At 71.4% G+C, this 57,440-nt stretch carries 48 protein-coding genes and 1 riboswitch (2 of these 49 only partly in view); of the genes, 26 read left to right on the top strand and 22 right to left on the bottom strand.

Features of this window, described 5'->3' with window-relative positions; translation table 11 throughout:
- From ACIPWY_RS06750 to ACIPWY_RS06760, 3 genes are all read right to left on the bottom strand, one after another.
- Nucleotides 1-346, bottom strand: partial view of a cupin domain-containing protein gene (locus tag ACIPWY_RS06750; protein WP_362900221.1) — the 5' portion only. 188 nt of this gene lie to the left of the window's left edge; the window shows 346 of its 534 coding nt (coding positions 1-346); the start codon lies at nt 344-346; its stop codon lies off the left edge, out of view.
- 319 nt (nt 347-665) lie between these two features.
- On the bottom strand, nt 666-1,013 hold the full coding sequence (locus tag ACIPWY_RS06755; RefSeq protein ID WP_393698871.1) for a GNAT family N-acetyltransferase: 348 nt from the start codon (nt 1,011-1,013) through the stop codon (nt 666-668).
- A gap of 247 nt (nt 1,014-1,260) precedes the next feature.
- Nucleotides 1,261-1,890, bottom strand: a complete 630-nt coding sequence (locus ACIPWY_RS06760; RefSeq protein WP_393698873.1) for an alpha-ketoglutarate-dependent dioxygenase AlkB — start codon at nt 1,888-1,890, stop codon at nt 1,261-1,263.
- Nucleotides 1,891-1,970: 80 nt separating this feature from the next.
- Between ACIPWY_RS06760 and ACIPWY_RS06765 the strand changes: the two genes are divergently transcribed.
- The gene (locus ACIPWY_RS06765) at nt 1,971-2,630 is read left to right on the top strand and encodes an ATP-dependent endonuclease (RefSeq protein WP_362900215.1); all 660 of its coding nucleotides are present in this window, start codon (nt 1,971-1,973) and stop codon (nt 2,628-2,630) included.
- 121 nt (nt 2,631-2,751) lie between these two features.
- On the opposite strand, the gene ACIPWY_RS06770 is transcribed toward ACIPWY_RS06765, so the two are convergent.
- Nucleotides 2,752-4,206, bottom strand: coding sequence for a VWA domain-containing protein (locus ACIPWY_RS06770; protein ID WP_393698875.1), 1,455 nt, complete (start codon nt 4,204-4,206; stop codon nt 2,752-2,754).
- Nucleotides 4,203-5,072: a MoxR family ATPase gene (locus ACIPWY_RS06775; RefSeq protein ID WP_362900211.1), complete on the bottom strand. Its 870-nt coding sequence runs from the start codon at nt 5,070-5,072 to the stop codon at nt 4,203-4,205. The genes ACIPWY_RS06770 and ACIPWY_RS06775 overlap by 4 nt, the downstream gene beginning before the upstream one ends.
- 208 nt (nt 5,073-5,280) lie before the next feature.
- Between ACIPWY_RS06775 and ACIPWY_RS06780 the strand changes: the two genes are divergently transcribed.
- The 3 genes from ACIPWY_RS06780 (at nt 5,281) to ACIPWY_RS06790 (ending at nt 7,513) form a co-directional block, all read left to right on the top strand.
- Nucleotides 5,281-5,778, top strand: coding sequence for a helix-turn-helix domain-containing protein (locus ACIPWY_RS06780; RefSeq protein WP_362900209.1), 498 nt, complete (start codon nt 5,281-5,283; stop codon nt 5,776-5,778).
- 140 nt (nt 5,779-5,918) lie between these two features.
- A complete protein-coding gene (locus ACIPWY_RS06785) occupies nt 5,919-6,455 on the top strand; it encodes an SRPBCC family protein (protein ID WP_393698879.1) in 537 nt (178 codons plus the stop codon).
- Nucleotides 6,455-7,513, top strand: a complete 1,059-nt coding sequence (locus tag ACIPWY_RS06790; RefSeq protein ID WP_393698881.1) for an LLM class flavin-dependent oxidoreductase — start codon at nt 6,455-6,457, stop codon at nt 7,511-7,513. Before ACIPWY_RS06785 ends, ACIPWY_RS06790 begins: the two co-directional genes overlap by 1 nt.
- Nucleotides 7,514-7,886: 373 nt before the next feature.
- Here ACIPWY_RS06790 and rocD read toward each other — a convergent pair whose 3' ends face one another.
- From rocD to ACIPWY_RS06810, 4 genes are all read right to left on the bottom strand, one after another.
- Nucleotides 7,887-9,110 (bottom strand): ornithine--oxo-acid transaminase, encoded by a 1,224-nt coding sequence (rocD, locus tag ACIPWY_RS06795; protein ID WP_393698883.1) that lies wholly within the window; start codon nt 9,108-9,110, stop codon nt 7,887-7,889.
- The gene (ddaH, locus tag ACIPWY_RS06800) at nt 9,107-9,934 is read right to left on the bottom strand and encodes a dimethylargininase (protein WP_362900202.1); all 828 of its coding nucleotides are present in this window, start codon (nt 9,932-9,934) and stop codon (nt 9,107-9,109) included. Before ddaH ends, rocD begins: the two co-directional genes overlap by 4 nt.
- Before the next feature lie 126 nt (nt 9,935-10,060).
- Nucleotides 10,061-10,564: an Lrp/AsnC family transcriptional regulator gene (locus ACIPWY_RS06805; RefSeq protein WP_362900200.1), complete on the bottom strand. Its 504-nt coding sequence runs from the start codon at nt 10,562-10,564 to the stop codon at nt 10,061-10,063.
- Nucleotides 10,561-11,760, bottom strand: a complete 1,200-nt coding sequence (locus ACIPWY_RS06810) for a helix-turn-helix domain-containing protein (protein WP_401532389.1) — start codon at nt 11,758-11,760, stop codon at nt 10,561-10,563. Before ACIPWY_RS06810 ends, ACIPWY_RS06805 begins: the two co-directional genes overlap by 4 nt.
- Nucleotides 11,761-11,883: 123 nt before the next feature.
- Here ACIPWY_RS06810 and ACIPWY_RS06815 point away from each other — a divergent pair, with 123 nt between their 5' ends.
- From ACIPWY_RS06815 to ACIPWY_RS06840, 6 genes are all read left to right on the top strand, one after another.
- The gene (locus tag ACIPWY_RS06815; protein ID WP_362900196.1) at nt 11,884-12,477 is read left to right on the top strand and encodes an urease subunit gamma; all 594 of its coding nucleotides are present in this window, start codon (nt 11,884-11,886) and stop codon (nt 12,475-12,477) included.
- The gene (locus tag ACIPWY_RS06820; RefSeq protein ID WP_401532390.1) at nt 12,474-14,159 is read left to right on the top strand and encodes an urease subunit alpha; all 1,686 of its coding nucleotides are present in this window, start codon (nt 12,474-12,476) and stop codon (nt 14,157-14,159) included. Before ACIPWY_RS06815 ends, ACIPWY_RS06820 begins: the two co-directional genes overlap by 4 nt.
- Nucleotides 14,160-14,175: 16 nt before the next feature.
- Nucleotides 14,176-15,831 carry an amidohydrolase gene (locus ACIPWY_RS06825; protein ID WP_401532391.1) on the top strand — a complete coding sequence of 552 codons (1,656 nt, stop codon included), beginning with the start codon at nt 14,176-14,178 and terminating at the stop codon, nt 15,829-15,831.
- A 63-nt stretch (nt 15,832-15,894) separates the two neighbouring features.
- Nucleotides 15,895-17,256: an MFS transporter gene (locus ACIPWY_RS06830; RefSeq protein WP_401532392.1), complete on the top strand. Its 1,362-nt coding sequence runs from the start codon at nt 15,895-15,897 to the stop codon at nt 17,254-17,256.
- Nucleotides 17,253-18,926 carry a thiamine pyrophosphate-dependent enzyme gene (locus ACIPWY_RS06835; protein WP_401532393.1) on the top strand — a complete coding sequence of 558 codons (1,674 nt, stop codon included), beginning with the start codon at nt 17,253-17,255 and terminating at the stop codon, nt 18,924-18,926. Before ACIPWY_RS06830 ends, ACIPWY_RS06835 begins: the two co-directional genes overlap by 4 nt.
- Complete coding sequence (locus ACIPWY_RS06840; RefSeq protein ID WP_401532394.1) at nt 18,919-20,346, top strand: aminobutyraldehyde dehydrogenase; 1,428 nt, start codon at nt 18,919-18,921, stop codon at nt 20,344-20,346. Before ACIPWY_RS06835 ends, ACIPWY_RS06840 begins: the two co-directional genes overlap by 8 nt.
- A 30-nt stretch (nt 20,347-20,376) precedes the next feature.
- On the opposite strand, the gene ACIPWY_RS06845 is transcribed toward ACIPWY_RS06840, so the two are convergent.
- Nucleotides 20,377-20,907, bottom strand: coding sequence for a hypothetical protein (locus tag ACIPWY_RS06845; RefSeq protein WP_362900184.1), 531 nt, complete (start codon nt 20,905-20,907; stop codon nt 20,377-20,379).
- Nucleotides 20,908-21,168: 261 nt separating this feature from the next.
- Between ACIPWY_RS06845 and ACIPWY_RS06850 the strand changes: the two genes are divergently transcribed.
- From ACIPWY_RS06850 to nhaA, 5 genes are all read left to right on the top strand, one after another.
- Nucleotides 21,169-21,852, top strand: a complete 684-nt coding sequence (locus ACIPWY_RS06850) for an HAD family hydrolase (protein WP_401532395.1) — start codon at nt 21,169-21,171, stop codon at nt 21,850-21,852.
- Nucleotides 21,853-21,905: 53 nt separating this feature from the next.
- Nucleotides 21,906-23,129, top strand: a complete 1,224-nt coding sequence (locus ACIPWY_RS06855) for an acyl-CoA dehydrogenase family protein (RefSeq protein WP_362900181.1) — start codon at nt 21,906-21,908, stop codon at nt 23,127-23,129.
- Between the two features lie 210 nt (nt 23,130-23,339).
- On the top strand, nt 23,340-24,017 hold the full coding sequence (locus ACIPWY_RS06860; RefSeq protein ID WP_362900179.1) for a TetR/AcrR family transcriptional regulator: 678 nt from the start codon (nt 23,340-23,342) through the stop codon (nt 24,015-24,017).
- Between the two features lie 234 nt (nt 24,018-24,251).
- Nucleotides 24,252-27,401, top strand: coding sequence for a GH92 family glycosyl hydrolase (locus ACIPWY_RS06865; protein ID WP_401532396.1), 3,150 nt, complete (start codon nt 24,252-24,254; stop codon nt 27,399-27,401).
- Nucleotides 27,402-27,566: 165 nt separating this feature from the next.
- Nucleotides 27,567-29,468 carry a Na+/H+ antiporter NhaA gene (gene nhaA, locus ACIPWY_RS06870; RefSeq protein WP_401532424.1) on the top strand — a complete coding sequence of 634 codons (1,902 nt, stop codon included), beginning with the start codon at nt 27,567-27,569 and terminating at the stop codon, nt 29,466-29,468.
- On the opposite strand, the gene ACIPWY_RS06875 is transcribed toward nhaA, so the two are convergent.
- The 7 genes from ACIPWY_RS06875 to ACIPWY_RS06905 form a co-directional block, all read right to left on the bottom strand.
- Complete coding sequence (locus tag ACIPWY_RS06875) at nt 29,462-30,625, bottom strand: ADP-ribosylglycohydrolase family protein (protein ID WP_401532397.1); 1,164 nt, start codon at nt 30,623-30,625, stop codon at nt 29,462-29,464. The two genes, nhaA and ACIPWY_RS06875, sit on opposite strands and share 7 nt — an antisense overlap.
- Nucleotides 30,626-30,704: 79 nt before the next feature.
- Nucleotides 30,705-31,808, bottom strand: coding sequence for a serine/threonine-protein kinase (locus tag ACIPWY_RS06880; protein ID WP_401532398.1), 1,104 nt, complete (start codon nt 31,806-31,808; stop codon nt 30,705-30,707).
- A 220-nt stretch (nt 31,809-32,028) separates the two neighbouring features.
- Complete coding sequence (locus tag ACIPWY_RS06885) at nt 32,029-33,987, bottom strand: NAD-binding protein (RefSeq protein ID WP_362900171.1); 1,959 nt, start codon at nt 33,985-33,987, stop codon at nt 32,029-32,031.
- An 87-nt stretch (nt 33,988-34,074) separates the two neighbouring features.
- A complete protein-coding gene (gene thiD / locus ACIPWY_RS06890; protein ID WP_401532399.1) occupies nt 34,075-34,917 on the bottom strand; it encodes a bifunctional hydroxymethylpyrimidine kinase/phosphomethylpyrimidine kinase in 843 nt (280 codons plus the stop codon).
- On the bottom strand, nt 34,914-36,353 hold the full coding sequence (locus ACIPWY_RS06895) for a purine-cytosine permease family protein (protein ID WP_401532400.1): 1,440 nt from the start codon (nt 36,351-36,353) through the stop codon (nt 34,914-34,916). Before ACIPWY_RS06895 ends, thiD begins: the two co-directional genes overlap by 4 nt.
- Nucleotides 36,346-36,440, bottom strand: a riboswitch (TPP riboswitch). Its footprint overlaps the gene before it by 8 nt.
- A 49-nt stretch (nt 36,441-36,489) precedes the next feature.
- A complete protein-coding gene (locus tag ACIPWY_RS06900; RefSeq protein WP_401532401.1) occupies nt 36,490-36,981 on the bottom strand; it encodes a nucleotidyltransferase domain-containing protein in 492 nt (163 codons plus the stop codon).
- 64 nt (nt 36,982-37,045) lie between these two features.
- Nucleotides 37,046-38,263 (bottom strand): TetR/AcrR family transcriptional regulator, encoded by a 1,218-nt coding sequence (locus ACIPWY_RS06905; protein WP_362900163.1) that lies wholly within the window; start codon nt 38,261-38,263, stop codon nt 37,046-37,048.
- Between the two features lie 192 nt (nt 38,264-38,455).
- On the opposite strand from ACIPWY_RS06905, the gene ACIPWY_RS06910 reads away from it, so the two are divergent.
- The 3 genes from ACIPWY_RS06910 (at nt 38,456) to ACIPWY_RS06920 (ending at nt 42,411) form a co-directional block, all read left to right on the top strand.
- Nucleotides 38,456-39,781, top strand: a complete 1,326-nt coding sequence (locus ACIPWY_RS06910) for an MFS transporter (protein WP_362900161.1) — start codon at nt 38,456-38,458, stop codon at nt 39,779-39,781.
- Nucleotides 39,782-39,919: 138 nt separating this feature from the next.
- The gene (locus tag ACIPWY_RS06915) at nt 39,920-41,077 is read left to right on the top strand and encodes an acyl-CoA dehydrogenase family protein (RefSeq protein ID WP_393698915.1); all 1,158 of its coding nucleotides are present in this window, start codon (nt 39,920-39,922) and stop codon (nt 41,075-41,077) included.
- A gap of 167 nt (nt 41,078-41,244) precedes the next feature.
- On the top strand, nt 41,245-42,411 hold the full coding sequence (locus ACIPWY_RS06920; RefSeq protein WP_401532402.1) for a CaiB/BaiF CoA transferase family protein: 1,167 nt from the start codon (nt 41,245-41,247) through the stop codon (nt 42,409-42,411).
- A gap of 78 nt (nt 42,412-42,489) precedes the next feature.
- On the opposite strand, the gene ACIPWY_RS06925 is transcribed toward ACIPWY_RS06920, so the two are convergent.
- Nucleotides 42,490-43,665: a thiolase family protein gene (locus tag ACIPWY_RS06925; RefSeq protein WP_401532403.1), complete on the bottom strand. Its 1,176-nt coding sequence runs from the start codon at nt 43,663-43,665 to the stop codon at nt 42,490-42,492.
- Nucleotides 43,666-43,866: 201 nt separating this feature from the next.
- Here ACIPWY_RS06925 and ACIPWY_RS06930 point away from each other — a divergent pair, with 201 nt between their 5' ends.
- From ACIPWY_RS06930 to ACIPWY_RS06965, 8 genes are read left to right on the top strand one after another with little or no spacing between them, the layout of a single operon-like run.
- Complete coding sequence (locus ACIPWY_RS06930; protein WP_401532404.1) at nt 43,867-45,024, top strand: acyl-CoA dehydrogenase family protein; 1,158 nt, start codon at nt 43,867-43,869, stop codon at nt 45,022-45,024.
- A gap of 57 nt (nt 45,025-45,081) precedes the next feature.
- Entirely contained in the window at nt 45,082-45,864 is a 783-nt protein-coding gene (locus ACIPWY_RS06935; protein ID WP_401532405.1) for an SDR family NAD(P)-dependent oxidoreductase, read from the top strand.
- A 35-nt stretch (nt 45,865-45,899) separates the two neighbouring features.
- Nucleotides 45,900-46,667: a 3-oxoacyl-ACP reductase FabG gene (gene fabG, locus ACIPWY_RS06940; protein ID WP_362900150.1), complete on the top strand. Its 768-nt coding sequence runs from the start codon at nt 45,900-45,902 to the stop codon at nt 46,665-46,667.
- A 34-nt stretch (nt 46,668-46,701) separates the two neighbouring features.
- A complete protein-coding gene (locus ACIPWY_RS06945) occupies nt 46,702-48,243 on the top strand; it encodes a long-chain-fatty-acid--CoA ligase (RefSeq protein WP_401532406.1) in 1,542 nt (513 codons plus the stop codon).
- Nucleotides 48,244-48,271: 28 nt separating this feature from the next.
- Nucleotides 48,272-49,054, top strand: a complete 783-nt coding sequence (locus ACIPWY_RS06950; protein ID WP_362900146.1) for an enoyl-CoA hydratase-related protein — start codon at nt 48,272-48,274, stop codon at nt 49,052-49,054.
- A gap of 30 nt (nt 49,055-49,084) precedes the next feature.
- Entirely contained in the window at nt 49,085-50,206 is a 1,122-nt protein-coding gene (locus ACIPWY_RS06955) for an acyl-CoA dehydrogenase family protein (RefSeq protein ID WP_362900144.1), read from the top strand.
- A complete protein-coding gene (locus ACIPWY_RS06960) occupies nt 50,203-51,183 on the top strand; it encodes an acyl-CoA dehydrogenase family protein (protein ID WP_362900142.1) in 981 nt (326 codons plus the stop codon). The genes ACIPWY_RS06955 and ACIPWY_RS06960 overlap by 4 nt, the downstream gene beginning before the upstream one ends.
- A 38-nt stretch (nt 51,184-51,221) precedes the next feature.
- On the top strand, nt 51,222-53,090 hold the full coding sequence (locus ACIPWY_RS06965; RefSeq protein ID WP_362900140.1) for an alkyl sulfatase dimerization domain-containing protein: 1,869 nt from the start codon (nt 51,222-51,224) through the stop codon (nt 53,088-53,090).
- 134 nt (nt 53,091-53,224) lie between these two features.
- Here the strand turns inward: ACIPWY_RS06965 and ACIPWY_RS06970 are convergent, their stop codons facing one another.
- From ACIPWY_RS06970 to ACIPWY_RS06985, 4 genes are all read right to left on the bottom strand, one after another.
- The gene (locus tag ACIPWY_RS06970; protein ID WP_362900138.1) at nt 53,225-54,931 is read right to left on the bottom strand and encodes a class I adenylate-forming enzyme family protein; all 1,707 of its coding nucleotides are present in this window, start codon (nt 54,929-54,931) and stop codon (nt 53,225-53,227) included.
- A gap of 121 nt (nt 54,932-55,052) precedes the next feature.
- Nucleotides 55,053-55,817, bottom strand: coding sequence for a crotonase/enoyl-CoA hydratase family protein (locus tag ACIPWY_RS06975; protein ID WP_401532407.1), 765 nt, complete (start codon nt 55,815-55,817; stop codon nt 55,053-55,055).
- A gap of 41 nt (nt 55,818-55,858) precedes the next feature.
- A complete protein-coding gene (locus ACIPWY_RS06980) occupies nt 55,859-56,749 on the bottom strand; it encodes an acyl-CoA thioesterase (protein ID WP_401532408.1) in 891 nt (296 codons plus the stop codon).
- 12 nt (nt 56,750-56,761) lie between these two features.
- Nucleotides 56,762-57,440, bottom strand: the 3' portion of a protein-coding gene (locus ACIPWY_RS06985; protein WP_362900133.1) for a thiolase family protein. The gene runs 488 nt beyond the window's last position; only the last 679 of its 1,167 coding nucleotides appear in the window; the start codon falls outside the window, past its right edge; it ends in the stop codon at nt 56,762-56,764.

The raw sequence follows: 57,440 nt of genomic DNA on the forward strand, positions 1-57,440 counted from the left end.
GCCTGACTTCCTCCGGGGTGCCGGTGGAGTCGTCCAGGAACACGAACTCCGGGTGGCCCTTCACCACGTGGATCGCCGTCTCCGAAGCCCCGTGGTGGTGGTTGGAGGAGGCGGTGGCGGGGGCCACGTGCGTCTGGCCCATCCAGATGCGCTCGGAGCCGACCGTGCTCCCGCTGATCGCCGCGAAGCGCCTCATTCCGCCCGTCTGCGCGGTGTCGCCGTCGAGTTCGCCCGCGCGGATGTGGTGCAGCCGGGCGCGCAACGGAAGCGGCGCGTCATGGTCCGGCAGGTCGGGGTGGAAAGCGTCGCGCTCGGGGGAGTCGCCGGCGTGTGAAGGTGCGGCCATGGCAGTCCTGCTCGTCGTGGGCGGGCCGTCGCCGGTGGTCCGGCGCGGAGCGCGGCGGGCGCGCGCCGGTGTGGGTGCTGATGGCGACGGGGACCAGGGTGTTCCCGGCCCGGTCGGTGCCGTGCCTGAACCCTCAAGATCCACGGCCGACCGTAGAGAGCCGGTCGAAGGGATGTCAAGGTTTGTCCGGTGACGCCGGTTCGGGACCCGTTCGGGACCTGTTCGGGATCTGATCGCCGTTGGGGCCGCGTCCGGCGGGGGTCCGGCCGGGGCGGCTGATGGGCCGACCTTCACTCTCCCGACGTGGACTGATGCAACATCAGAAATGCGCTGGGCGCGACGAGTTCACGGATGTCGGGGGTGCGACGTACGTGCGCATGCGGGCGAGCCGGCCGTCAGCGGTCGTCCAGTCGGCGGTGGACGTGCCGGCATGCCGCCGGCCCAAGCGCTCGTAGAGGCCGATGGCGGCGCTCGCGGCCGTCTCGACCTCCAGGACCGCCGTCCGCTCGCGTGCCGCGCCGGTCTCGATCGCCCGGTCGAGCAGGAGGGTGGCCACTCCGCGCCGGCGGGCGCGGGTGCTGACGAAGAGGCGCGCCACGGCCACCAGGTGTGCCTCGGGCAGTCCGGCGGCCGATGCCAGGGCAGGTCCTGGCGGGGTGAGCGCCATGTGTCCGACGACGTCGGAGCCCGCCAGGACGACCGAGCCTCGGTCATGCCGAGGGGAGTCAGCCGGCTCTCGGGATCGGCGGGCCGGTCCACCGGACGGCAGCCGGCCGCCTGGACCCCGGCGAGCACCTCGACGCAGCAGGGCAGGTCGGCGTCGGTGCGGGGGCGCACCGTGAGTTCCTTCGTGTCCGTCATGCCGGGGATCCTGCATCCGGGCGATCTCGCGCAGCACGCGCGATCACGCGGGATCACTGCACCCCGTGCGGCCGGAACTGGACGCTGATCCGTCCGCCCGCGGCCCGTGTCGTCTTCGGGATGGCGTGTTCCCACGTCCGCTGGCAGGAACCGCCCATCACGATCAGGTCGCCGTGGCCGAGCGGCCGACGCACCACGTCGCCGCCGCGGCGAGGGCGCAGCAGCAGGTCGCGCGGCGCGCCCACGGACAGGATGGCGACCATCGTGTCCTCGCGGGCGCCGCGCCCGATACGGTCACCGTGCCATGCGACGCTGTCGCGCCCGTCGCGGTAGTGGCACAGCCCGGCCGTCGTGAAGGGTTCGCCGAGTTCGGCCGCGTAGTGATCCGACAGCGTCTGCCGCGCCTCGTCGAGGACGGGGTGCGCGAGCGGTTCGCCCGCGCCGTAGAAGGCGAGCAGGCGCGGCACGTCGACGACCCGCTCGTACATCTGCCGGCGCTCGGCCTTCCATGGCACGTCGGTGGCCAGCGCCTCGAACAGGGCGTCGGCGCCGCTCAGCCAGCCGGGCAGGAGGTCGATCCAGGCCCCCTCGCCGAGCACGGTCCTGCGGACCCCGTCCAGTGGGCGCAGTCGCACGTCGTCGCCCTGGTCGAACAGGGACCCCTGGAGTTGGTGCGTTGCCATGAGGGCAGCGTACTCCTAAATTCGAACGGGTGAGCTAATTGGCTGGACGTGCGCACCCCGTTCCCTGCGAAACTGGGCTTGTGGACGAGATGAGGCGGTTCCGTCGGGCGGCCGGAGCGTGGGCGGCGCGCGGAGGTGACGACGGGCCCGCCGCCGACACGGCCCGCGAGCTGGCCGTCGCCGCCGGCGTGCGCAAGGTCGTCCTGGTCGAGGGGGAGAGCGACCTGGTCGCCGTCGAGGCGCTCGCCCGGCGCCGCGGACGCAGGCTCGACGAGGAAGGCGTCGCGGTGCTGCCGCTCGGGGGCGCGATGAGCATCGGGAGATTCCTCGCCGTGTGCGGCCCGGACGGGCTCGACGTCACCGTCGCCGGGCTGTGCGACGCGGGGGAGGAGCATTACTTCCGGAGTGTTCTGGAGCGGACCGGGCCACGTCCGCACCTCACCCACGCCGACATGGAGGAGCTCGGCTTCTACGTGTGTGTCGCGGACCTGGAGGACGAGCTGATCCGCGGCCTCGGCGTGGACATCGTGCAGGAAGTCCTGGACCTGGAGGGCGACTTGAGGTCCTTCCGCACCTTCCAGAAGCAGCCGGCGCAACGGGAGCGGGGCGTGGAACGGCAGTTGCGCCGCTTCATGGGGACGCACAGCGGCCGCAAGGCGCAGTACGCCCGCTCACTCGTGGAACGGCTCGACCCCGACCGGGTGCCGCGCCCGCTGGACCGACTGCTCGCCCACCTGTGATTCCGGCCCGTCCGTCCGGCATCGGTACGCGTCTCTGACCCCGCCGCTCTCCGACCCGCCGCAGACGTCCGACCCGCCGCAGACGTCCGCCCCGAGCGCCCGAGCGCCGCGAACGACTCGATCAGACAGGCAGCAGTCGCGCGATCAGCGCGCTCAGCTGCTGGGCGTTGCGGCACTCGTGCATCTCGACGATCTCCGCGTACGTGTCGGCCGCCGAGTCGCCGGTGTCCCACAGCGTGCGCCGCTCGGGGTTGAGCCAGTACACCTTGCGGGCGCGCGCGGCGACGTCCCGCAGTGCCCCCGTGTTCGGGTCGCTCATGTTGGTGCGGGCGTCGCCCAGGACGAAGACGGTGCTGCGCGGGCCGACCGCGTCCGCGTACCGCTCGGCGAACTCGCCCAGCGACGTGCCGTAGTCGCTGCTTCCGTGCCAGCCCGTCACGGCCGCCGCCGAGAGGATGCGCGCGCTGAGCCCCTCGGGCCCGGCCGCGTCGCGGCCGATGAGGTCGGTCACCTCGTCGACGCGGTTGACGAAGGCGAACACCCGCACCTTGCTGAACTGGTCGTGCAGCGCCTGCACCAGCAGCATGGTGAAGTTGGCGAACCCCGCGACCGAGCCGGACACGTCGCACAGGAGGACGAGCTCGGGACGGGCGGGGCGGCGGCGACGCAGCACGGGACGCATCGGGACGCCGCCCGTCGACAGGGAGCCGCGGAGCGTGCGGCGCAGATCGATCTTTCCGCGCGCGGCCCGGCGTCTGCGGGCGGCGAGGCGGGTGGCCAGCTTGCGGGCCAGCGGCTGAACCGCCCTGCGGAGCTCGTCGAGCTGGGCGCGGCCCGCGATGAGGAAGTCGACACGGTCGGCGGTCGGTGCGATGGCGCGGCGGGCGATCTCGTCGGTGCCGCGACGCTCGGCGACCCGGCGCCGCGCCTCGGTGCCCACGCGCCCGCGGAACGCCTGGATGCGGCGGCGGATCTCGTCCGCCTGGAGCCGGTCGGTGAACTCGTCGTCACCCGTGGCCCCGGCCCGGATCCCGGCGAGGATCCTGGCGAGCAGGGTCTCCGGGCGCAGCCGGGCGAGCGTCTGGTGCGAGGACCAGCCGTCCGAGCGGCCCGAAGGGCCCGATCCTCCGGACCCGCCCGATCCGCCCGCCCCGTTCGCTCCTGGCGCGAGGCCGTAGCCGCCGAGGCCGTCCACCGCCTCCGCCGCCAACTGATCCAGCATTTCCTGGTCGTTGGCGGCGAGCGCGGCGGCGAGCCGCTCGCGCAGGTCAGCCGTGTCGGACTCCTGCCACGCACGCCCGGCGCCCGCTTCGTGCCGTGTGTCCTGCGGGGCGCCGACACTCCGGGGAAAGTACAGATCGAAGACGGGGTCGAAGACGGCCCGCTGGCCCTCGCTGTGCAGCAGCGCCGCTGCCAGACCCTCCCTCAGGTGCGCGCGGTCGGTGAGTCCGAGTGCTTCGACGGCGAGCCCGGCGTCCACCGTCTCGCCGGTACCGATGCGCACGCCGTGCGAGCGCAGCGCCTGCACGAGCGCGGTGAGGCGCTCCGGGACTCCGGCCGCCGTCGCCCCGGTCACACGGCGTCCAGATCCAGCTTGGCCGCCGCCTTCAGCACGTCCTCCTGGTGCTTGAGGACGACGCCCAGCGTGTCGCGTACGACGTCCTCGTCGAGAGTTCCGGCGCCGAGGGCCAGGAGCGTGCGGGCCCAGTCGATGGTCTCCGCGACCGACGGCACCTTCCGCAGGTCCATCGCGCGGAGCGCGCCGACCACCCGCACCACGGCCTGCGCCAGCGCCTCGTCGAGCCCCGGCACCTTCAGCCGTACGATCCGGCGCTCCAGCTCCTCCTCCGGGAAGCCGATATGGAGGAACAGGCAGCGGCGGCGCAGCGCCTCGGACAGCTCGCGGCTCGCGTTGGACGTGAGGACGGTGAACGGGCGGCGCGTCGCGCTGATCGTGCCGAGCTCGGGCACCGTGACCTGGAAGTCGCTGAGCACCTCCAGGAGCAGGCCCTCCACCTCGACGTCGGCCTTGTCGGTCTCGTCGATGAGCAGCACCTTCGGGTCGCTTCCGCGGATCGCCGTCAACAGCGGGCGCGGGAGCAGGAACTCCTCACTGAAGATGTCGGTGCGCGTCTCGTCCCACGACTCGTCGCGGCCCGCCGTGATGCGCAGGAGCTGCTTGGCGTGGTTCCACTCGTACAGGGCGCGCGACTCGTCCACGCCCTCGTAGCACTGGAGCCGTACGAGGGTGGCGCCGGCGACCTCGGCGACCGCCTTGGCCAGCTCGGTCTTGCCGACGCCCGCGGGGCCCTCGACGAGGAGCGGCTTGCCGAGGCGGTCGGCGAGGAAGACCGTGGTGGCCACCGCGGGGGACGCCAGGTAGCCCGTCGCGGCGAGCCGCGCGGACACATCGTCGACGGACGTGAAGTACCCGGTCGTCATGGGTGAGCCCCTCCTCGTGCGGCGCCGCGCGCCGGCTGGTCTGCGGCCACTCGATCAGTTCCGCGACGGGCTCCACAACAGGGACGCGGACTTTGCGTCGTACGTCACGTGCCACAGTCGTACGGAACGCCCGAACCGGCCGGCTACTGGCGTGCCCTGGCGGCCCGAACTGCTGGGTCTCAATCCGAGACCCTCGTATGCTGACGGCATGAGGCGGACCTCCTTTGCCAACTGGCCCTGCTCCATCGCCCGCACCATGGACCTGCTCGGCGACTGGTGGACGCCGCTCGTCCTGCGTGAGGCGTTCTACGGGATCAAGCGGTTCGACGTGTTCCAGGAGGAGCTCGGCATCGCGCGCAACACCCTGGCCGACCGCCTCCGGCGCCTGGTGGACGAGGGGCTCATGGAGAAACGGGCCTATCAGCACGAGCCCGTCCGCTACGACTACGTCCTCACGGACATGGGACGCGACTTCTTCGGCGTGCTCGCGGCCATGAACCGCTGGGGCGACCGCTGGCTGGCGGAGGAGGTCGGACCGCCCGTCGTGTTCCACCACGACCGGTGCGGCCACGAGAGCCATGCCGAGGTCGTGTGCAGCGAGTGCAAGGAGCCGATGACGGCCGAGAACACGCGGCCCCGCCTCGGCCCGGGTTACCCGCCGCGCCTCGCCGAACGCCCAGACATCAAGGCCCGTTTCGCGGACTGATCCGACTCCTCCCGCCCTTCGGGGTTGCCTCTTGACGAGTGAGTCTATCTACGCAACTCTCATGCTCAGGGTCGCTTTTCACGGAGCCGCCCAGTGAAATTCCCGCGGTGGGATTCCCGCAGACGGAGAGGCAACCGGCAATGGAGTGGACGGGCGCGCGTTACGCCGACAAACCGACGGTCGAGGTCCGCAGAAGGGTCCTGGCGTCGCCGGAGCGGGTGTGGGAGTTCGTCTCCGACATCGACCTGATGCCCACGCTCAGCGCCGAACTCCAGTCGGTCGCCTGGCTGGACGGGGCGGCGGGCCCCACGCTCGGCGGGCGGTTCCTCGGACGCAGCAAGCACGAGTCGCTGGGTGAGTGGCAGACCACCTCGTACGTCGTCCGGTGTGAGCCGCCGCGCGTGTTCGCCTGGGCGGTGGAGGATCCCGAACAGCCCAGCGCCCTCTGGAAGTTCACCCTGACCCCCCTCGACGACGGCGGCACCGAGCTCGCCCAGTGGATGCAGCTCGGCCCCGGCCGCTCCGGGCTCTCGTACGCCATCGACGCGATGCCGGAGAAGGAGCAGAAGATCGTGTTCGTGCGGCTGCGGGAGTTCGAACGGAGCATCACCGCCACGCTCGACGCGATCAAGGACCTGGCCGAGGGCGGCCCGGCTCCGGAAGGGCGGGGCGTGTGATGCGTACGTCTACGACGATCGAGGCCTCGGGCGGCAACTGGCGCGAGACGGTCGACTTCGTGACCGAGGCCGAGCGGCTCGGGATGGACATCTGCTGGGTGGCCGAGGCGTGGGGCTCGGAGGCTCCCTCGCCGCTGGGGTATCTGGCGGCGCGCACGGAGAGGATGCTGCTCGGCTCCGGGATCATCCAGCTGGCCACCCGAACCCCGGCCGCGATCGCCCGAGCCGCGATCACCCTGTCCAACATCTCCGAAGGCCGCTTCCTGCTCGGACTCGGCCCGTCGGGACCGCAGGTCATCGAGGGCCTGCACGGCGTCTCCTTCGCTCGGCCACTGTCCCGTATGCGCGAGACCGTCGGCATCGTCCGACAGGCCGCGGCAGGCGAGAAACTCAGCTACGAGGGACGGGAGTTCACCCTCCCGCTGCCGGGCGGCGACGCGAAGCCGATGCGCCTGTCCATGCGCGCCGAGCACGACCTGCCCGTCTACCTGGCCACGCTCTCGCCCAAGATGCTGCGGCTGACCGGCGAGATCGCGGACGGCTGGCTCGGCACGAGCTTCGTGCCGGAAGGCGCTCAGGGGGCCTACTTCGACCATCTGGACGCCGGACTCGCGGCAGCCGGGCGCAAGCGGTCCGACCTCGACATCTGCCAGGGCGCCGAGGTGGCGTTCACCGACGACGAGGACGCGCTGCGCGCGATGGTCGCGGGCCGCAAGAAGGAACTGGCCTTCAGCCTGGGCGGCATGGGCTCCGCGACCACCAACTACTACAACAACGCCTACAGCAGGCAGGGTTGGGCCGACACGGCGGCCGAGGTCCGTGCGCGCTGGCAGGCGGGCGACCGGGACGGCGCCGCGGACCTGGTCACCGACGACATGGTCCTGGCCACCACCCTCATCGGCACCGAGCCCATGGTCCGCGAACGCCTGCGGGTCTGGAGCGCCGCGGGTGTCGACACGGTCCGCCTCTACCCGGCAGGCGACACCCTGGAGGCCCGCCTGACCACCCTGGGCAGGGCGCTGGATCTCGTACGGGACGTGGGGCGCGAGGAGCGCTAGTCAGGGCGTTGTGCGGTGCCGCCGGCGGGAGAGTTCGTTCGCCGCCTTTTCGATCAGGTCGGCGGCCGGCCCGGCCGCGAGGTCAACGAAGTGTGGCCTGCGGCGAGTTCGATGACGGCGTGTGGGTTCACGCGCTCGGCCATGTGGCGTTCGTCGGCCGGATTGATCGTGCGGTGGTCGGTCCACCTGGTACCACGTCGGTTCGACCCGCCAGGCGGGGGCGGTCACGTTCTTCCCTCGGGCGCGCGAATGCGGCGACGTGGAGGAGGCCTCCCCGATTTCGGCCGGGGAGGGCGGTCCTTCCCACGCCGAGCCCGAGGTCGTGGGCCCGCCCCCGCGGACGGCGGCCGGGCCACGACCCGGCGTTCCGGGACTAGCCCAGCACCCTGCTCAGTGCGGCGAGCGCCGACTCCAGCTCTTCGCGGGTGATGGTCAGGGGCGGGGCCAGCCGGATCGTCGAGCCATGGGTGTCCTTGACCAACACACCCTCGTCCAGGAGGAGTTCACTGATCCGGCGACCCGTGCCGATGGCCGGGTCGACGTCGACGCCGGCCCACAGCCCCCGGGCCCGGAAGCCGGTGACGCCCTTACCGGTGAGGGCTTCGAGTCCGGCGCGCAGCACCTCGCCCAGATCCGCCGCCCGGCGCTGGAATTCACCGGTGGCGAGCAGGTCGACGACGGCGGAGCCGACCGCCGCGGACAGCGGGTTCCCGCCGAACGTGGAACCGTGCTCGCCCGGCCGCAGCACCCCCAGCACGTCCCGCCCCGCGACGACCGCCGACACCGGCACGATGCCGCCGCCGAGCGCCTTGCCCAGAAGCAGCATGTCGGGGCGTACGGCCTCGTGGTCGACGGCGAGGGTGCGGCCCGTGCGGCCGAGGCCCGACTGGATCTCGTCGGCGATGAACAGGCAGCCGGCCCGCCGCGTCAGATCGCGCACCCCGGTGAGATAGCCGTCGTCCGGGATGACCACCCCGGCCTCGCCCTGGATGGGTTCGAGCAGGACGGCCGCCGTCGTCTCGTCGATCGCCGCCTCCAGCGCGGCCAGGTCGTTGTAGGGGACCACGCGGAAGCCCGGCGTGAACGGCCCGAACCCGGCACGGGCCGACTCGTCGGTGGAGAAGCTGACGATCGTGGTCGTGCGGCCGTGGAAGTTGCCGTCGGCCACCACGATCGTCGCCCGGTCCGCGGGGACGCCCTTGACCTCGTACGCCCACTTGCGGGCGACCTTCACGGCGCTCTCCACGGCCTCGGCGCCGGTGTTCATCGGCAGGACCATGTCGAGGCCGGTCAGTTCCGCGAGGCCCTCGGCGAAGCCGGCGAGACGGTCGTTGTGGAAGGCGCGTGACGTCAGGGTGAGCTGGTCGAGCTGACGGTGGGCTGCCTCGATCAGCGCGGGGTGGCGGTGGCCGAAGTTGAGGGCCGAGTAACCGGCGAGGAGGTCGAGGTAGCGGCGGCCCTCGACGTCCTCGACCCAGGTGCCCTCGGCGCGGGCGACGACCACGGGCAGCGGGTGGTAGTTGTGCGCGAGGACCGGCGTCTCGGCGCTGATCAGCTCGGCCGACGAACGCGAGGCCTGGACGGGGGCGACAGTCATGAACGGATCTCCTGGGTGCAGCACTTGATGCCTCCGCCGGCCTTGTGGAACTCGGAGAGGTCGACGGGGACGGGGACGTATCCGCGGTGGGCGAGCTGTTCGATGAGCCCGGTGGCCTGCGGGGCGACGAAGACATGACGGCCGTCGGAGACGGAGTTGAGGCCGAAGGCCATCGCGTCGTCGCGGGTGGCGAGCACGGCGCTCGGGAAGAGCCGCGCGAGCACCTCGCGGCTCCCGGCCGAGAAGGCCTCCGGGTAGTACGCGATGGTGCCGCCGTCCGAATCATCTGGATCATCTGGATCACCGGGGTGATCGAGGGCGAACAGCGCGGTGTCCAGGTGGTAAAAGTACGGGTCGACCAGGCGGAGCCCGATGACCGGTACGCCGAAGAACTCCTGCGCCTCGTCGTGCGCGGCCCGCGTCGTACGGAATCCGCTGCCCGCCAGTACGTAGCGGCCCGCCGGTACGAGGTCGCCCTCGCCCTCGCAGACCGACTCCGGGCGGTGGACGTCGTAGCCCGCGGCCTTGAACCACGTCTCGTACTCCGCGGACTCGGGGCGGCGTTGCTCCGCATGGAAGTGGGAGCCGAGGACGCGGCCGGCCACGACGAGCGCCGAGTTCGCGGCGAACACCATGTCGGGCAGGCCCGGTACGGGTGGCACGGTTTCCACCGTGTGCCCGTGCGAGCGGTAGGTCTCGATGAGGTTCTGCCACTGCGCGAGAGCGAGCGCGGTGTCGACCCGCACGTCGTCACGCATCCACGGATTGATGGCGTACTGAACGTCGAAGTATCTGGGCTCGCACACCAGATAGCGCCTGGTCACAGACGGGTACCTCCGCTTCCTGCGGGACGGCCATCAGAGGGTGTCTCCACGGTAGGAAGCGGCGGTCGCGCTCGACAAGGTCCGTTGAATGCGCGTGACCGCAGTAATGCTGCGTAGAAGGGGAGGTCAGCGCAGGTTCGCTGCGTCGTCGGGGGCGGGTTCGCGGGCTCCGGCCTCCGCGCTGTCCGGCAGCAGATGGGAAAGCACCATGTAGCTGATGGTCTTGCGGACGAACGGCTCGGCCCTGATGCGTTCGAGTACCTCCTCGAAGTGGCCGACGTCCGTGGCCCTGACGTGCAGCAACGCGTCGGCGCCGCCCGTCACGGTCATCGCGGAGGTGATCTCCGGGTGGTTGCGCACGACTTCGGCGAGCCGACGGGGCGGCGCCGCCCCGTCGCAGTACACCTCGACGAACGCCTCGGTGCTCCAGCCGAGCGCGGCCGGCCGGACCGTGGCGGTGTACCCGGTGATGACGTCGTTCTCGCGCAGCCGGTCGGCGCGCCGCTTGACCGCCGTGGCGGACAGGCCGATGGCCGCGCCGATCTCCGCGAAGCTCGTCCTGGCGTTGGCGATCAGGGCGGCGACGATCTTGCGGTCGAGATCGTCGAACGCGACGTGCTTGCTGTTCATGGCCGGTGGTCCTTCTCGTGCTGGTCACGGGCGCGCAGGGCGAGGGCCACCAGGGCGGCGTCCTCGGGGCGCCGCACATCGCGGCCGGTCAGCTCGGCGAACCGGGTGATCCGCTGCTGGATCGTGTTGCGATGGCAGTACAGGGCGGCCGCCGTTTCCGCGACGGACCCGGTCCCGGCCAGGTGTGACCGTACGGTATCGAGGAGGCGCTTCGTCTCGGTGACGGGCACCGCTTCCGCGTCGAGCCCACAGAGGACGTCGTCGGCGAGATCCCGCCCGAAGCCTTCCGCGCGCTGCACCAGGACATCGAGCCAGCTGTCCTCGAGCCGCCGTGGACCCGCGGCGTCCAGCGGCAGCACGCGCGCCGTGGCCGTTGCGAGCACCACCGCACGCGGCACCGCGGCGAGGCCCGCCGGGGCGGCGGCGACCCCGCACGGCGTCTCCTGAAGCAGCGCGAGCACGGTCTCCGCCGTGGTGCGCCGTCCCAGCTGCACGGTGAGGACCAGATCCGACGCCACCTCCTGCAACTGGACGGGTGTCTCCGCGGTGCGCAGCGCCGTCGCGGTCCTGCGCAGCCCCGCCCCGTGCTGCGGCGGCGCCACCGCGCACAGGAAGCGGTCGTCGGGCTGGAAGCCGAGAGCGAGCGCCGCGTCCCGTACCACCGTCGGATTGCGGCCCTCGCTGTCCAGGAGCCGGGCGAACCACATGCGCCGCTCGTCCGCCGCGCGGCGCCCCATGTCCAGGATGGTGCGCTGATACGCGGTCATGATCCCGGTGACATGTTTCTCCACGGCCTCCCACACGTGGTACGCGGACGTCACCAGCTCGGCCTTGTCCTTCTCTCCCGCCTTGTCGACCAGAGCCGCCCAGACCACACGGAAGTCGAGGCGGGCCGCCGCAAGCAGGGAGTCCAGGGGGACACCCTGCCGGGCGCGCCTCTCCCCGATCTCTTCGGAGACTGTGGCGATGCGCTCGGGCAGGGGCAGACAGGCGACCTTGCGCAGCAGGTACTCGAACGCCTGCCAGGCCGTGGCGCGGAAGTCCTCCTCCGAGACACGGTCCGCGTAGGAGGCGCGGACCGGGCGTACACACTCCACCCAGAGGCCGACGAGGCTGTCGATGTCCTCGAGGCAGCCGCGGGCCAGCTCGGTGACCCGGGGATCCGGGGGCGGGAAGAGGATGGGCTCACTGTTCATGTGCACAATCCTGGCCGCCCCATCGGCGCCATATCAACGTTGGCTTCGCGCAGGACCCCGTGAATTCTTGGAGTGTCCGGCAGGCAGTGGCCGGAATTCCACTGAATGGAGGGCCGGGTAGCTGTGCATTTGACCCCTCGCGAGCTGGAGCGGATCCAGCTGTTCACCGTCGCGGAACTGGCGCGTCGCCGCAGGGCGCGCGGGCGCCGGCTGAACGCGCCGGAGGCGATCGCCCTGATCTGCGACGAGGTTCTCGAAGCCGCCTGGGACGGCCTGAGCCTCGACGAAGTGATCGCGGCGGGCCGCAAGGTCCTCACCGAGGACGACGTCATGGAGGGGGTGCCGCAGATGGTCACCACCATCCAGGTCGAGGCCCTGTTCCCGAGCGGTACGTCCTTGGTGGCGATCGACCACCCGATCCCCACCACGGGCGGGAGGGGCGAACCCGGGCCGGGAGCTGTCCGTACCGCACCCGACCCGGTCCTGATCAACACCGGCAGGCTCCGCTCGCGGCTGACCATCCGAAACAACGGCGACCGCACCGTCTACCTGTCCTCGCACTACCCGCTCGCCGAAGCGAACGCGGCCCTGGAGCTCGACCGCGAGGCCGCCGCGGGCACGCGGCTCGACATCCCGGCGGGCACCGCCCTGTCCTTCGAACCCGGCGCCGTACGCGAAGTCGACGTGGTGACGGCACGCCATGAGGAGGCGTCATGACACAGGTCGACCGCCGCACGTACAACGCTCTCTACGGGCCCACGACCGGCGACCGGATCCGGCTCGGCGACACGTGCTTGTGGGTCGAGGTGGAACAGGACGATGGCACACCGGGCGACGAACTGCTCGGCGGCTGCGGCAAGACGGTGCGGGACGGACTCCTGGCCTCGCCGCGCTCCGAGCGGGACTCCGCGCTCGACATGGTGGTCGCGGGGGTGGTCCTGATGGACCCGGTGCTGGGCGTCCGCAAGACCGACATCGGCATCAAGGACGGCCGGATCGTCGCCGTCGGCGGCGTCGGCAACCCGGATGTCATGGACGTCGACTTCGCCATCGACTCCCACACCTCGGTCATCCCCGGCGAGGGCCTGATCGCCACCCCGGGCATCGTGGACAGCCACGTCCACCTCTCCTCGCCCGAGGTGGCACCCGCCGCGCTGTCCGCCGGAGTCACCACGCTCGTCGGCATGGGCCTCGGCGGAGTCTGGGAGATCGGCTGCAACCCGGCGCACAACCTTCACACCCTGATGGCGTCCTGGCGCGGCACCCCGCTCAACATCGCCTTCCTCGCCCGCGGTTCCTCCACCTCGCGCGCCCTGCTCGACGAGTCCGTGCTCGCGGGCGCCGGCGGCTTCAAGATCCATGAGGACTTCGGGGCCACTCCGCGCATCATCGAGACGTGCCTGGGCACCGCGGAACAGGCGGACCTGCCCGTCGCCATGCACACCGACTCCATGAACGAGTCCGGCTATCTGCGCGACACCATCGGCGCCACCCGTGGCCGCACCGTGCACGCCTACCACGTCGAGGGCGGCGGCGGTCACCCCGACCTTCTGGAGATTCTCTCCGAGCCCAACGTGCTTCCCTCGTCGACCACCCCGACGGTTCCGTACACCGCCAACACCGTCGGCGAGCTGTTCCCGATGACGATGACGGTCCACCGGCAGAACCACCACTCGCCCAGCGACGTCGAGATCTCCAAGGGCCGCATCCGAGGCCACGCCATCGCCGCCGAGAACGCCCTGCACGACCTGGGCGCGATCAGCATCGTCAACTCCGACTCCATGGGCATGGGCCGGATGGCCGAGACGGTGCGCAGGACCTGGCAGCTCGCCCATGTGCAGGCCCTCGCGAACGGCGCCGGGGGAGTGGAACACGCCGCCAACGCACGGGCGTTGCGGTATCTGGCGAAGATCACCCTGAACCCGGCGATCGCGCACGGCCTGGCCCACGAGGTCGGCTCTCTCCAGCCGGGCCGCATGGCCGACCTCGTCCTGTGGCACCCCGCCTGGTTCGGCACCAAGCCCGAACTCGTCGTCAAGGGCGGCTTCGTGGCCTGGGGCAACACGGGATCGGGCTCCGGCTCCACTCGCCTGACCCAGCCCCGCACCTACCGCCCCTACTTCGGGGCACTCGGCGACGCCCCCGCACGCCTGTCCCGGATCTTCGTCGCGCAGGCCGCCCTGGAGGACCGGGCCGCCCGCGCCGCGCTCCCGCAGGGTCTGCAGTACGCGCCGATCGTCGGCGCACGTGGCCTGACCCGGGCCGACATGCTGCACAACACCGCCACGCCACGCGTCCACGTGCCGCGCGAGCCCGCCCCCGTCCTGGTCGACGACGTCCCCACCGGAACCGACGCCGTCACCGAACTGCCCCTCGCCCAACTGCACCACTTCGCCTGAGGGACGGACCCACCCCATGCTTCTCGATCTGCTGGTGCGCAACGCGCGCATCCTCACCCTCGACGACGACCGGCCCTCCGCCCGCACTCTGGGCGTCCTGCACGGCAGGATCGCGGGACTCGACGAGGACGTCGAAGCCCTGCCCGCGCGGCGCGTCCTCGACGCGGGCGGCGCCACCCTCGTTCCCGGCTTCAACGACGCCCACTGCCACACCGCGTGGTTCGGCCTCACCCTCGCCCAGCTCGACCTGTCCAAGGCCCGGTCGGTGGACGAGGTGTACGCCGCCGTCGCCGACCACGCGAAAGGTCGGCCGCAGGACGCGTGGGTGATCGGTGCCGGGCTCGACCACCACAAGCTCGGCGGCGTCCAGCCGCACCGTGACGCACTCGACCGCGCCGCGGGCGGCCGCCCGGTGTGGCTCAAGCACACCTCCGGACACGCCTGCATCGTCAACTCGCCTGTCCTGGAGAAGGCCGGAGCGCTCGCCGACGGGTTCGCCGACCCCACCGGCGGCGTCGTCGCCCGTAATGCGGACGGGCGGCCCAACGGACTTCTCGAAGAGACCGCGCAGCAGCTCGTGCAGCGCCAGGTGCTGCCGTACCCCGTGGCCACCCTCGCCGACGCCATAGGCGCCGCCACCCGGCACTACCTCGCCGAGGGCATCACCAGCTTCACCGAAGCGGGCATCGGCGGTGGCTGGATCGGGCACAGCCCGGTGGAGCTCGCCGCCTATCAACTCAGCCGTGACAGCGCCCAGTTGCACACCCGGGCCCAGGTGATGGCCGCCTCCGACGTGCTGCACCCGCTCACCGCTCACGCCGACGACGCCATCACCCTCGGCCTCGACCTCGGCATGCGCACGGGCTTCGGCGACGACCGGCTCTCACTGGGACCCGTAAAGATCTTCCTCGACGGCTCGCTGCTCGGCCGCACCGCCGCCGTCACCGAACCGTTCTGCGGCTGCCCCCACGACACGTCCGCCACCGGATACTTCCAGGGCGACCCCGAGGCGATGGCCGACACCGTGGTGGCCGCGCACCGGGCCGGCTGGACCGTCGCTGCCCACGCCATCGGCGACCGGGCCGTCGACCTCGCACTCGACACCTTCGCCCGCGCCCAACGGGCCCACCCACGCCCCGAGGTGCGCCACCGGATCGAGCACGCCGGAGTCGTACGCCCCGACCAGCTCGCCCGCTTCGCCGAGCTGCGCGCCGTGCCCGTGCCGCAGCACAACTTCCTGTACGCCTTCGGAGATGCCATGGCGGCAGCGCTCGGGCCGCAGCGCACCCCGTGGTCGTACCGGCTGCGTTCCCTGCTCGACCTGGGCATTGTCGTGCCCGGCAGCTCGGACCGGCCGGTCGCTCCCGGCGCCCCGCTGCCCGCGATGCAGTCCATGGTGGAGCGCCTCACCGAGACCGGTGCGCCCTATGGCGCGGACGAGAGCGTGACGGCACTCGCCGCGCTGCGTGCCTGGACCGTCGGCTCCGCCCACGCCACGGGCTACGGCGACCGCAAGGGCGTCCTGCGCCCCGGTCACCTGGCCGACTTCACCGTCCTGGAAGCCGACCCCACCCGCATCTCACCGGACCGCATCGGCGCGATCCGGATCCTGGCCACCTCCGTCGGCGGCACCGTCGCCCACGACCCGCTCGGCATGACTGCCTCCGTCTGAGGCACGCTCCCCGCTCCACCGTCCCCCGACCGCCCAGGCGGTCACCGTCCCCCGGGAGATTCCGTGAGCTCCAACAGTACGACGCCGCCAACAGGCCGCACCGTCGCCGGCACCGCCGACATCAAGCGCCTCCTGTCCGCCGCGTTCATCGGCACCGCCCTCGAGTGGTACGACTACTTCCTCTACGGCACCGCGGCCGCGCTCGTCTTCAACAAGCTGTTCTTCCCCTCGCTCGACGCCACGACGGCGACCATCGCCTCCTTCGTGACCTTCGCCGTCGGCTTCGCGGCCAGGCCCATCGGCGCCGCGGTCTTCGGCCACATCGGTGACCGCTACGGACGCAAGGCCGCGCTGATCATCACGGTCGTCATGATGGGTGTCGCCACCGGCTGCATCGGCCTCCTCCCGTCGTACGACACCATCGGCATCTGGGCCCCCGTGCTGCTCGCCGTACTCCGCTTCGTGCAGGGCATCTCGGTCGGCGGGGAGTGGAGCGGCGCGATGCTCCTGACCCTGGAACACACGCCGAAGGAGAAGCACGGCAGCTACTCGGCGGTTCCCCAACTCGGCTCACCGGTCGGCACGTTGCTCTCCAGTGGCGCCTTCGCCCTGGTCGGCCTGCTGCCCGACGACGCCTTTTACGCGTGGGGCTGGCGCATCCCGTTCCTCGCCGCCTTCGGCCTGCTCGTCTTCGCGCTCTACCTGCGCCTGCGCATCGAGGAGTCCCCGGTCTTCCGCGCCATGATCGAGGACGCCGAGAGGAACGGCCCCGCGCCCGCCCCCCTCGTCGAAGCCTTCCGCAGGACCTGGGGCCGCATGATCATCAGCGTCCTCGCGGCCTTCCTCGGCATCGGCGGCTTCTTCCTGCTGACCACCTTCATGATCTCGTACGGCACCGAACAGCTCGGCATCGCGAAGTCCGTGATGCTGAATGCCACGCTCCTTGCCGCCGTGGCAGAGATGGTCGTGATCTACATCGGCGGCCGGATCGCGGACCGCGTCGGCCCGTGGAAGGTATGCGCCGTCGGCGGCATGCTGTCCGTCCTGGTCGCCTTCCCGGTCTTCTGGCTCGTCGACACCGGACAGACCGCCCTCGTCATCCTCGGTGTGACGCTCGGCGTCGCCGTCATCTCCATCCCTTACGCCACCATCGGCGCCGTCGTCACGGGCCTGTTCCCGGAGACCTTCCGCTACAGCGCCGTTGCCATGTCGTACAACCTCTCGGGTGTCCTCGGCGGCTTCGTCCCGCTCGTCGCCGCCTGGCTGACCGGCGTCACCGACGGCGCGTCCTGGGGCGTCGCCCTCCTCCTCGTCCTCATCGCCGCCTGCACCGCGGCCGGCTCCTTCCTGGCAGGCCCGCTGCTCGGCAGCCGGTCCGCCACCACGCCCGAGAACACCTCCGCATCTCAGAAGGCCACCGCATGACCCAGCACCACACCGCCCGTCCCGGCGGCCAGGTCCTCATCGACCAGCTGTCCGCACACGGCGTCGCGACCGTCTACGGCGTGCCCGGCGAGAGCTACCTCGCCGCGCTCGACGCCCTGCACGACGCCCCTGTCCACATGGTCGTCTGCCGCCACGAAGGCGGCGCCGCCTACATGGCCGAGGCCCACGGCAAGCTCACCGGGCGCCCCGGAGTCTGCTTCACGACCCGTGGCCCCGGGGCCACCAACGCGCTGGTCGCCCTGCACACCGCGTATCAGGACGCTACGCCGATGGTCCTGTTCATCGGCCTGGTACCGCGCGGGCACACCGACCGCGCCTCCTTCCAGGAACTCGACCTGCGCGGCACGTTCGGCGCGAGCGCCAAGCTCGTCGAGACCATCGACGACGCCGCGCGCATCCCCGAGTACGTCGCCCGCGCGTTCGCCGTCGCGAGCAGCGGCCGGCCCGGACCCGTGGTCCTGGGGCTGCCGGAGGACATGCTCACGGACGTCGTACGGGTCGCCGACGCAACCCCGCTGCCCATCCCTGGCGGCGGCGTGACCCCGGCCGAACTCACCTCCCTGGAACGTCTGTTGACGTCCGCCGAACGACCCCTCCTTTTCCTCGGCGGCGGCCGCTGGACCTCGCACGCCCGCGCCGCCGTACGGGACTGGGCCGAGGCGTGGTCCCTGCCCGTGACGGTGGACTTCCGCTGCCAGGACCTCATCGACAACGAGTCCGAGGTGTACGTCGGCCCGCTCGGCTACGGACGCGACGACGCGCTCGCGCAGCGGGTGCGCGAGGCCGACCTGCTACTGGCACTCGGAACCGCACCGGGTGACGTCGCGACCGACGGGTTCACGCTGCTTCCCACCGACGGAACCGGACCCCGGCTCGTCCAGGTACTGCCCGAACCGCAACCGCCGGGCGCCCTGTACCCCGCCGAACTCACCCTGCTCGCCGCCCCCGAGGCATTCGCGGACGCGGTACGCACCCTGCGCCCCGGCTGCCCCCTGCCGTGGGCCGTGCGGACCAAGCAGGACAGGGCCGCCCATCTGGCGTTCCGCACCCCGGTCCCCGAGGAGGACCCGCTCGACCTCGCCACCGTCTTCGCCACCCTCGACGACCGGCTGCCCGAGGACGCCGTCATCACCTTCGGCGCCGGCAACCACGCCATCTGGGCGCAGCGCTTCCTCACGTACCACGACGGCACACGCCAACTCGCCCCCCGTAACGGGTCCATGGGATACGGCATACCCGCCGCCGTGGCCGCCGCGATCCACGATCCGGAGCGCCGGGTCGTCTCCGTCGCGGGCGACGGCTGCTTCCTGATGAACGGTCAGGAACTGGCCACCGCTGTGGCCGAGGGCGCCAAGCCGCTGATCATCGTGCTGAACAACGCCAAGTACGGCACCATTCGCCAGCACCAGGAGCAGGCCTACCCAGGGCGGGTCAGCGGCACAGGGCTCGGCAACCCCGACTTCGCCGCGTACGCCCGCGCCTTCGGCGCCCACGGCGAAACCGTCACTGTCACAGCCGAGTTCGGTCCCGCGCTCCAGCGGTCCCTCGACAGCGGCAAGGCCGCCCTCATCGAGCTGAAGGTGACCGGCGGGCGCCTGGCCCCCGGCGTCACTGTCGCCTCCCTGCGCAAGGAGACCTGCAATGTCTGATCTGACCCTGCACAACATCGTCGACGGCCGCAGTGCCGAGGTCGCGGACCGCATGGAGCTGACCGACCCCGCAACGGGTGAGGTCTACGGCACCGCGCCCCGCTCGTCCGCCGCGCACGTGCACGCGGCCGTGGCCGCCGCGCGCCGGGCCCTGCCCGTCTGGCGCCGCAGCACCCCGGCCCAGCGGCAGGAGGCACTCCTGCGCCTCGCCGACCTCGTGACCGCCCACGAGGACGAGCTGGTCGATGCGGAAGTGCGCAGCACCGGCAAGCCTCGCGAGACGACCCGCACCCTCGAAGTCGGCCGCGGCGCCGACCAGTTGCGCTTCTTCGCGGGCGCCGCCCGTGTCCTGGAGGGCGTCGCCGCGGGCGAGTATGCGCAGGGCCACACCTCGTACGTCCGCCGCGAGGCCGTGGGTGTCGTCGCCCAGGTCACGCCCTGGAACTATCCGCTGATGATGGCCGTATGGAAGCTCGGCCCCGCGCTCGCCGCGGGCAACACGGTGGTCCTCAAGCCGTCCGACACCACGCCCTGGTCGACCGTCCTGCTCGGCGAACTCGCCGCGCGCGTCTTCCCGCCGGGCGTCGTCAATGTCGTGTGCGGTGACCGGGACACCGGACGCGCGCTCGTCGCCCATCCGGACGTGGACATGGTGGCCATCACCGGCAGCACCCGGGCCGGCTCCGAGGTCATGGCCGAGGCCTCCCGCGAGGTCAAGAACGTCCACCTGGAGCTGGGCGGCAAGGCACCGGCAGTCGTCTTCGCCGACGTCGACCCTGTCCGCACGGCTCGCGCCCTCGCCGACGCCGCCTTCTTCAACGGCGGCCAGGACTGCACTGCCGTGACCCGGATCCTGGTCCAACGCCCGCTCTACAAAACCCTGTTGACGGCCCTCGTCGATGCCGCCCGCGACACCCGGACAGGCTCACCGGACGAGGACGCCTTCTACGGTCCTCTCAACAGCGCCGCCCACGCCGCCCGCGTCGAGTCCGTCATCGCGACGCTCCCGGAGCACGCCCACGTAGAGACTGGGGGCCGGCGCGTCGACCGCCCCGGCCACTTCTTCCCGCCCACCGTCATCTCCGGTGTCCGCCAGGACGACGACGTGGTGCAGGGCGAGATCTTCGGCCCCGTCGTCACCGTCCAGCCCTTCGACACCGAGGAGGAGGCCGTCGCCCTGGCCAACGGCGTCGACTTCGGCCTGGCGTCCAGCGTATGGACCGCCGATCTGGGGCGCGCCATGCGGCTGAGCGCCGAACTCGACTTCGGCTGCGTCTGGCTCAACTGCCACCAGGTGGTTCTCGCCGAGATGCCCCACGGCGGATACAAGCAGTCGGGCATCGGCAGCGACCTGAGCCGCTACGGCTTCGACGACTACACGCGGATCAAGCACGTCATGGCTGCGCACGTCACGCCCTGACACTCCGCGAATGACGTGCGCTCGGCCCGGCTATTTGATCAGTGCGTTGGCCACGACGACGATCAGGCCGAGCAGTGCGTCGCCCACGCCGAGGTACAGCGACCGGGCCCACGACCGGCCGCTGACGCGGGCCGCCGTCAGGCCCCAGGCGAAGAGCAGGGCAACATTGAAGCCGAGGGCGACGTACTCGATGCCCGAGTAGTTCCACCAGCCGAGGCCCGCGCCGAAGAGCATCACGAGCGTCGGCAGGGTGGCGAGGAGCAGCGGCCACTCCTCGGCGAGCGCCCGCACCGCCGTGAACGCCCCGTGGTGGGTCTCGTCCGCGCGCCGGGCGATGAGGTGCGCGTATCCGTGGGCGAGGGCCGAGGCGACCGCGGTGATCAGGAGCCACTTGGCGTCGTACAGGCGGTCCGCACGTGACGAGCGCCCGTACTGGGCGAGCGCGGCGACCATGGAACTGGCGAGTACGGCTCCGTAGACGCCGCCGAACAGCACGTTGGGCCGGGCGGCGCCACGGCTGAGGGTGCGGCCGCTGCGGCGCAGGGTCTGGCGGGTGTTCATGACGGGATCCTCGGGTGGCGTCCGGGGGCGCTGTGGGCGGGTGACGGGGTCGGTGGGAGGGAGCTGCCGGCCAGGGGGGAGTGGTCGGCTGTCCGGCCACTCTCGCCCGCGGCCGGGCAGTGAGCCGTGGCCGACACGCGTGGGTTTTCCGGTTTCGCCTGTGCTTCGAAGCCGCTGAACGGAGACGCGCGTCATTGAAGTTGAGTCCGGGTTCAGGTACGTTGCGCATGCTTCCCGAACCTGCGACCAGGAGGCTGTCTCTTGAGCACCCCAATCAGCGCCGTCCTCTTCGACTTCGGGGGAGTGCTGACCACCAGCGTGTACGAGGCGTTCGAGGCCCTCGGCCGGGCACTCGGCGTCGATCCACGGCTTCCGCTCCGCCTGCTCGCGAAGGACGAACGCGTCGGCGCCCTTCTCGTCGACCACGAAGAAGGCCGGATCGGCCAGCGTGAGTTCGAGGACGGCTTCGCCGAGCGGCTGCGCGCACACGGAGCCGACGCCCAGGGGCCCGGACTCCTGTCCCTGATGCAGACCGAACTGCGCCCCGACCGGGCGATGCTCGACCTGGTCACCGAAGTGCGGAACGCGGGACACCGCGTGGGCCTTCTCTCGAACTCTCTGGGCGACGACTGCTACGCGGGCTTCGACCTGGAGTCCATGTTCGACGCCGTGGTGATCTCCGGCGAGATCGGCGTACGCAAGCCGTCCCGGCGCGCGTACGCCATCGCGTGCGAGCGTCTTGGCACCGAGCCTGCCGAGACCGTCATGGTCGACGACCTCGAACACAACATCGTCGCGGCACGACGCGCCGGCCTCGCCGGCATCGTCCACCGCGAAGCGACCGCGACCGCCCAGGAGCTGAGGTCGCTGCTGCGCCTCGGCGCGGCGGCGGAAGCGACACAGGCAATACGGTCGGACGCGCAGTCCGACGCCGGGTCCCGCTAGGCCTTGTCGCGCCGGTACCCCGAAATCCATCCTCCCCCCGTAAGGAGCACCACGTGTTCGAGCTGACCGACAGGGCCAAGGAGTACCAGGAGAAGCTGCTCGCCTTCATGGACGAGCGGATCTACCCGGCGGAGCCGGTCTACGAGGCGCAGATGGCGGAGTCGGGCGATCCGCACTTCCACCCGCCGATCCTCGAAGACCTCAAGGCGGACGCCAAGGAGCGCGGCCTGTGGAACCTCTTCCACCCGCACCCCGAGTGGGGCCCCGGCCTCACCAACCTCGAGTACGCCCCGCTCGCCGAAATCATGGGCCGCAGCGCGCACTTGGCCCCCGAGGCCACCAACTGCAACGCGCCGGACACCGGCAACATGGAGGTGCTCACCCTCTTCGGCACCGACGAGCACAAGGAGAAGTGGCTCAAGCCGCTCCTCGACGGCGAGATAGCCTCCGCCTTCGCGATGACCGAGCCCGCCGTGGCGAGCTCCGACGCCACCAACATCCAGCTCCGGATGGAACGTGACGGCGACGACTACGTCCTCAACGGACGCAAGTGGTGGACCTCCAACGCCCTGCACAAGAACTGCAAGGTGCTCATCGTGATGGGCAAGACGGAGCCGGAGGCCGCGACGCACCGTCAGCAGAGCATGATGGTCGTGCCGATCGACACCCCCGGCGTCACGGTCCTGCGCAACCTCCCGGTCTTCGGATACAAGGACCGCGAAGGGCACGCCGAGGTCGTCTTCGAGAACGTCCGGGTGCCGGTGACCGCGCTGCTCGCCGGGGAGGGCGACGGCTTCATGATCAGCCAGGCGCGGCTCGGCCCCGGCCGCATCCACCACTGCATGCGCGCGGTCGGCATGGCCGAGCGTGCCCTCGACCTGATGATCGACCGGGCCCAGGCGCGCACGACCTTCGGTGAGCCCGTCGCGAACCGCGCCAACGTCCAGGACTGGATCGCCGAGTCCCGTATCGAGATCGACATGGTCCGGCTGCTCACCCTCAAGGCCGCCCACCTCATGGACACCGTGGGCAACCGGCACGCGCGCACCGAGATCGCCGCGATCAAGGTGGCCGCACCCGAGGTCGCCCTGAAGGTCGTCGACCGGGCCATCCAGGTGCACGGCGGGGGCGGCGTCTCCGACGACTTCCCGCTCGCCAGCATGTACGCGCACCTGCGCACCCTGCGCCTCGCCGACGGCCCCGACGAGGTCCACAAGCGCACCATCGCGATGCGGGAACTGCGCCGCCGGGAACCGCAGTGGGGCCGCACCCGCTGATCGCGCGGCACGGTGCGGGGCCCTGCCGGGCCGAAGGAGGACGGAGGCGATCTGCGCACGCGGGTGTGCGAAGATCGCCTCGCTCCCGTACCGGCGGGCACCACGGGTGGGCACGCGGGTGTGCGCGGCCGGGCGAGCCCAGCCAGGTGTGCGGCGCCGGCGAGCACTCCCGTGAGCAGCACGAGCCAGCACACAGGAAGGCCCCACGACATGACCACTCGTGGCCACGCGCCCGACGGGGAGGACATCCCCTCGCTCGCGGACACCTCGGCCCTGCGTGAACCCCCTACCACCGCGCGCGGCGCCCGCACCCGCGCCGCGCTCGTGGCCGCGGCCCGCGTCGTGTTCGAGCGGGACGGCTATCTGGACTCGCGTCTCACCGACATCACCGCCGAGGCCGCCTGCTCGACCGGCACCTTCTACACCTACTTCGCCGGCAAGGAGGAGATCTTCCAGGCGGTGCTCGAAGTCGCCCAGGACGACATGCTGCACCCGGGGATGCCTCGCCTCGACCCCGAGGACAGCTCGCCCGTCGGCGTGATCGAGGCCAGCAACCGGGCCTACTTCGAGGCGTACAAGCGCAACGCGAAGCTCATGCTGATCCTCGATCAGGTCGCGGCCGGCGACCCCGGGTTCCGGGAGGTGCGCCGGCGCCGGAACCGCGCGTTCGCCGACCGCAACGCGCGCGCCATCAAGGACCTCCAGGACCGCGGGCTCGCGGACCGTGACCTCGACCCCCTCATGGCGGCGCGGGCGCTCTCGGGCATGGTGAGCCGCATGGCCTACTACGCGTACGGGCTCGGTGAGGACGACACGCTCGACGAGCTGGTCGAGACGTCCACCACGCTCTGGGCCAACGCCCTCAAGCTCGACAGGAACGCCAGGTAGGAGGAGTTCCGGCGGCTCAAGAGGTAATCGCCGCACGCCCCTTGACCGAACGGCACCCGCTCCCGGAGTGTGTGGTGGCTGAGCCGCCCTTACTCCACGGAGGCATGTGTGACACGTCCGAGAAGTCGTAGAGCCCGTAGCGCGGTGGCCGCCGCGCTGGCGGCCGGGTTGTTGATGGGGGCGTCGGCGGTGGCCTCAGCCGCTCCGACAACGTTGTCAGCAGTCAGGACAACGTTGTCCACGTCAGCCAACTCCCTTGCCGCCGCCGCGAAGCCGTCCTTGGTGGACGATCCCGCCGCCTACGTGGACCCGCTCATCGGCACGGGCCGCGGCGGCGAGAGCGTCGGTGAGATCAACAACTTCCCCGGCCCCTCCGCCCCGTTCGGCATGATGCAGTTCTCGCCGGACACGGCAGGCTCGTACGCCGGTTACCAGTACCACAGCGACAAGATCCGCGGCTTCAGCCTCGATCACGCCTCGGTCGGCTGCACCGCCTTCGGCGACGTGCCGATCCTGCCCGTGACCGGAGACGTCGGATCGGCTCCGTGGGACCGGACCGAGTCCTTCTCGCACGACGACGAGAAGGCCGAACCCGGCTACTACGCGGTCACGTTGTCGGACTCGAAGGTGCGGGCCGAACTGGCCGCCACCACACGTACGGGACTGGCGCAGTTCACGTTCCCCGAAGGGGCGGACGCGGCCCAGGTGCTGGTCAAGGGCGGCGCCAGCCTCTCCGGCAACAAGCGCGCCGACCTGCGCGTCGTCGGCGACCGGCAGGTCACCGGGTCCGCGACGACCGGCAACTTCTGCGGCAAGGGCAACGAGTACACGGTCCACTACGCGATCACCTTCGACCGTCCCTTCACCGCCCACGGCACCTGGGACGGCAAGACCGTCTCCAAGGACACCGACTCGGTCGACGCCCCCAAGGCGGGCGCCTACCTCACCTTCGGGACGGCCGACTCGCGCACGGTGCGGGCCAAGGTCTCCATGTCGTACGTGTCCGTGGACGGCGCCGAGGCCAACATGGCGGCCGAGGTGCCCGGCTGGAGCCTGGACGCCCTGCACCAGCAGACCCGCGACCAGTGGGCCGACACCCTCGGCAAGATCCGCGTCGCCGGGCGCGACACCGGTGAACTGAAGACGTTCTACACCGCGCTGTACCACTCGCTGATGCACCCGAACACCTTCAACGACACCGACGGACGCTACATCGGCTTCGACGACAAGGTGCGCACGCTGCCCGCGGGGCACAACCAGTACGCCAACTTCTCCGACTGGGACACCTACCGCTCGCTGGCACCCCTCCAGGCGATGCTGTGGCCGAAGCAGGCCAGTGACATGGCGCAGTCGCTCGTCAACGACGCCGAACAGGGTGGCTGGTGGCCGCGCTGGCCCCTGGCCAACGACTACACCGGCCAGATGACGGGCGACAACTCCGTCCCCCTCATCGCCAACCTGTACGCCTTCGGTGCCCGCGACTTCGACCTCAAGAAGGCGCTGAAGTACCTGGTCAAGGGCGCCACTTCGGTGGACGACACCCCGGGTGCGTACAAGGAGCGGCCCGGGATCGGCGAGTACGTCGAGCGCGGCTACATGCCCAACAACGACGCCTCGCGCGGCGACCACCAGCGCGTGGGCGGCTCGGTCACCCTGGAGTGGGCGATCGACGACTTCGCCATCGCGCAGCTCGCGAAGGCCGCGGGCGACAAGGACACCGCCGCCACCTTCACCCGCAGGGGCCAGAACTGGCAGAACATCCTCAACCCCGCCACCGGCTACCTCCAGCCGCGCGGCGAGGACGGCCGCTTCCCGGACGGCCCGGCCTACCAGCCGCCGCCCCCGGGCAAGTTCGGCCAGGACGGCTTCGACGAGGGCAACGCGGCACAGTACAACTGGCTCGTCCCGCAGAACACCGAGGGTCTGATCGCGGCCATGGGCGGGCGCGACGCCGCCGCCGACCGCCTGGACACCTTCTTCACCAAGCTGAACGCGGGTCCGAACGAGCCGTACATGTGGGCCGGCAACGAGGTCGACTTCGGTGTGCCGTGGGTGTACAACCACCTGGGCATGCCGTGGAAGACGCAGAAGGCCGTGCGGGACGTCGCCACCACCTTGTTCAGCCCGACTCCCGACGGCGAGCCCGGCAACGACGACCTCGGAGCCCAGTCCTCCTGGTACGTGTGGGCCGCGCTCGGCCTGTATCCGTCGACACCCGGCACCCCGGATCTCGCCGTGCACAGCCCGCTCTTCGAGCGCGCCGTCCTCGATCTTCCCGGCAAGGGACGGGATCTCGACATCCACGCTCCGCAGGCGTCCGCCGACACGCCGTACGTGCACGGGCTCGCGCTCGACGGCCGCACCTGGGAGCGCACCTATCTCCCGCAGGCCGCGGTGAAGGACGGGGCGCGCCTCGACTTCACGCTGTCGAACACCCCGGACAAGACCTGGGCGACGTCCGCCAAGGCCGCGCCGCCCTCCTACCGTTCGGGCGAGCGTTCCTTCCTCGCGAGCGCGACACCCAACGCGGCGTCGGCCGTCCCCGGCGGCGACGCCGCGAAGGTCGCCGTCCACGGTCAGCGTCTGGCCGGGCACGACAAGGCGCTGACCGTCACCGCGAAGGCCCCCGAAGGGCTGACCGTCTCGCCCGAGGGCGGGCGGCTCGGCCTCGACGCGAAGACCGGCGCGGGCGAGCTCGCCCTGTCCGTGAAGGCCGCCGCCGGCACGGCCGAGGGCTACTACGAGATCCCCCTGACGGTCCGCGGGCAGGCGGCCGGGGACAAGCCCGTCCAGCTCTCCGTGTTCGTGCTCGTCGCCCCCGAGGGCGGCCTCGCCGCCGGGTACGACAACACCGGTTCCTCCGACGACGCCGACCGAGGTCAGGGCGACTACGACGGCGACGGCAACACCTACTCCCGTCAGGGCCTTGCGGCCGCCGGTCTCAAGGGCGGCACGCGCGTCGAGGTGGCGGGCACGTCCTTCGTGTGGCCTGCCGCGCCCCAAGGGCGCCCCGACAACGTCGTCGCCGCGGGTCAGCGCATCGACCTGGCGGACCGGGCCGAGGACGCAGGGAAACTGCTGTTCGTGGGCTCGGCGACGCACAGCGATCAGCGGGGCAGCGCCACCGTGACCTTCACCGACGGGTCGACCGCCACCGCGGATCTGTCCTTCGGTGACTGGACCCTGCCGGGCGGCGGGACGGAACCCGTCTTCGGCAACACGACCGTGGCCCGCACCGAGCACCGCAACCAGTCAGGAGGCACCGGGCCCGCAGCGTACGTCTTCGCCACCAAGCCCTTCGACGTACCGGAGGGGAAGCACATCAAGAGCGTGACGCTGCCGGACAACGCCAACCTGCACGTCTTCGCGGTAGGCCTCGGCTGAGGTCACCCGGTCTGATCGAGTGCCCGCCTCAAGGGGCGGGCACTCGAACGCGGTCGCCGTGTCGATTCGTCCGTGCCGCCGTGCGTCAACTACCGTCTCACCGCGCTCGGGCGCTCGCCCGAGCAGGCGCCGGCCATGCTCCGCGCGGGCCATCGAGAGACGGGAATGCCGCCGATGAGCTCGGGGTTCGACGGGCAGACGACGAGCGGCGAGGACCTGCGTACGCCGCTGCGCGATTTTCTGCGCACCGAGACCGGCAGCGCCTCCGTGCTGCTCGTCGCGACGGTCGCGGCACTGGCCTGGGTGAACATCGGCCCCGGCACGTACGAGGAGTTCTGGGGGACGCACCTCTCCGTGCGGGTCGGTTCCGCCGGAGTGTCGCTGGAACTGCGGGAGTGGGTCAACAGCGGCCTGATGACGATGTTCTTCTTCGTCGTCGGCCTGGAGGCGCGGCGCGAGTTCGACATGGGCGAGCTCCGTGAACGCCGGCGCGTCACGCTGCCCCTCATCGCGGGACTCAGCGGCATGGCCGTCCCCGTCGCCCTCTACCTGGCCATCAATGCGGGACAGGGCACGGCCCACGGCTGGGGCGCGGCGATGTCGACCGACACCGCCTTCGCCCTCGGCATGCTGGCCCTGCTCGGCAACCGGCTGCCCGACGGGCTGCGCATCTTCATCCTGACCGTGGCCGTCGTCGACGACTTCGTGGCGCTGATCATCATCGCCGTCGCCTACAGCGGCGACATCGACGTCCCCGCCCTGCTGGTCGCACTCGGCCTGTTCGGCGTGATCCTGCTGGTCGGGGCCACCGGCACCCGGCGCGGCTGGCTGTACGCGCTCCTGGCCGTCGCGACCTGGGTGGCGCTGCTGGAGTCGGGGGTGGACCCCGTCGTGACCGGTCTCGCCATGGGGCTGCTGACCTCCGCGTACCCCGCGAGCCGTACCGCTCTGGAGCGGGCGAGCGGACTGTTCCGGCTCTTCCGCGAGCAGCCGACGCCCGATCTGGAGCGGTCGGTCCGCATCGGTCTCGCGTCGGCGCTCTCCCCCAACGAGCGGCTGCAGCGCCTCTACCACCCGTGGACCAGCTATGTGATCGTGCCGGTGTTCGCCCTCGCCAACGCGGGCATCGAGATCAGCGGCGGTGAACTGGCCCGCGCGTTCACCTCGCCGATCACCCTGGGCATCCTCATCGGCTACGTCCTGGGCAAGCCGCTCGGCATCGTCGGCGCCTCCTGGCTGACGACCCGGCTCAGCCGCGGCCGGCTGCGCCCGCCCGTCGGCTGGGGCGCCACCGCGGCCGGAGGCGCCATCGCGGGCGTCGGGTTCACGGTGGCCCTGCTGATCGCCACCCTCGCCTTCGACGGCGACCAGCTGGCCGAGGCGAAGATCGGCATCCTCAGCGCGGTGACCGGCGCGTTCCTGATGACCTGGCTGGTCTCCTGGATCATCGCGATCCTGCCCCGCCCCGCCCGGATGAGGGCCCTCCTCGGAACGGCCGAGGGAGTCATCGACCTGGCCGTGCCGGTCGACCCGGACCGCGACCATGTGCGCGGACCACTCGACGCGCCCGTGACGGTCGTCGAGTACGGCGACTTCGAGTGCCCCTACTGCGGACAGGCCGAACCCGTCGTGCGCGAACTGCTCGCCGGCTTCGGGGACATCCGCTACGTGTGGCGGCACCTGCCCCTCAACGACGTGCACCCGCAGGCCCAGCTCGCCGCGGAGGCGGCCGAAGCGGCGGGGGAGCAGGGGGCGTACTGGGAGATGCACGATCTGCTGTTCACCCACCAGGACGCCCTGCGGGCCGTCGACCTCCTGAAGTACGCGGGGGAACTCGGCCTGGACACCGACCGGTTCCACAAGGACCTGCGGGCGCACGCCGGCGTCGGGCGGGTCGCCGAGGACGTCGAGTCGGCCGACCTCAGCCAGGTCTCGGGAACACCCACGTTCTTCGTCAACGGACAGCGCCACCACGGGGCGTACGACATCGAAGGGCTGTCGGCCTCGGTGCGCGCGGCCAAGGAGCGGGCGGTGCTGGCCGGCAGACGCCGGCCTCGGCGTCAGTAGTTCCAGGGACGCTTCTCGCCGGGCCGGATCTCGGCCGCGATGTCGTCGCCGAGCCGTGCGACGGCTGTGCGCCCCTCGATCTCCGTCAGCCAGTGGTGCGGGAGGTGCACGTCGCCGTGCAGCGCGCCGAGGATGTTGCCGCACAGGGAGCCCGTGGAGTCGCTGTCACCCGAGTGGTTGACCGAGAGCAGGAACGCGGCCTCGATCGGTGTGCGCGGCGGCTTCGGGTTGCACACAGTGCCCTCCTTGCCGACGTAGAAGGTCTGCGGACGGGTGCGGGCCATCGCCGCGTACACCCCGATGGCGAGGGCCTCCTCCGCGACCCATCCGGCGCCGAGCGTCTCGACCCTCTCGGGGGTCGCCTCGCCCTCCTCCTCGGCGAGCGCGACGGCCCGGCTCAGCGCGGCCGTGGTCTCCTCGTGGCCCGGGTAACCACCGAGAAGACGTAGGGTGCGCAGCACCGCGCCCTCCAGCGACTCGCCGTCCACGAGGTGGCTGACGAGGGCGGCGAACGCACCGGCGGCGAGATAGCCGGTGGGGTGGCCGTGTGTGATCTGGGCGCACTGGGCGGCGAGTTCGAAGGAGCGGCCGGCGCCGAGGCCCGTCAGTCCGAAGGGCGCGGAGCGCATGACGGCGCCGCAGCCCTTGGAGTTGGGGTTCACCGGCCCCGGCTCGCCGGTGGGCGTCCCGTAGGGGTCGGGGGTGAATCCCGCTTCGACGCCGCTCAGGCAGGCGTTGCCGGGCGCCCGGCGCGCGTACAGCCAGGGCTCGTGCCGCAGCCACCCGATGCGGTGGCGCAGGTCCTCTTCGGGCAGCGGCCCGGGATGGTTCTGCGTCTCCAGCCACCGCAGGTACGCGTCGTGCACGATGGCCGCCTCCGCGCCGCCGATGCCCCGGTCCCGGCTGCGGCAGTACCCCCGCAGATGCCCCTCGGCGGTGAACAGGGTCATCTGGGTGTCGTCGCTGACCCGGCCCCTCACGCCGTCGGCGTCGGGCACCAGGCCGGTGACTCCGGCAGCGCCGTGCGTGGCACGGATCGTGTCGAGGGAGAGGAACTCCACGGGATACCCGAGCGCGTCACCGAGCGCGCCGCCGAGGAGACATCCGCGTACGCGGCTGCGGTGGACGGCGAGGTCGGCCCAGGATCGGCTGTGCACGGTGAACTCCATGGTCGTCGGTCAGAAGGCGGCGCACCCCATGATCGCCGCAGCGCGTCCCGGGAGAACGGGCGGTCCGTCAGTGCGCGGAGGGGGACGGGGCGCTCGTCGGCGGGGTCGCGGCGCTGTCGTCGGGGGCGAACCACGCCATGCCGATCAGGAGGGACGCGACGAAGAGAGCGGCCGCGGCGATGGTCCCGATGACTCTCGGTCTGCGTCTCGCCGCGTCCATGACGCCGCCGCTCCGGGGGCGCCCCGCCCCGCGGTGCGCCGCCCGGCCGGACGACGGCAGCTGGTAGGTCGTGGACGTGGTCCGGATCTCCGGGGCGGCGCGCAGGTGCGGAGCGGGCGTCGCGGCAGGGGCCACCGGCACCGGCTCCGGGAGAGGTTCGGGGCGGCCCTGCCAGGCACCCGAGCGGAACCAGTCCGCGACCTCCTGGGCCGTCGGCCGGTCCTCCGGCTGCTTGGCCAGCAGGCCGAGCAGATAGTTCTCGAACGACGGAGGCAGCTGGATACCGAGCCGGCCCGGGGCCACCGGAGCCGCGTCCACGTGCTGGTAGAGCAGCCCTGTCGCGGTGTCGGCCTGGAACGGCGGGTTCCCGGTGAGGAGTTGATAGAGCACGCAGCCGAGCGAGTACACGTCGGACGCCGGGCCCGCGTTCTTGCCGAGGGCACGCTCGGGCGCCAGATACAGGCCGGTGCCGACGATCTGCCCGGTGGTGGTGAGCCCGGCGGCGGGATCGTCGAGGAAGCGGGCGATGCCGAAGTCACCCAGCTTGACCGTGCCGTCGGGGGTGCGCAGCAGATTGCCCGGCTTGATGTCCCGGTGCACCACGCCCTGGCGGTGGGCCGCCGCGAGACCGCCGGCCGCGCCGGCCGCGATGTCCGCCACCCGCTCCGGCGTCAGCCGCGCGCCACCCGCGGTCTCGTGGGCCAGGCTGCCGCCCTCGACGAGTTCCATGACGAGATAGAAACGGTGCTCCCAGGAACCGAAGTCGTAGACACCCACCACGTGCGGATGGCTGAGCGACGCCGAGGTCTGCGCCTCCATACGGAACCTGGCCGCCGCCGACGGATCCGAGTCCTGGGCGATGAGCAGCTTCACGGCCACGGGACGGCCGAGCATCTCGTCGGTCGCCTGCCACACCTCACCCATGCCGCCGCGGCCTATCGTCTTGTGCAACCGGTACCGATCCGCCAGCAACACCTTGCGCACCACCCTTGGAAGACTGCCCCGTCAATTTGGTTGCCACGGAACGTACTTCGCCCCGCGCGAGTGCGAGGACGAGCGGGAGGGGTGTGGCGGGAACAAGGATAAGGCGCGCGGAGAGCCGATGATCACACTTGGCCGGACGGCACGCTCGGAAGGCGCGAGGCGGTGATCACACCGAGCCGGACACCTCCTAGGAGTCCGCGGCGCGGGTGCGGGCCAGGGGGCCGTGCCGCAGGAGTTCCGCCAGGCCCTGGCGGGTGGCGGCCACCACCACGCGGTCCTCGGAACTCAGCACGTACCCGGGGTGAAGGTCCCAGACGAGGCCGGTGGGGCGGTCGGGGTCGTCGTCGGCGGGGGACGCGGCCAGATCGGGGCGGCGCTCGCCGGGCGCCGTGGCGTCGAGCGCGATCACCCGCCAGGAACCGGCCCGGAACGAGTCGGCGACGGTCCGGCCGTCGAGCCGCGGATGCCCCGCGACATCGAGGGCGGCGAAGAGCAGGACACTGCGCTCGACGGGGATGGCGCCGAGGATCTGGCGGCCCATCATGGCGCCGGCGAAGGCGGGCGCGGCGAGAGTGGAGACGCTTCGGCTGCGGGTCAGAGCCAGGGGGTGCGCCGAGCGGAGCGTGCGGTAGACGGCCGTCGCGAACGCGTCGTCGAACAGGCGCAGCGCCACCCGCAGGTCGGGCTTGACCGACCGCGCGTGCAGCGCGGCCTCGAGGTTGGTGATGTCGCTGCTGGTGAGGGCGAGCAGGGCGTGGGCCCGGTGCACCTTGGCGGCTTCCAGGACACCTTCCTGCGTGACATCGCCGATGACGGTGGGTACCCGCAGGCGGCGGGCGAGGGCGACGCCGCGCGCCTCGGGGTCCTCCTCCACACAGACGACGGGGATGCCGAGTTCACGCAGGCGGGACAGGACCCGGGTGCCGATCTTGCCGAGGCCGAGGAGCACGACGTGGCCGGACAGACCGCGGGGCGGCCGGCGCAGCGCCGACGCCGTACGGAAGGTGCCGAGGGCTTCGAGGACGGCCGCGAGGAGCACGGGCAGGAGGAGCAGTCCGGCGAGCCCCGTGAGGAGTTGGAGGAGCTGGCGGGCGAGCGGCTCCCCGATCGCGGGGTCGTCGATGGCGAACAGGTCGAGGAGAGTGAGGTATCCGGCGTGCAGCGGATGGTCGCCGGTGGTCGCCCAGGAGGCGACGGCCAGGCCGAGGACGCTCGAGACGAGACCGGCGAGGGACCAGCGCAGCCGGCGCGAGAACAGCGAGCCGAGAGGCATACGGCGGCTGGTCGCACGGCCGTTGGGCGCGGCGACGGCGGGGGAGACGGCTTCCAGGACCACGGTGCCGCGCCCGGTGGCCGCGGCGACCGTGCGTTCGTCGGGCAGCAGCAGCGGCCCTTCCGCGCCGCCCATGTCCGAACCCTCGGCGCCCGCCGGGTCGTTCGCGGTCGCGGACAGCAGAGCGAGGGTGCACAGGCCAGGGTCGGCGACCTCGCCCCGGCCCGGCGGGGTGCGGTCCACGGCGCGCAGCAGGAGCCCGTCGGCCTGGACGACCTTGCTGGTACCGGCGACGGCGGTGGCCGCGAGTGCGGGAGCGGCGGTGTCGGCGTCGGACAGGACCGTCGTGGTGGTGTCCAGCGCCTCGGGGTCGACGCCGGGTGCGGAGAGCGCGGCGGCCTGGTCGAGGAGGTGTTCCAGGTGCTGGCCGAGCTTGCGGTTGTAGAGCCGGATGACCAGGCGCAGCTGGGGGTTGAGACGGCGGGCGGCCAGGGCGGCCCGGATGTTCGTCTCGTCATCGCCGTGTACGAGGGCCAGCGCGGCGGCGTCGGCGACGCCCGCCTCGGCCAGCGCCTGCTCGTCCAGTTCGGGTGCCTCCAGGACGCGCGGCGTCGGGACGCTGTCGTCGGCCACGGCGGACACCGTACGGTTCACGACCGCTTGCATCCGCGAGAGCAGGGCTGCCGCGCGCGCCCGTCCGGCCGGCCCTGATCCCTGTCTCGTGACGCGGACCGAGGGCACGACGACGGTGACCCGCTCGCCGTAGACGGCGCGCAGTTCGGCGGCGAGCCGCTCGGCGAGCGCGTCACCACCGCACACGATCATGTGGCCGGACGGTGGGGCCTGTTGAGGCTGGCGGGGCAGGGTGGTCATGGCAACAGTCAAGTGGACGGCAGGGTGTGAGCGCACGTCGGGCCCTGAATGTGTGCAGGTGGGCGTGTTGCGTCCACCCTGTGGGCCCTAGTCCCGTCGCCCGGCGTCGGACCGGTCGCCCGGCAGGCGCCACCCGTGGTCGACCGGGCCGATGCCCGACCCCAGCGCGAACCCGGCGGCGATCGCCCCCGTGACGTACTCCTTCGCCCGGCGGACCGACTCCGGCACGGGCAGGCCGTGGGCGAGACCCACGGCGACGGCCGACGCCAGGGTGCAACCCGTGCCGTGCGTATGCCGGTTGTCGTGGCGGGGAGCGCGCAGCCAGTGCTCCTGCGTGCCGTCGGTGAGCAGGTCAACGGCCGCCCCCGGCAGATGGCCGCCCTTGACCAGCACCCAGCGCGGTCCGAACGACAGCAGCCGCGCCGCGGCCCGGCGCATGCCGTCGTCGTCCGTGACGGTGAGACCGGTCAGCTGCGCCACCTCGTCCAGGTTCGGCGTGGCCACCGTCGCGACCGGCAGCAGCTTCGTGCGTACCGCGTCCAGTGCGTCCTCGGCGAGCAGCGCATCGCCGTGCTTGGACACGCTCACCGGGTCCACGACCACCGGGGCGTCCGTACCGGCGAGCAGTTCGGCCACCGCCTCCACCAGCACCGGCGACGAGAGCATCCCGGTCTTGACCGCCTGGACGCCGATGTCGTCCACGACGCTGCGGTACTGCGTGCGCACCGCGTCGACGGGGAGTTCCCACGCGCCCTGGACCCCGAGGGAGTTCTGCGCGGTGACGGCCGTCACGACGCTCATGCCGTGGGCGCCGAGCGCCAGCATCGTCTTGAGGTCGGCCTGGATCCCGGCGCCGCCGCCCGAGTCCGAACCGGCGACGGTCAGGACGCGGGGCGGCGCGACGCGTCCGCTGCTCACGGGCACGGTCATGTGCGGGCCTCCTCGTAGGGTGCGGTGGGGGCGACGGCGGTCGGGCAGCGCAGTCTCAGGGGCGCGTACACGACGAGCGCGGCGACGAAGGCCACGTAGTAAGCGAGGTCGGCGCCGTGCAGGGCCTTCGCGACCGGGCCCACGTACAGGCCGCTGTCCATGAACGGGACCGCCGCGGCGAAGGCGGCGACGAAAGCGAGGAGTCCGGGCCACCAGGGCTGCGGCCGGGCGGACTCGGTGGCCAGGTCGACCGGCGCGCCGCCCCGGGCCCTGGCACGGGCGAACCAGTCGACGGCCACGACCGCGACGAAGCCGGGGATCCAGTAGCCGACGAACAGCAGCACGTTCTGGAAGCGGGCCGCGGTGTCGGCGGCGTGCATCCACAGCACCAGTGGGAAGCCGAGCACCGCGGCGAGCGCCGCCGCGAGCGGCCGCGGGATCCGGACGCCGATGGTCTGCAGGGCCAGCGAGCCGCTGTAGTCGTTCATGGCGTTGCTGCACAGGGCCGCCAGCGCCACGGCGAGCAGCCCGAAGGAACCGAGAACGCCGCCGCCGAGCAGCTCGTCGACACCGCGCGCGGTCTGGTCGGTGAAGACGGAGGCGCCCCACAGCCCCAGCGCCTGGACGGCGACGAAGGAGACGGTGACGCCGAGGAGTGTGAACCAGAACATGCGCTTACGGGAGGTGGCCGCCGGAAGGTAGCGGCTGAAGTCGCTTGCGTACGGGGCCCAGGACAGGGACAGGCTGAGCGCGATCGTGCTGGTCAGGACGAACGCGCCGGCCTGGTCGGCGCCGTGCGCGGCCCCGTTGGTGACCGGATGGACACCGTCGAGAAGCTTGACGGCGAGGACCGCGAAGGCGGCGGCCAGGACGAAGGTCATCAGCTTCTGCAGCCGGTGGACGGCCTCGTAGCCGAGCACGCCGAGCGCGCCCTGCGCCAGCATCATCACGAGCACGCCGACCCAGAACGGCCAGCCGCACAGCCGGGCGAGCGCGTCGCCGCCGAACAGGCCGATCAGCGCGTCCCAGGCGACCGACGACAGCCACTGCAGGACGCCGGGCACCGCGACGGCCCGGCCGAACGCGAGCCGCGCCAGCGGGAGCTGCCCCGCGCCGGTCGCGCTGCCCCACGTACCGAGATACGCGGTGGGCACGGCGCCGACGAGGGTGCCGAGGACGACGGCGGCCAGCGCGGTGGCGAAGTCCAGGCCGAGTGCGATACCGACGGTGCCGGTGAAGACGCCGGTCATGGTCAGGTTCGGGGCGAACCACACGGTGAACAGGCGCCCGGCGCCGCCGTAGCGGTGGGTCTCGGGGACCGGCGCGATTCCGCGCGCCTCGACCCGCAGGTCACCGGGCGCCGCGGGCATCCGCCCGTCGAAGACGGAGCGTGGTCCGGTGGTCCCGGTGCTGCTCGGGGCATGGGGCAACGACATTGGCTGACATCCCTCCGCCAGTGCTAACTGGTTCAGGTTCGACGGGTGTGATCTCAGCCCTCGTTCGGGGCACCCCGTGTCCGGTACGTCGGCAAGAGTAGCTTCCCTGTCGCGGGAGGCAAGCTGGGGGCGTGGCTCAGAAGTGCGTGGCGATGCCGAACGCGGCCCGGAGAAGCGCCATGTCGTGAAGGTCCTGTTCGCGTGGTTCGTACCCTTGGTGGAAATCGGCCTGCCGCTGGGCCGACAGGCACGGCACGGTGACTCCGCCGATGGTGCCGGTCACGAAGCGCGATGCCGGGTAGGCGAAGGGACTTCGCGGATCGGGGGAGGCCTGGACGGCGGACCCGTCCGCGGCGAAGGTCAGCGGATGCAGATCGAGGTCGCGGCCGTCGGGCGCCGAAAGCACGAACCGCACCGGACGCCAGTCGAGGCTCTCGGTGAACCCTCGACGCGCGAGCGCCGCGACCACGACGGACTCCTGCTCCTGTCGGTGCATCAGATCCAGGTCGCCGTGCTCGCGCGTCTGCTCGCCGACGAGCGCGTCGATGCCCCAGCCCCCGCCGATCCACACGTGCGTACCCGCGCGGCGCAGCACGGCCAGGATGTCCAACACGCTGTCGACGTCCATCAGTTGACCTCCGAAGGCGGCGGCATCGGCCGGTGCGCAGGGGTGGTGTCGGCCGGCCATGGGCCTACGCGGGCGGATTCTCGCTCAGGAGCAGTGCCGTGCCGAGTTCGGCGAGGCGCTCGGCGAGGTCCGTGCGGTCGCCCGCGGAGCCCGTCCGGGCCGCGTTGTCGACCACCGTCAGCACCGCGGTGACGACGATCCTGGCCTCGGCGGTGTCGAGTCCGGGGCGCACCTCGTCGAGCAGGCGCACCCACAGCGCCAGGTACTCCCGCTGGTTCTGCCGGGCCGCCTTGCGCTCCTTCTCGGGGAGCTGGTCCAGCTCGCCGATCAGCAGACCGATCAAGTGGCTTTGACTCAGGGCGAATTCGATGTACGAGCGCAGCAGTCGGTCGAGGGTCTGGCGCGGGGTGCCGGGCTTGGCGAGTGCCTGTGCCGTGCCCGCGCGCCGCTGTTCGCCGCCGCGCAGCACGGCGGCCACGAGCAGGTCGGTCTTGGTGGGGAAGTGCTTGTAGATGCTGGGGCCGGTCGCTCCGGCGGCCTCGCCGATGTCGTCGGTGCTGACGGACTGGAAGCCCCGCTCGTCGAAGAGGCGGATCGCCTCGACGAGGATCTCCTCGCGGCGGGAGACCGCGAGGCCCGCGTATCCGCCCGGCGCAGTTCCCGCTTCGGCACCGGTACTCGTCCCGAGGGGGCAGTGCGCGGCGGCGTGGGCGAGCCGGTGGAGGAGTTCTTCGAAACGGCGGCGGGGCAGCGACGTGCGGTGCCAGGAGATGGAGCCGAACACCGACAGGACGGACCACGCGAGGAGTTGCCGGTCGGACGCGTCGAGGTCCGGGCGCTCGTCGCCGATCAGGCCGGCGATCCGGTCGGCGACGTCCTTGAGGGCGCGGCGCTGTTCCTTGCGGCGGTCCTCCGGCAGGTGCCTGGCCTCGCGCTGCCACAGGACGGCTGAGCCGCGCCGGTCCATGGTCTCGCTCGCGCTCGTGCGGAGATAGGTGTCCAGGTCCGGGGCCGCGGCGAGGGACACCGAGATCGCGTTGACCGTGGCGTCCACGACGTGGAGCAGCAGGTCGGGCTTGCCGCGGAAGTGCCGGTAGAGGGCCGGGGCGGTGATGCCGACCTCGGCCGCGACATCGGCCACCGAGACGTTGTGGTAGCCGCGCTCGCGGAAGAGACCGGACGCGGCGGCGATGATCCGGGCCTTGCGGTCCGGGGGTCTGCGCGCGGTCGTCCGTCCCGACGCTTGCGTCTGCATCCCGGTTCGCCCCTCGCCGTCGTCCATTTCGGCAAAGGTACAACATCCGGGCAACGCTGTGATCAACATGTGGAACGGCCGGGTGGCGTTAGACAGAAATCACTCTGTTGCTTTCAGATCCGCCAACGCTAGATGCCCTGCGTCCAATCCATTGCGCCACATGGTTAGAGCTGCTTCACTTCCTGCTCACATCAGCCCCGTGGATCAGGGAGGGCCGTCATGGCCGTCGACCGACAAGAAGTGCCCGGCTCGCCGTCGGTGACCGCGTCCGGGTCCCGCGCGTCCGCCGTGCGGCGCAGGGCGTGGTACGTCCTCGCCCTGCTCGTCTGCCTGATGCTCGTCAACTTCGCGGACAAGGTCGTCGTGGCCCTGTCCGGCGTGGGGATGAAGAAGGAACTGGGCCTGGACGGCTCCCGGTTCGGCGTCGTTCAGAGCAGCTTCTTCTGGCTCTTCGCCGTCGGTTCCGTGCTCGGCGGCTGGCTCGGGGGCAAGGTGCGGGCGCGCTGGCTGCTGGCCGGGATCGCCGCGGTGTGGGCACTCAGCCTCGCCCCCATGGCCGCCCAGGTCGGCTTCACCACGATCATCGCGTGCCGGGTGCTGCTCGGCTTCGCCGAGGGGCCGACCGTCGCGCTGGCGATGCAGGTGGCGCACTCGTGGTTCCCCGCACACCGGAGGAGTGTGCCCAGCTCGCTCGTCATCGCCGGCGCCGGGGTCGGCCCGCTGATCGCGGCACCCCTGCTGACCTGGGTCATCGAGACGTACTCCTGGCACGCGGCCTTCGGCGTCCTTGCGGCGTTCGGCGCGGCCTTCGCGGTGCTGTGGCTGCTCGGCGGGGACGCCGGGCCCGAGAGTGTGCGGGCCGGCGATCACCACGTGGCGGCGGCGGTGCTCCCCGAGCGGGTGCCGCTGCGGCGTCTGTTCTCCACAGGAACGCTGATCGGCATGGCGCTCCTGTTCTTCGTCGCGTACGCCAACACGTCCGTCGGTGTCAGCTGGCTGCCGCTCTATCTGCGCGAGGGACTCGGCTACGACGCGACCACCGCGGGCCGGCTCGTCGTGTTGCCCTATCTGGGATCCGCGGTCGCCGTCATCCTGGTCGGAGTGCTCTCCGGCGCGCTGACCAAAAGAGGGGTCGGGAACAGGATCGCCCGAGGCGTCCTCCCCGCCGCGATGGTCCTGGCCTCCGGGCTGTGTACCGTCGCCTTCTCCTCGCTGGACCGAGGGGTGCCGCAGATGACGCTGCTCGTCCTCGGCGCGTGTCTGAACTCCGCCGGGTACGGCGTCGCCTTCGCCGGTCTCGCCGATGTCGCGCCGGCGGAACAGCGCTCCACCGTGTTCGGGATCATCGCCGCCGTCTACAGCCTCGGCGGGGTCGTGGCACCGCTGGCGATCGGCAGGCTGGTCGACGCCGGGACGTCCGCCGCGGCCGGTTACGGGGACGGCTTCCTGGCCCTCGGCATCACGATGATCATCGGGGCCGTGGCCGCGCTCCTTCTCGTCCACCCCGACCGGGACGCGGCGAAGCTGGCCGCGGCGTCCCGATAGCCGACGGGGTCGACGGAGCAGACGGACGGACCGAGGGAAAGAGACGCGTCGAAAACCATCACTCACACCCATGCATGCCTTGACATCAGGCAAGACTGGCAAGAAAGTGAATGAGCGATAACTTAGGAGTGACGACATATGAAGCGCACTGTCTACAACGAGGACCATGAGGCGTTCCGGTCCGTCGTCCGGGACTTCATCGCCAAGGAGGTGTCCCCGCACTACGAGGAGTGGGAGAAGAACAACCGCGTCCCGCGCGAGCTGTTCCACAAGCTCGGCGAACTCGGGGTGATGGGCTTCGGCATCCCCGAGGAGTACGACGGTCCGGGCGAGACCAGCTACAAGTACCAGACGGTGATCACCGAGGAGTGCGCACGAGCTGCCGTCTCCTTCGGCCACTACACCGTCACCACCGGCATCGTCCTGCCGTACCTGCTCAACATCGCCGACGAGGAGCAGAAGAAGCGCTGGCTGCCGGGCATCGCCAGTGGCGCGATCACCCTTTGTATCGCGATGACCGAGCCCGGCACCGGCTCCGACCTCGCGGGCATCCGCACGAGGGCCGAACTGTCCGACGACGGCACGCACTACGTCCTCAACGGTGCGAAGACCTTCATCACCGGCGCCCTCAACTCCGAGCTGTGCGTCGTCGTGGCCCGCACCTCCGCTCCCACGGCGGAGGACCGCCGCTCCGGTCTGACGCTGCTCGTCGTCCCGACGGACAGCGAGGGCTTCGCGTACGGCCGCAAGCTGGACAAGATCGGCCTGCGTGCCTCGGACACCTCCGAACTCTCCTTCACCGATGTCAGGGTGCCGGTGGAGAACGTCCTCGGAGAGGTCGGCAAGGGCTTCTCCTACCTGGGCAACAACCTCGCCCGCGAGCGCCTGTCCATCGGCGTCGGAGGCGTCGCCACCGCGAGCGCCGCGATCCGTTTCGCCAAGGCGTACGTCCAGGAGCGCCAGGTCTTCGGCAAGCCGGTCGCCGCCTTTCAGAACACCAAGTTCGTGCTCGCCGAGTGCGCCGCCGAGGTCGAGGCCGCACAGGCCATGGTCGACAAGGGCATCGAGCTCGACGACCGGCACGAGTTGTCGCCCGCCGACGCCGCCAAGATCAAGCTGTTCTGCACCGAGGTCGCCGCGCGCGTCATCGACAAGTGCCTCCAGCTGCACGGTGGTTACGGCTACATGCTCGAGTACCCGATCGCCCGCCTGTACGCGGACACCCGCGTCTCCCGCATCTACGGCGGCACCAGCGAGGTCATGAAGACGATCATCGCGAAGGACCTGGGTCTCTAGGTCCGCACCGACGTGCCCGGGCCGCCCGATCACCCCCGGCGGGCCGGCCCGGGCGCACTCCGGCCGCCCTGCCCCACCCCTGGCAGGGCGGCCGTTCCTCATATCCCCGCCATTCCCGATGCCTCCGCCCGCGTTCCCCTCCAGCCACCCGAGAGAGCCGCCCTTCCGTGACCACCGCACCCACCTCCATCCCCTCCGCCTCACCCTCCGCGGGGCCGCTTGCCGGTATCCGTGTCGTCGAGCTCGGCGGCATCGGCCCGGGCCCCTTCGCCGGCATGCTCCTCGCCGACCAGGGCGCCGAGGTCATCCGCGTCGATCGCCCCGCCGAGGCCGGCACCGCCTCCAAGCACCCGATCCTGCACCGGGGCCGCCGCTCGGTCGCCCTCGACCTCAAGGACCCGGCGGGCGTCGAGGCCGTCCTCGCCGTCGTCGACAGCGCCGACGCGCTCATCGAGGGCTTCCGCCCCGGCGTCGCCGAGCGCCTGGGCCTCGGCCCGGAGGCATGCCTGGCCCGTAACCCCAAGCTGGTCTACGGCCGTATGACGGGCTGGGGCCAGGACGGGCCGCTGGCCCAGGCACCCGGTCACGACATCAACTACATCGCGGTGGCAGGGGCGTTGGGTGCGCTCGGCGCTGCGGATGAGAACCCGCCCGTCCCGCTGAACCTCTTCGGCGACATGGGCGGCGGCGGGATGCTGCTCGCCCTGGGCATCACCACCGCCCTGGTCAGCGCGGCCCACACCGGCAAAGGCCAGGTCGTCGACGCCGCCATGACCGACGGTACGGCGGTCCAACTCGCGCTCATCCACGGCCTGCTGGCGGTCGATCGCTGGGAGGATGCGCGTGGCGTCAATCTCTTCGACGGGGGCGCGCCCTTCTACCGCACCTACCGCACCTCCGACGGTGGGTTCATGGCCGTCGGCAGCGTCGAGCCGCAGTTCTACGCGGTGCTTCGAGAGGTCCTCGGTCTCGCCGAAGACCCGCTGTTCGCCGGGCAGCACGACCGGGACGCCTGGCCCGCGATGGGGGAGCGGCTCGCCCGGATCTTCGCGGAGCGCACCCGCGAGGAGTGGACCAAGGCCTTCGACGGAACGCAGTCCTGCGTCACGCCGGTGTACGGCCTGACGGAGGCCGCGACCCATCCGCACAACGTGGCCCGCGGCACGTACTACACCGACGACGGCCTGCTCCAGCCGGCGCCCGCCCCTCGTTTTCAGGGCACGCCGGCGGCCACCCCGCGGCCCGCGCCGGTCGTCGGCGCGCACACGCGTGACGTCCTGAAGGAGGCCGGCCTGGACGCGTCCACGGTCGACGCCCTCGCCCCGAAGGGCTGACGGCAGAACAAGGGAGGGGAGGGGCGGCCCGCCGGCCTCCCCTCCCCTCCCTTTCTTCGGGCTGAACTCCCGTACAGGTCAGAGCAGTTCGAGAATCGTCGCGTTCGCCATGCCGCCCGCCTCGCACATCGCCTGGAGGCCGTAGCGGATGTTGTTGTCACGCATGTGGTGCACCAGTGTCGTCATGAGGCGGGCACCGGAGCCGCCGAGCGGGTGGCCGATGGCCATGGCGCCGCCGAGCGGGTTCATCAGCGAGTAGTCGGCGCCGGTCTCCTTGAGCCAGGCCAGGGTGACCGGGGCGAACGCCTCGTTGATCTCGAACGCGCCGATGTCACCGATGGAGAGGCCGGAGCGCTTGAGGGCCTTCGCGGTGGCGGGCGCGGGGCCGAGGGCCATGGTGACCGGGTCGGCGCCGGCGAGTACGGCCGTGTGCACGCGGGCGATCGGGGTCCAGCCGTTCTGCCGCGCGATCTCGCTCGTGGTGATCAGGAGCGCGGCGGCGCCGTCGGAAATCTGGGAGGAGTTGCCCGCGCTGACCACGCCGTCCGCCTTGAAAGGCGTCTTGAGGCCCGCGAGCTTCTCCAGGGTCGAGCCGCGCCGGACGCCCTCGTCGGTGTCGAAGACGCGCGTGGTGCCGTCCTCGGTGGTGACCGTGACGGGCGTGATCTGTGCGGTGAAGCGGCCCTCGTCGACGGCGCGGGCGGCGCGCTCGTGCGAGTCCAGGGCGTGCTGGTCGAGCTGGGTCCGGGTGAAGGCGTACTGCTCGGCGATCAGTTCGGCGCCGACGCCCTGGTCGAACTCGCCCTCGCCGCCCGGGAAGTAGCGGTTGAGGACCAGCGGGCCGTACGCCTCGCCGGCCGCCGGGACGCTGCGGGCCGAGCCCATGGGCACCCGGCTCATCGACTCGACCCCACCGGCGACGGCGATGTCGTACTGGCCGGCCGTCACCAGGCCCGCGGCGAAGTGCACGGACTGCTGGGAGGAGCCGCAGGCGCGGGAGACGGAGACGCCGGGCACGGACTCGGGCCAGCCCGCGGCGAGCGCGGCGAACCTGCCGACGACCCCGGCCTGCTCGCCGACCTGGGAGACGGTGCCCCAGACGACGTCGTCGACCGTGGCGGGGGCGAGGCCGTTGCGTTCGGCCAGGGCCGTCAGGACGTGGGCGGAGAGGTCGACGGCGTGGATGCCGGAGAGGGAACCGCCGCGCTTGCCGACGGGGGTACGCACGGCGTCGACGATGACTGCGTCACGCATGGGCTGCTCCTTGGGGAGGGGGTGGGCGAGGGGAGGGTGGCGGAGAGGGGGCGTGGTCGCGAGCAGGCGCGATGTAGCAATAAGTTATTCCAAGCTAACCTCGCTGTCCAGGTGATGCTCTCCCTCGTCGGTGCCTTGACAGCAGCGTAAACGCGCGTGAAAGTGAAAACTGGCTAACCCGCGATCAAGGGAGAGGCAGTCATGCCGCGCACGGTTTTCAACGAGGAGCACGAGGCGTTCCGGCAGGTGGTCCGGGACTTCCTCGCCAAGGAGGCGGTTCCGCACCTGCAGGACTGGGTGGCCGCCAAGGCCGTGCCGCGCGACTTCTACCGCAAGCTCGGCGAGCCGGGCGTCCTCGGCATCGAGGTGCCCGAGGAGTACGGCGGCGGCGCCGAGACCGGCCACCACTTCGGTGCCGTGTTCGCCGAGGAGGTCGCGCGCGCCGGAGCCACCGTCGGCACCGCGATGACGCACGCCAACATCATCGTGCCGTACCTGCTGCGCTTCGGGACCGAGGAGCAGAAGCGGCGGTGGGTGCCCGGCTGTGCATCCGGCGACATCATGCTGTCCATCGCGATGACCGAGCCCGGTACCGGCTCGGACCTGGCCGGCATCCGGACGAAGGCGGTCCTGTCGCGGGACGGCACGCACTACGTCCTCAACGGCGCCAAGACCTTCATCACGGGCGGCACCCAGTGCGACCTGGTCCTCGTGGTCTGCCGCACCTCACCCGCCCCCGCCGACAACCGTCGCAAAGGCCTGTCGATCCTGGTCGTGGACGCCACGAGCGAGGGCTTCACCGTCGGCCGCAGCCTCGACAAGATCGGCCTGCACGCCTCCGACACCGCGGAACTGTCCTTCAGCGACGTCAAGGTGCCGGTCGAGAACCTGCTCGGCGAGGAGGGTGAGGGCTTCTTCCACCTGGGCCGCAACCTGGCGCGCGAGCGCCTCGTCATCGCCGTCCAGGCGGCCGCCGCGGCCGACGCCGCCGTGCGGTTCGCCAAGGAGTACACCCGAGGCCGCACGGTCTTCGGCAAGTCCGTCGCGTCCTTCCAGAACACCAAGTTCGTCCTCGCCGAGTGCGCCACCGAGGCCGAGGCCGCCCGGCTCATGGCGTACGAGGCCCTGGAGCGCGACGCGCAGGGCGAGCTGTCCGCGGACTACGCCGCCATGGCCAAGCTCCTGTGCACCGAGACCGCCGGCCGCGTCATCGACAAGTGCCTCCAGTTGCACGGCGGTTACGGCTACATGCTCGAGTACCCGATCGCCCGCCTGTACGCCGACACCCGCGTCATGCGCATCTACGGCGGCACCAGCGAGGTCATGAAGACCATCATCGCCAAGTCCATCGGCCTCTGAACCACCAAGCCCCGTCGAGCCACCCTCGGCACCTCATCCAGGAACGGAATCCACACCATGCAGATCAACGGAGTCTCCGCCGTCGTCACCGGTGGCGCCTCGGGCCTCGGCCTCGCCACCGCCACGCGCCTGGTCGAGCAGGGCGCCCGCGTCGTCCTGCTCGACCTGCCCACCTCCAACGGCGAGCAGGTCGCCAAGGAACTCGGCGAGCGCGCTCCCGGCGGCGCCTCATGTCACTTCGTCGCCGGTGACGTGCGCAGCGCCGACGACGCCGCCCGCGCCGTGGCCACCGCCGCCGCACAGGCCCCGCTGCGCATCACCGTCAACTGCGCGGGCCTCGGCAAGGGCGGCCGCACCGTCAAGCGCGACGGAACGCCGTACGCCCTCGAAGACTTCGAGTTCGTCGTCGGCGTCAACCTCATCGGCACCTTCAACGTGCTGCGCCTCGCCGCCGCCGAGATGGCGCGGACCGAAGAGGTCGACGGGGAGCGCGGCGTCATCATCAACACCGCGTCCGCCGCCGCCTTCGAGGGCCAGATCGGCCAGTGCGCCTACTCCGCGTCCAAGGGCGGCATCGTCGGCATGACCCTGCCCATCGCCCGCGACCTGGCTGCCGCCAGGATCCGCGTGATGACGATCGCCCCCGGTCTCTTCTCCACCCCGCTCCTCAACAAGAAGCCGCAGGAGTTCCTGGACGCCCTCGGTGCTCAGGTGCCCCACCCCTCGCGCCTCGGAAACCCCGACGAGTACGCCCACCTGGCGACGTCCATCATCGAGAACCCCATGCTCAACGGCGAGACGATCCGCCTCGACGGCGCCATCCGCATGGCCCCGAAGTAGACCGTCCCCACCCGCTCTTGACCAGGGAGTCCCCCGTGTCCGTAGACAGCTCCGCCCAGAAGGTCGCCGTCGTCACCGGCGCCGCCCGGGGCATCGGTGCGGCGACCGCCGCACGACTGGCGCGCGACGGTTTCGCCGTCGCCGTGTTCGACCTGGACGAGGCCGCCTGCGCCCGTACAGTCGAAGAGATCGAGAAGGAGGGCGGACGCGCACTGGCCGTCGGCTGCGACGTCTCGGACCCCGAACAGGTCGAGGCCGGTGTCGCCAGGGTCGCCGCCGAACTCGGCACCCCCGCCGTGCTGGTGAACAACGCCGGCATCATCCGCGACAACCTCATCTTCAGGATGACCCCGCAGGACTTCGACTCCGTCATCGGCGTCCACCTGCGCGGCGCCTTCCTGATGGCCAAGGCCTGCCAGTCCCACATGGTCGACGCCAAGTGGGGGCGGATCGTCAACATGTCCTCCTCGGCCGCGCTCGGCAACCGCGGCCAGTCCAACTACTCCTCCGCCAAGGCCGGTCTCCAGGCGCTCACCAAGACCCTGGCCATCGAGCTCGGCCCGTTCGGCGTCACGGCCAACTGCGTGGCCCCCGGCTTCATCGCGACCGAGATGACCGAGGCGACCGCCGAGCGGATGGGCATCACCTTCGAGGAGTTCACCGGCCGGTACGCCAAGACCATCCCGGTCCGCAGGGGCGGCCGCCCCGAGGACATCGCCCAGGCGGTCTCCTTCTTCGTACGCGAGGAAGCCGGCTTCGTCTCCGGCCAGATCCTCTATGTCGCCGGCGGCCCCAAGGGCTGACGCACCACCCAAGACGACGGAGAGGGACTCCTTCATGGGCCTGCATCTGCCCGACGCCATCCGCCTGCACGCCCGTGAGCGAGGCAGCTCAACAGCGCTCACGTGCGCGGGCCGTACCGTCTCCTACGCCGAACTCGACTCGCGAAGCAACCGGATCGCGAGGGCCCTCCTAGCCGATGCCGAGGCCGGGTCCCGCATCGGCTTCCTCGCCCGCACCCGCAACGAAGCGGGCGAGATCCTGGTCGGCGCCGCCAAGGCCGGCCTGGTCACCGTGCCGGTCAACTGGCGCCTCGCCACACCCGAGTTGACCGCCGTCGCCCGCGACGCCGAGCTGCGCGTCCTGCTCGTCGAGCCCGAGTTCCGGGCCGCGGCCGATGCCGTCCGCGCGGCCCTCCCCGGCCTGCGCCTCGTCGTCATCGGACCGCCGGACGACCCGGCCGTACCCGCGTACGAGACCTGGTTCGCCGGCCAACCCGACGACGACCCAGGCTGCGGCACCGCCGCCGACGCGGACGAGGTGTTCCTGCAGATCTACACCTCCGGCACCACCGGTCTGCCCAAGGGCGTCCTGCTCACCCACGGCAACTTCTTCGCCGACGCGACCGAGCTGGAGGAGTATTTCTGGGAGACCGGGTCGGTCGCGCTGAACGCCTTGCCGATGTTCCACATCGGAGGCCTCGGCTGGCTGCGCGTTGCCCTCACCGCCGGCGCCAACAGCCTGATGCTCCCGGAGTTCACCCCGGACGCGGCGGCGGAGGCCATCGAGAGCGAGGATGTCACCCACGCCTTCCTCGTCCCGTCGGTGCTCCACATGCTCACGGAACTCCCCGGAATCGAGCGGCGCGACTTCTCCCGCCTCACCCTCATCACCTACGGCTCCGCCCCCGTCACCCCCGCGCTCCTGCGCCGCTCGATGACCCTCTTCGACTGCCAATTCATGGGCAAGTACGGGCTGACGGAGGGCGGCGGCACGGTGACGCAGCTGCCGCCAGAGGACCACCAGGCCGACGGGCCGAAGCGGCACCTCCTCAGGTCCGTGGGCCGGCCGCGGCGCGGTGTCGACGTCGTCATCGCCGACACCGCGACCGGCAGGCCCGTCCCGGCGGGCACCGTGGGCGAGATCCGCATCCGCTCCCGCCACAACACACCCGGGTACTGGAACCGGTCCGAGGAGACCGCGGCGCTGTTCGACGCCGACGGTCTGCTGTGCACCGGCGACGGCGGCCACCTTGACGAAGACGGCTACCTGTTCCTCGCCGACCGGATCAAGGACATGATCGTCAGCGGCGGCGAGAACGTGTATCCGGCCGAGGTCGAGTCCGCCCTCGCGGACCATCCCGCCGTCTTTGAGGCCGCGGTCGTCGGGGTCCCGCACGAGAAGTGGGGCGAGGCCGTCACCGCCGTCGTCGTCCTGCGCCGCGGCGCCGACGCCCCCGGCGAGCAGGAGCTCATCGACTTCACGCGGGAGCGCATCGCCTCGTACAAGAAGCCCCACCGTGTGCACTTCGTCGACGCGCTGCCCCGCAACCCCAACGGCAAGGTCCTCAAGAGAGAGCTGCGGGCCCGCCTCAAGTAGAGAACATCCACTGAAGAAAGGGACGGCGATGGCCGATCTCGAATACTCGGTCCGCGACGGGATCGCGACCATCCTGCTCAACCGCCCCGAGCGCAAGAACGCCTTCACCATCGACATGGTGCACGCCTGGGCCGACGCCCTGATCGAGGCACAGCGCGACCCCGAGGTGCGCGTCATCGTCCTCACCGGCGCCGGTGGTTCCTTCTGCTCCGGCGTCGACCTCTCCGCCTTCAAGGGCGAGGAGCGGCCGCCGCTGGGGGAGAAGGAACTGCTCACCCAGAACGTGCATCGCGTCGCGCTCGCCCTGGAGGACGTCGACAAGCCCGTGATCGCCGCCGTCGCGGGGCCCGCCGTGGGTGCCGGAATGGACATGGCGCTCCTGTGCGACCTGCGCTTCGCGGGGCGCGGCGCGCGCTTCTCCGAGGGCTACATCAAGGTCGGTCTTGTCCCCGGCGACGGCGGCTGCTGGCTCCTGCCCCGTGCCGTCGGCACCTCCACCGCGCTGCGGATGCTGTGGACCGGCGACTTCGTCGGCGCCGACGAGGCACTGCGCATCGGCCTGGTCGACGAGGTGCACGAGGACGAGGACCTGATGGACGCCGTGTACGCGTACGCGGCCCGGCTCGCCGAGCGCCCGCCGGTCGCGATCCGCACCATCAAGCGCGCCGTCCGCCAGGGCGCCCGGCACGACCTGCGCACCGCCCTCGACCTGATCTCGTCGCACATGGCCGTGATCACCTCGACCGAGGACTCGGCGGAGGCGTTCACCGCCTTCCAGGAGAAGCGCCCCGGCGTCTTCAACGGCCGCTGACCTCCACACCGTTACGCCCGAAAGGCCACCATGGACCACTCCCCAGGAACGGATTCCTGCGCAGAACTACGCGCACAAGTACGTGAGTTGACCGCCGAGTGGCGGGACGCGGGACGCTATGTCCCGCGCAGCGACTCCTGGCTGCGCTCCTTCGACCTGGAGTTCAGCAAGGAACTCGCCGCCCGCGGTCTTGTCGCGATGACATACCCCGAGGAGTTCGGCGGCGCCGGGCGCACCAACGTCGAACGGCTCGCCGTCACCGAGGAGCTGCTGCGCGCGGGCGCCCCCGTCGCCGCGCACTGGATCGGTGACCGGCAGATCGGCCCCGCGGTCCTGCGGCACGGCACGCGTGAGCTCCAGGAGGAGATCGTGCCGCGGATCGCCTCGGGCGAGGCGGTCTTCTGCCTCGGCATGAGCGAGCCCGAGGCGGGTTCCGACCTCGCCTCGGTGCGCACGAAGGCCGAGCGTGTCGACGGCGGCTGGCTGGTCAACGGTCACAAGATCTGGACCACCCAGGCCCACCACGCCACGCACGCCTACGTGCTCGCCCGCACCTCGCGCGAGGAGCGTAAGCACGACGGGCTCAGCGAGTTCATCCTCGACATGGACACCGAGGGAGTGCAGGTCACCCCGATCGTCGACCTCGCGGGCGAGCACCACTTCAACGAGGTGCGCTTCGAGAACGTCTTCGTGCCCGCCAGCCGCGTCATCGGCGAGGTCGGCACGGGCTGGAAGCAGGTCGTCGAGCAGCTCTCCTTCGAGCGGGGCGGCGCCGAGCGCGCCCTGTCCAGCTACCCCGTCTTCGTCGAGCTGATCGCCGAGGCCGCGCGGCAGCGGGTCGACCGCGAACTGCACGCACTGCTCGGGTCGTTGGTGGCCCGGCTCGCCGTCCTGCGGCGCCTCTGCTACGAGGTCGCGAGCGCCATGGACACCGGCCAGGCCCCCGTCCAGCAGGCCGCCGCCCTCAAGTACCTGGGCAACGCCTTCGAGCACGACGTCATCGAGGCGCTGCGCCGCACCGACCTGTGCCAGGACCCCGCCTTCGACTCCCCCTTCGGCCAGGCGCTGCTCGCCTCGCCGGCCTTCAGCCTGCGCGGCGGCGCGGCCGAGGTGCTGCTCTCCCTCATCGCCCGACAGGAGGTCCGTTCATGAGCAGGTTCGCGGACGAACTGCGAAGCCTGGTCGACGACCTGGCCGCGTCCGGCAGGCCCGATCTGTGGGGCAGCCTCTGCGACCTCGGCCTGCCCAGGGTGGGCATCGAGGAGGAGAGAGGCGGCTCGGGCGGCTCCCTCGACGACCAGCTCGTGGTCGTCGAATCCCTCGCGGGGCACGGCATCGGCGTACCCGTCGTCGAGGCGTCCACCGCCGACTGGGTGCTCAGCCACGCGAGGGAACTCGACGGGGAGCTGACCACCGTCCTGCTGCTCGACCGGGCGCCCGGGACGGTCTCCGGCGACGTCACCGCCGAACTGACCGCCGTACCGTGGGCGCGCGACGCGGCCCGCCTCGTGCTGTGCGCGCCGGGTGCCGCGCCGCTCCTGGTGGACCTGCGCCACCCCTCGGTGACCGTGCGGGACGTCGACAACATCGCCGGGGAGCCCCGTGACACCGTGATCCTCGCGGACACCCCGGTCCTTGCCCTCGACGGCGCCCCCTCGCACGAGGCGGTACGCGAGCGGCTGGCGCTTTTGTGGTCCGCGGCCGTGCTGGGCGCCGCCCGGGGCGCGTACCGCCTCACGAAGGTGTACGTCTCCGAGCGGGAGCAGTTCGGTGCACCGCTGCTCGAAATCCCGGCCGTCTCCGGCAACCTCGCCCGGATGCGGGTCCAACTCGTGCAGGCCGACGCCGCGTTGGCCCTGGCGGGCGAGGCGGAACCGCAGAGCGGCGCCGTAGAGATCGCACGGATCACCACGGCGGCGGCCGCGACCGAGATCGCTCAGATCGCCCACCAGCTGCACGGAGCCATGGGCATCACCGACGAGTACCCGCTGCACCGCCTGACCCGCCGCCTGTGGTCCTGGCGCGACGCCGTCGCACCCGAGCGCCGCTGGGCCGAGAGTCTCGGGCGCCGCGCGGCCGAGGCAGGCGAGAGCGGCGTGTGGACCCGCATCACGGCCACCGGCCGCTAGACCGCGCCCCCGGCCAACCGTCAGCAACGAGGAGAGCGATGCCTTCCACTCCCGAACTCGACTGGGACGACACCACCGACCAGGTCAACGCCACCCGCGGCCTCGTCGACAAGCTGCAGCCCTGCGTCGTCCGCAACGAAGCGGGCCGGGTCGTGTGGGACAACGACCGCTGGGACTTCCTGACCAAGGACGACTGCCCAGACACCGTGCACCCGAGCCTGTGGCGGCAGAGCCGGCTCAACACGGCCCAGGGCCTCTTCGAGGTCGTGCCGGGCGTGTACCAGGTCCGCGGTCTCGACGTCTCCAACATGACGATCATCGAGGGCGACGCCGGCGTGGTCGTCGTCGACCCGTTGACGTCGAAGGAGGTCGCCGCCGAGGCCCTCGGGCTGTACGCACGAAACCGCGGTGAGCGGCCGGTCAAGGCCGTGATCTACACGCACAGCCACGGCGACCACTTCGGCGGCGTCCTCGGCGTCACCACCCAACAGGCGGTCGCGGCGGGCGACTGCGCGGTCGTCGCCCCCGACGCGTTCATGCACCATGCCGTCAGCGAGAACGTCTTCGCGGGACCGGCGATGCTGCGGCGCGCCGTCTACATGTACGGCCGCTCGCTGCCGGTCGGCGCCGACGGCTCGGTCGGCTTCGGCCTGGGCCAGGCCCTGTCCACCGGCACCGTGGGACTCATCCCGCCGACGGAGTCGATCACGGGAACCGGCCAGGAACTCGTCCTGGACGGTGTGCGGCTCGTCTTCCAGCTGACGCCGGACACCGAGGCACCCTCGGAGATGAACTTCTATCTGCCGGACCACCGTGTCCTGCTCATCGCCGAGAACGTCAACCACTCCCTGCACAACGTCCTCACCCTGCGCGGCGCCCAGGTCCGAGACGCGCACGCCTGGGCGTCCTACATCACCGAGTCCATCCAGCTGTTCGACTCGGCCGAGGTCCTCATCGGCTCCCACAACTGGCCGACATGGGGCGAGGACGAGGTGATGCGCGTGCTCACCGAGCAGCGCGACGCCTACGCCTACCTCCACGACCAGACCGTCCGGCTGATGAACCAGGGCCTCACGGGGCCCGAGATCGCCGAGGAGATCCAGTCGTTCCCGGCCGCGCTGGGCAAGGCCTGGAGCGTGCGCGGCTATTACGGCTCCATCAGCCACAACGTGAAGGCTGTGTACCAGCGTTACATGGGCTGGTACGACGGCAACCCGGCGCACCTGTGGCAGCACCCGCCGGTCGAGCAGGCCAAGCGGTACGTCGCAGCGATCGGCGGCGCGGACGCGACCGTCGCCTCGGCGCGCGAGGCCGTCGCGAACGGAGACCTGCGCTGGGCCGCCGAGCTGCTCAACCACGTGCTGTTCGCCGAGCCGGAGCACACCGCGGCCCGTGAGCTGCAGATCGCCACCTACGAGCGACTGGGCTTCGCCCAGGAGAACGGCACCTGGCGCAACATCTACCTGACCGGCGCCAAGGAGCTGCGGGAGGCCGGCCAGGTCAGGCGCGGGACCGGCGCGCCGGGCAAGGAGAGCGTCGAGATGCTCGCCGCGCTCACCACCGCCCAGATCTTCGACTCGATGGCGGTCCGTCTCGACGGCCCGCGCGCGGCGGCCCACCGACTGCTGCTGCGCTGGGAGTTCACCGACACCGACGAGGTGTGGACGCTTCTGGTCGGCAACGGCGTGCTGACCCCGATACGGGGCGACGCGCCCGGAGTGGAGAGCCCGCAGCTGACGCTGCGTCTGGAACGAGCCACGCTCGATCAGGTGCTGGCCCAGCGCACCTCCTTCCCGGAGGCGATCGGGTCCGGCGCCGTGACCGTGGCGGGCGATGTCACCGTGCTCTCCACCTTCTACGGCCTCCTGGAGAAGCCCCGGCGGAACTTCCCGATCGTGCTTCCGTGACGCCTGCTCACAGCACCGGGGCCCGCACACGCGGGCCCCGGTTTTCTGTGTCTCCGCACAACGTTTCTGTCATGACGGCGGGGCCGGGCGGAGTGTCCAGTCCGCCCGGCCCCGCCACGCTGTACCGACCCGCGTCAGGAACCCGCCGCCCGCCTGCGCAGCTCCGTCTTGAGGATCTTGCCCGTGGCCGAGAGCGGCAGCTCGTCCACGATCACCACGTCCCGGATCCGCTGGTACGGCGCGACGCGCTCGGCCACGTACGCCATCAGCTCCTCGGCAGTGGCTGCCGAATCCACGCCCTCCGCCTCGGACTTGAGGGAGACGAACGCGAGCGGGATCTCGCCGTGCTCCGCGTGCGGCCGCCCCACGACCGACGCCTGGGCGACCGCAGGGTGCTCACGCAGGATGTTCTCCAGTGGGCCGGGATACACGTTGTAGCCCTTGTAGATCAGCATGTCCTTGGCCCGGCCCACCAGCGAGAGCCAGCCCCGCTCGTCGTACGTGCCGAGGTCACCGGTGCGCAGCCAGCCGTCGACGTACTGGCCCGCAGTGAGTTCCGGGTGGCCGAGGTAGCCGGCCGTGATCTGCGGACCCCGGACCCAGACTTCGCCCTTCTCACCCCGGGCCATGGGGGTGACGCCGTCCATGTCGCGGATCTCGATCTCGGTGTCGAACAGGGCGAGGCCGGTGCTGCCCGTGGGACGGGGCATTGCACTGTCCAGCGGGCTGATGGAGACACCCATGGTGGCCTCCGTCAGCCCGTACCCGTCACTGACGATGGCGCGCGGGAAGACGTTGGCGAGCTCCGCGGTCGCGGCCGGGTTGATGGGGGCCGAGCCGCTGCTGACGAGGCGCACGCACGACAGGTCGCGCTCGCGCACACCGGGCACCGCGAGAAGGGCGTGGCACAGGGCCGGGGAGCCGGTGACGGCGTGCACGCCGAGGCGCTCGACGGTGTCCAGGTAGCGGACCGGATCGAAGCGGCCGAAGACCACCATGGTCAGTCCGGCGGCGGCGAACACGCTCTGGCTGACCATGCCCATGCCGTGGAAGAGCGGGGCGATGGAGATGCCGGTGGCGGAGCCGATGGGGATGTGGTGCTCGGTCCTCGCCTCCTCCACGTGGCTCAGGGTGATGCGGCCCTCCTCGTCGACAACTGGGACGGCGGCGCTGCGCCAGCACGCCACCTGGAGCACGTTCTTGACGAGGTTGCGGTGCAGGACCATGACGGCCTTCGGCACGCCCGTGGTGCCGCCGGTGAAGGCGAGGTGCGCGATCGCGTCCCCCTCCACAGCGGTCGGGGGCGCCGCCTCGGCCTTCATGAGGTCGTCGAACGCGACCGTGGGGACCGGGAAAGTGACGTGAGCCCGGTCTCCGCCCGGCGCCGGAGCGGCGGCCGTCGGCGGGGCGACGGACACGAGCCGGACCGTCTCCGAGCCGGCCATCCCCTCGGCCAGCTGAGCGGCGACGGACGGGTGGGTGAGGACGGCGACCGTGCCCGAGTCGTCGAGCTGACGGCGCAGCGCGATGGGGGGCTGGGCGGGGTTGACCGGCACCACGGACGCCCCGGCGAACAGGATGCCGTAGTAGCCGACCGTGAACCAGAGCGAGTTGGGCATGTGGACGGCCACCGCGTCACCCGGCGCGATGCCCTGGTCGCGCAGCCCTTGGGCGACGCGCAGGGCGCGCTCGTACAGTTCGGCGTAGGTCAGGCGTTCGTCGCCGTCGATGAGCGCGGCGCGGTCGGGGTAGGCATAAGCCGACCCGGCAAGCACATCCGCGATCGTGCCGTCGGGGTAGTCGAGGGTGCGGGGCATCCCCTGGGGCCAGGTGGTGGTCATGGCGGAACTCCTTCGTCCAGTCATGCCCGAGCGCGTTGCCTCGGGACTGTAGCTGTGGATCACGCCGGTGCCGTGGAGCTCGACGATGCGTCGCACCGGGCGTGCGGCGGCGGGGATGCCGTCAGCGGCTGCCCCAGACGGGAGCCCGCTTCTCGGCGAAGGCCCGCGCGCCCTCCTCGGCGTCCGCCGACGCGAAGACCGGGGCGCAGGCGGCGGTGTTGTGCTCCCATGCCTGGTCGGCCGACCAGTCGGCCGACTCGACGACGATCTGCTTGCTGGTCCGCACGGCGAGCGGGCCGTTCGCGGCGATCTCCTTCGCGAGCGCGAGAGCACCCGTCAACGCCTCGCCCTGCGCGGTCAGTTCGTTGACCAGGCCGAGTTCGTGGGCACGCTCGGCGCCGAGGAACGCGCCGGTGAGCGCGTACTGCATCGCGATGTTGTACGGGATCTTGCGGGGCAGGCGCACCAGCCCGCCGCCGGCCGCGATGAGGCCGCGCTTGGTCTCGGGGAGGCCGAACTTCGCGGTACGGGCGGCTACGACCAAGTCGCAGGCCAGGGTGAGTTCCGTGCCGCCGCCGAGCGCGTAGCCCTCGACGGCCGCGATCAGCGGCTTGGCGGGCGGGGTCTCCGTGACGCCGCAGAACCCGCGGCCGGGGATCCCGGAACGCTCGCCCGCGGCAAGGGCCTTGAGGTCGGCTCCGGCGCAGAAGGTGCCGCCGGTACCCGTGATGACGCCGACGACGAGGTCGTCTCGGGCGTCGAGCTCGTCGATCGCCTCGGCGACGGCGTCCGCCACCGCCCGGTTCACGGCGTTACGGGCTTCGGGACGGTTGATCGTCACGACGGCGACACCGTCGGCGAACGAGGTGAGGACCAGATCGGACATGTGGGTTCCTTCGGTGAGGTGTTGAGCTGGGGATCAGGGGGTCAGCGCGCCCGGCGCACCACGGTTTCCTGCACCACGTGGGCGATGAGCTCGCCGTCGAGGCTCCACACCTCCGAGAAGGCGAGGCCGCGGCCGTCGCCCGCGGTGGGGCTGCGCTGGGCGAACAGCATCCACGCATCGGCACGGAACGGCCGGTGGAACCAGACGGCGTGGTCGAGGGAGGTGAGGAACATCGACGGCGGCTCGTCGCGCAGCATCCGGGGCAGTTCGGTCGACAGGACGGTCGCCGGGGCCAGAAACAGGTCGGAGGCGTACGCGAGCGCGCAGGCGTGCAGCATCGGGTCGTCGGGCAGGGGTTCGACCGAGCGCATCCAGAGCTTCTGCTCCGTGAGGCCGGGCGTCGCGACGTCGGGCCCGGGGACGTGGCGCATCTCGAGAACGCGGCGGAACTCGGCCTGCGCGTAGTCCTCGGGGTTGTTCCGCGACCAGATCTCGTACAGGTCGGGCAGCGACCCGGGGTCAGGGGTGTCCGGCATGGTGGTCTGGCGGTCCTCGGCCGGCTCCCGCTTCTTGAAGGAGGCGGAGAGGGCGAAGACGATCTCGCCGCCCTGGACGGCGGTGACCCGGCGCGACAGGTAGGACGACCCGTCCCGGACCCGCTCCACCGTGTAGACGAGGGGGCGCGCGGTGTCTCCCGCGCGCAGGAAGTACCCGTGCAGCGAGTGCACGGCCCGCTCGTCGGGCACGGTCCGGCCCGCGGCCGTGAGCGCCTGGGCCGCGACCTGTCCGCCGAAGGCACGCAGCGGGATCCCGGCATGGCACCAGCCGCGGAACAGGTCGCGGTCCAGCTGCTCCAGATTCAGGAAGCCACCGAAGTCGCCGGTCAGGCCCCGGCCCGTCGCGTAGTCCGGCGCTGTGGGAGTCGCGGGCATCGCGGGCCGCCCTCAGAGGAGTTCGAGGAGGGTGGCATTGGCCATGCCGCCGCCTTCGCACATGGACTGAAGCCCGTAGCGGATGCCGTTGTCGCGCATGTGGTGGACGAGGGTGGTCATGATGCGGGCGCCGGAGCCGCCGATGGGGTGGCCGATGGCCATCGCACCGCCGAGGGGGTTCATCCGCTCGTAGTCGGCGCCGCTCTCGCGCAGCCAGGCCAGGGAGACGGAGGCGAACGCCTCGTTGATCTCGAAGGCGCCGATGTCGTCCAGCGCCAGGCCGGCCTTCTTGAGGGCCTTGGCGGTGGCGGGGATCGGGCCCTTGAGCATGGTGACCGGGTCGGTGCCCGCGACCACGGCGGTGTGGATCCGCGCCATCGGGGTCCAGCCCTGGGCCCGGGCGAACTCGCCGGTCGTGACGAGGAGCGCGCCGGTGCCGTCGGAGACCTGCGAGGCGTTGCCCGCGGTGATGGTGCCGTCCTCCTTGAAGGCGGGCTTGAGGCCGGCGAGCTTGTCGAGGGTGGAGCCGCGGCGGATGCCCTCGTCGGTGTCGAAGACACGGGTGGTGCCGTCCTCGTCGGTGACGGTGATCGGGGCGATCTGGTCCTTGAAGCGGCCCTCGTCGACGGCCTTGGCAGCGCGCGCGTGGGAGTCGAGGCCGTGCTGGTCCATCTCGGTGCGGGTGATGCCG

This window comes from Streptomyces sp. NPDC090032 (genome assembly GCF_044748025.1).
Taxonomy (GTDB): Bacteria; Actinomycetota; Actinomycetes; order Streptomycetales; family Streptomycetaceae; genus Streptomyces.

Coding starts and splice junctions, on each gene's coding strand:
- ACIPWY_RS06845 (WP_362900184.1), bottom strand. CDS start 20,907: ATGAACACCCGCCAGACCCTGCGCCGCAGCGGCCGCACCCTCAGCCGT.
- ACIPWY_RS06950 (WP_362900146.1), top strand. CDS start 48,272: ATGGCCGATCTCGAATACTCGGTCCGCGACGGGATCGCGACCATCCTG.
- ACIPWY_RS06975 (WP_401532407.1), bottom strand. CDS start 55,817: ATGTCCGATCTGGTCCTCACCTCGTTCGCCGACGGTGTCGCCGTCGTG.
- ACIPWY_RS06905 (WP_362900163.1), bottom strand. CDS start 38,263: ATGGACGACGGCGAGGGGCGAACCGGGATGCAGACGCAAGCGTCGGGA.
- ACIPWY_RS06965 (WP_362900140.1), top strand. CDS start 51,222: ATGCCTTCCACTCCCGAACTCGACTGGGACGACACCACCGACCAGGTC.
- ACIPWY_RS06760 (WP_393698873.1), bottom strand. CDS start 1,890: ATGGCAACGCACCAACTCCAGGGGTCCCTGTTCGACCAGGGCGACGAC.
- ACIPWY_RS06930 (WP_401532404.1), top strand. CDS start 43,867: ATGCCGCGCACGGTTTTCAACGAGGAGCACGAGGCGTTCCGGCAGGTG.
- ACIPWY_RS06785 (WP_393698879.1), top strand. CDS start 5,919: ATGGAGTGGACGGGCGCGCGTTACGCCGACAAACCGACGGTCGAGGTC.
- ACIPWY_RS06775 (WP_362900211.1), bottom strand. CDS start 5,072: ATGACGACCGGGTACTTCACGTCCGTCGACGATGTGTCCGCGCGGCTC.
- ACIPWY_RS06755 (WP_393698871.1), bottom strand. CDS start 1,013: ATGGCGCTCACCCCGCCAGGACCTGCCCTGGCATCGGCCGCCGGACTG.
- nhaA (WP_401532424.1), top strand. CDS start 27,567: ATGCCGCCGATGAGCTCGGGGTTCGACGGGCAGACGACGAGCGGCGAG.
- ACIPWY_RS06810 (WP_401532389.1), bottom strand. CDS start 11,760: ATGAACAGTGAGCCCATCCTCTTCCCGCCCCCGGATCCCCGGGTCACC.
- ACIPWY_RS06885 (WP_362900171.1), bottom strand. CDS start 33,987: ATGACCACCCTGCCCCGCCAGCCTCAACAGGCCCCACCGTCCGGCCAC.
- thiD (WP_401532399.1), bottom strand. CDS start 34,917: ATGACCGTGCCCGTGAGCAGCGGACGCGTCGCGCCGCCCCGCGTCCTG.
- ACIPWY_RS06820 (WP_401532390.1), top strand. CDS start 12,474: ATGACACAGGTCGACCGCCGCACGTACAACGCTCTCTACGGGCCCACG.
- ACIPWY_RS06900 (WP_401532401.1), bottom strand. CDS start 36,981: ATGGACGTCGACAGCGTGTTGGACATCCTGGCCGTGCTGCGCCGCGCG.
- ACIPWY_RS06980 (WP_401532408.1), bottom strand. CDS start 56,749: ATGCCCGCGACTCCCACAGCGCCGGACTACGCGACGGGCCGGGGCCTG.
- ACIPWY_RS06970 (WP_362900138.1), bottom strand. CDS start 54,931: ATGACCACCACCTGGCCCCAGGGGATGCCCCGCACCCTCGACTACCCC.
- ACIPWY_RS06960 (WP_362900142.1), top strand. CDS start 50,203: ATGAGCAGGTTCGCGGACGAACTGCGAAGCCTGGTCGACGACCTGGCC.
- ACIPWY_RS06780 (WP_362900209.1), top strand. CDS start 5,281: ATGAGGCGGACCTCCTTTGCCAACTGGCCCTGCTCCATCGCCCGCACC.
- rocD (WP_393698883.1), bottom strand. CDS start 9,110: ATGACTGTCGCCCCCGTCCAGGCCTCGCGTTCGTCGGCCGAGCTGATC.
- ACIPWY_RS06860 (WP_362900179.1), top strand. CDS start 23,340: ATGACCACTCGTGGCCACGCGCCCGACGGGGAGGACATCCCCTCGCTC.
- ACIPWY_RS06835 (WP_401532393.1), top strand. CDS start 17,253: ATGACCCAGCACCACACCGCCCGTCCCGGCGGCCAGGTCCTCATCGAC.
- ACIPWY_RS06790 (WP_393698881.1), top strand. CDS start 6,455: ATGCGTACGTCTACGACGATCGAGGCCTCGGGCGGCAACTGGCGCGAG.
- ACIPWY_RS06895 (WP_401532400.1), bottom strand. CDS start 36,353: ATGTCGTTGCCCCATGCCCCGAGCAGCACCGGGACCACCGGACCACGC.
- ACIPWY_RS06915 (WP_393698915.1), top strand. CDS start 39,920: ATGAAGCGCACTGTCTACAACGAGGACCATGAGGCGTTCCGGTCCGTC.
- ACIPWY_RS06945 (WP_401532406.1), top strand. CDS start 46,702: ATGGGCCTGCATCTGCCCGACGCCATCCGCCTGCACGCCCGTGAGCGA.
- ACIPWY_RS06805 (WP_362900200.1), bottom strand. CDS start 10,564: ATGAACAGCAAGCACGTCGCGTTCGACGATCTCGACCGCAAGATCGTC.
- ACIPWY_RS06925 (WP_401532403.1), bottom strand. CDS start 43,665: ATGCGTGACGCAGTCATCGTCGACGCCGTGCGTACCCCCGTCGGCAAG.
- ACIPWY_RS06825 (WP_401532391.1), top strand. CDS start 14,176: ATGCTTCTCGATCTGCTGGTGCGCAACGCGCGCATCCTCACCCTCGAC.
- ACIPWY_RS06910 (WP_362900161.1), top strand. CDS start 38,456: ATGGCCGTCGACCGACAAGAAGTGCCCGGCTCGCCGTCGGTGACCGCG.
- ACIPWY_RS06840 (WP_401532394.1), top strand. CDS start 18,919: ATGTCTGATCTGACCCTGCACAACATCGTCGACGGCCGCAGTGCCGAG.
- ACIPWY_RS06955 (WP_362900144.1), top strand. CDS start 49,085: ATGGACCACTCCCCAGGAACGGATTCCTGCGCAGAACTACGCGCACAA.
- ACIPWY_RS06935 (WP_401532405.1), top strand. CDS start 45,082: ATGCAGATCAACGGAGTCTCCGCCGTCGTCACCGGTGGCGCCTCGGGC.